The 55,766-nt window shown below is 67.4% G+C and carries 58 protein-coding genes and 1 pseudogene (1 of these 59 running past the window's edge); 40 read left to right on the forward strand and 19 right to left on the reverse strand.

The features are described 5' to 3' along the window. Positions 1-204: 204 nt before the first annotated feature. From IU459_RS28305 to IU459_RS28340, 9 genes are all read left to right on the forward strand, one after another. Positions 205-486 (forward strand): hypothetical protein, encoded by a 282-nt coding sequence (locus tag IU459_RS28305; RefSeq protein ID WP_195132636.1) that lies wholly within the window; start codon positions 205-207, stop codon positions 484-486. A gap of 407 nt (positions 487-893) precedes the next feature. After that, positions 894-1,049 (forward strand): Ms4533A family Cys-rich leader peptide, encoded by a 156-nt coding sequence (locus IU459_RS40175; RefSeq protein ID WP_364327988.1) that lies wholly within the window; start codon positions 894-896, stop codon positions 1,047-1,049. Positions 1,050-1,251: 202 nt separating this feature from the next. Next, positions 1,252-2,298, forward strand: coding sequence for a sulfate ABC transporter substrate-binding protein (locus IU459_RS28310; protein ID WP_195132637.1), 1,047 nt, complete (start codon positions 1,252-1,254; stop codon positions 2,296-2,298). A 129-nt stretch (positions 2,299-2,427) separates the two neighbouring features. After that, entirely contained in the window at positions 2,428-3,228 is an 801-nt protein-coding gene (gene cysT / locus IU459_RS28315) for a sulfate ABC transporter permease subunit CysT (RefSeq protein WP_195132704.1), read from the forward strand. Between the two features lie 49 nt (positions 3,229-3,277). After that, complete coding sequence (gene cysW / locus IU459_RS28320) at positions 3,278-4,084, forward strand: sulfate ABC transporter permease subunit CysW (protein WP_195132638.1); 807 nt, start codon at positions 3,278-3,280, stop codon at positions 4,082-4,084. After that, a complete protein-coding gene (locus IU459_RS28325) occupies positions 4,081-5,076 on the forward strand; it encodes a sulfate/molybdate ABC transporter ATP-binding protein (RefSeq protein ID WP_195132639.1) in 996 nt (331 codons plus the stop codon). The genes cysW and IU459_RS28325 overlap by 4 nt, the downstream gene beginning before the upstream one ends. 568 nt (positions 5,077-5,644) lie before the next feature. Then, positions 5,645-6,745, forward strand: coding sequence for an Hsp70 family protein (locus tag IU459_RS28330; RefSeq protein ID WP_324199062.1), 1,101 nt, complete (start codon positions 5,645-5,647; stop codon positions 6,743-6,745). A 348-nt stretch (positions 6,746-7,093) separates the two neighbouring features. Further along, positions 7,094-8,110 (forward strand): AurF N-oxygenase family protein, encoded by a 1,017-nt coding sequence (locus IU459_RS28335; protein ID WP_440446535.1) that lies wholly within the window; start codon positions 7,094-7,096, stop codon positions 8,108-8,110. A gap of 5 nt (positions 8,111-8,115) precedes the next feature. Further along, the gene (locus tag IU459_RS28340; protein WP_195132641.1) at positions 8,116-9,693 is read left to right on the forward strand and encodes an FAD-dependent oxidoreductase; all 1,578 of its coding nucleotides are present in this window, start codon (positions 8,116-8,118) and stop codon (positions 9,691-9,693) included. 158 nt (positions 9,694-9,851) lie between these two features. On the opposite strand, the gene IU459_RS28345 is transcribed toward IU459_RS28340, so the two are convergent. Further along, positions 9,852-10,613 carry an SDR family NAD(P)-dependent oxidoreductase gene (locus IU459_RS28345; RefSeq protein WP_195132642.1) on the reverse strand — a complete coding sequence of 254 codons (762 nt, stop codon included), beginning with the start codon at positions 10,611-10,613 and terminating at the stop codon, positions 9,852-9,854. Between the two features lie 1,156 nt (positions 10,614-11,769). Here IU459_RS28345 and IU459_RS40180 point away from each other — a divergent pair. After that, positions 11,770-11,991: pseudogene (locus IU459_RS40180) on the forward strand (Hsp70 family protein); the annotation flags it as partial. 881 nt (positions 11,992-12,872) lie between these two features. Here the strand turns inward: IU459_RS40180 and IU459_RS38780 are convergent. Further along, entirely contained in the window at positions 12,873-13,247 is a 375-nt protein-coding gene (locus IU459_RS38780) for a hypothetical protein (RefSeq protein WP_228838649.1), read from the reverse strand. Between the two features lie 364 nt (positions 13,248-13,611). Here IU459_RS38780 and IU459_RS28355 point away from each other — a divergent pair, with 364 nt between their 5' ends. Further along, positions 13,612-14,406 carry an HAD family hydrolase gene (locus IU459_RS28355; RefSeq protein ID WP_195132644.1) on the forward strand — a complete coding sequence of 265 codons (795 nt, stop codon included), beginning with the start codon at positions 13,612-13,614 and terminating at the stop codon, positions 14,404-14,406. Between the two features lie 248 nt (positions 14,407-14,654). Here IU459_RS28355 and IU459_RS28360 read toward each other — a convergent pair whose 3' ends face one another. Further along, positions 14,655-15,065 (reverse strand): VOC family protein, encoded by a 411-nt coding sequence (locus IU459_RS28360; protein WP_195132645.1) that lies wholly within the window; start codon positions 15,063-15,065, stop codon positions 14,655-14,657. Between the two features lie 92 nt (positions 15,066-15,157). Between IU459_RS28360 and IU459_RS28365 the strand changes: the two genes are divergently transcribed. Further along, entirely contained in the window at positions 15,158-16,132 is a 975-nt protein-coding gene (locus IU459_RS28365; RefSeq protein ID WP_195132646.1) for a helix-turn-helix transcriptional regulator, read from the forward strand. 365 nt (positions 16,133-16,497) lie between these two features. On the opposite strand, the gene IU459_RS28370 is transcribed toward IU459_RS28365, so the two are convergent. Next, positions 16,498-17,181 (reverse strand): SGNH/GDSL hydrolase family protein, encoded by a 684-nt coding sequence (locus tag IU459_RS28370; protein WP_324199063.1) that lies wholly within the window; start codon positions 17,179-17,181, stop codon positions 16,498-16,500. Positions 17,182-17,189: 8 nt separating this feature from the next. Continuing rightward, the gene (locus IU459_RS28375) at positions 17,190-18,596 is read right to left on the reverse strand and encodes an MFS transporter (protein WP_195132647.1); all 1,407 of its coding nucleotides are present in this window, start codon (positions 18,594-18,596) and stop codon (positions 17,190-17,192) included. 104 nt (positions 18,597-18,700) lie between these two features. Between IU459_RS28375 and IU459_RS28380 the strand changes: the two genes are divergently transcribed. Beyond that, positions 18,701-19,318 (forward strand): TetR/AcrR family transcriptional regulator, encoded by a 618-nt coding sequence (locus IU459_RS28380; protein ID WP_195132648.1) that lies wholly within the window; start codon positions 18,701-18,703, stop codon positions 19,316-19,318. A gap of 645 nt (positions 19,319-19,963) precedes the next feature. Here IU459_RS28380 and IU459_RS28385 read toward each other — a convergent pair. The 6 genes from IU459_RS28385 to IU459_RS40185 all read right to left on the reverse strand — a co-directional run bounded on the left by IU459_RS28385 (position 19,964) and on the right by IU459_RS40185 (position 25,812). After that, a complete protein-coding gene (locus IU459_RS28385; protein ID WP_195132649.1) occupies positions 19,964-20,818 on the reverse strand; it encodes a sirohydrochlorin chelatase in 855 nt (284 codons plus the stop codon). A gap of 1 nt (position 20,819) precedes the next feature. Next, positions 20,820-22,115, reverse strand: coding sequence for a sulfate adenylyltransferase subunit 1 (locus IU459_RS28390; RefSeq protein ID WP_195132650.1), 1,296 nt, complete (start codon positions 22,113-22,115; stop codon positions 20,820-20,822). A gap of 1 nt (position 22,116) precedes the next feature. Further along, the gene (cysD, locus tag IU459_RS28395; RefSeq protein ID WP_051022229.1) at positions 22,117-23,049 is read right to left on the reverse strand and encodes a sulfate adenylyltransferase subunit CysD; all 933 of its coding nucleotides are present in this window, start codon (positions 23,047-23,049) and stop codon (positions 22,117-22,119) included. After that, on the reverse strand, positions 23,046-23,762 hold the full coding sequence (locus IU459_RS28400) for a phosphoadenylyl-sulfate reductase (RefSeq protein ID WP_195132651.1): 717 nt from the start codon (positions 23,760-23,762) through the stop codon (positions 23,046-23,048). Before IU459_RS28400 ends, cysD begins: the two co-directional genes overlap by 4 nt. A 20-nt stretch (positions 23,763-23,782) precedes the next feature. Next, the gene (locus tag IU459_RS28405; RefSeq protein WP_228838650.1) at positions 23,783-25,594 is read right to left on the reverse strand and encodes a nitrite/sulfite reductase; all 1,812 of its coding nucleotides are present in this window, start codon (positions 25,592-25,594) and stop codon (positions 23,783-23,785) included. A gap of 125 nt (positions 25,595-25,719) precedes the next feature. Next, positions 25,720-25,812 (reverse strand): Ms4527A family Cys-rich leader peptide, encoded by a 93-nt coding sequence (locus IU459_RS40185; protein ID WP_357721293.1) that lies wholly within the window; start codon positions 25,810-25,812, stop codon positions 25,720-25,722. A 213-nt stretch (positions 25,813-26,025) separates the two neighbouring features. On the opposite strand from IU459_RS40185, the gene IU459_RS28410 reads away from it, so the two are divergent. From IU459_RS28410 to IU459_RS28420, 3 genes are all read left to right on the forward strand, one after another. Continuing rightward, on the forward strand, positions 26,026-26,433 hold the full coding sequence (locus IU459_RS28410; protein ID WP_195132652.1) for an SgcJ/EcaC family oxidoreductase: 408 nt from the start codon (positions 26,026-26,028) through the stop codon (positions 26,431-26,433). Positions 26,434-26,671: 238 nt separating this feature from the next. After that, the gene (hemW, locus tag IU459_RS28415; RefSeq protein ID WP_228838659.1) at positions 26,672-27,832 is read left to right on the forward strand and encodes a radical SAM family heme chaperone HemW; all 1,161 of its coding nucleotides are present in this window, start codon (positions 26,672-26,674) and stop codon (positions 27,830-27,832) included. A gap of 543 nt (positions 27,833-28,375) precedes the next feature. Next, entirely contained in the window at positions 28,376-28,591 is a 216-nt protein-coding gene (locus IU459_RS28420; protein WP_195132654.1) for a hypothetical protein, read from the forward strand. Positions 28,592-28,595: 4 nt separating this feature from the next. Here IU459_RS28420 and IU459_RS28425 read toward each other — a convergent pair whose 3' ends face one another. Then, complete coding sequence (locus tag IU459_RS28425; protein WP_195132655.1) at positions 28,596-29,561, reverse strand: helix-turn-helix domain-containing protein; 966 nt, start codon at positions 29,559-29,561, stop codon at positions 28,596-28,598. Between the two features lie 175 nt (positions 29,562-29,736). Between IU459_RS28425 and IU459_RS28430 the strand changes: the two genes are divergently transcribed. The 13 genes from IU459_RS28430 to IU459_RS28490 all read left to right on the forward strand — a co-directional run bounded on the left by IU459_RS28430 (position 29,737) and on the right by IU459_RS28490 (position 42,150). Next, positions 29,737-30,558 carry an alpha/beta hydrolase gene (locus IU459_RS28430; RefSeq protein WP_195132656.1) on the forward strand — a complete coding sequence of 274 codons (822 nt, stop codon included), beginning with the start codon at positions 29,737-29,739 and terminating at the stop codon, positions 30,556-30,558. 32 nt (positions 30,559-30,590) lie between these two features. After that, on the forward strand, positions 30,591-31,412 hold the full coding sequence (locus IU459_RS28435; protein ID WP_195132657.1) for an alpha/beta fold hydrolase: 822 nt from the start codon (positions 30,591-30,593) through the stop codon (positions 31,410-31,412). Between the two features lie 15 nt (positions 31,413-31,427). Next, entirely contained in the window at positions 31,428-32,231 is an 804-nt protein-coding gene (locus IU459_RS28440) for an alpha/beta fold hydrolase (protein ID WP_195132658.1), read from the forward strand. 224 nt (positions 32,232-32,455) lie between these two features. Then, on the forward strand, positions 32,456-33,487 hold the full coding sequence (gene hrcA, locus IU459_RS28445; RefSeq protein WP_195132659.1) for a heat-inducible transcriptional repressor HrcA: 1,032 nt from the start codon (positions 32,456-32,458) through the stop codon (positions 33,485-33,487). A gap of 151 nt (positions 33,488-33,638) precedes the next feature. Beyond that, positions 33,639-34,793, forward strand: coding sequence for a molecular chaperone DnaJ (gene dnaJ / locus IU459_RS28450; protein ID WP_195132660.1), 1,155 nt, complete (start codon positions 33,639-33,641; stop codon positions 34,791-34,793). Next, positions 34,794-35,534, forward strand: a complete 741-nt coding sequence (locus IU459_RS28455) for a 16S rRNA (uracil(1498)-N(3))-methyltransferase (protein ID WP_195132661.1) — start codon at positions 34,794-34,796, stop codon at positions 35,532-35,534. 257 nt (positions 35,535-35,791) lie between these two features. After that, the gene (locus IU459_RS28460; protein WP_195132662.1) at positions 35,792-36,982 is read left to right on the forward strand and encodes an RNA-guided endonuclease InsQ/TnpB family protein; all 1,191 of its coding nucleotides are present in this window, start codon (positions 35,792-35,794) and stop codon (positions 36,980-36,982) included. 169 nt (positions 36,983-37,151) lie between these two features. Continuing rightward, positions 37,152-38,213 (forward strand): PhoH family protein, encoded by a 1,062-nt coding sequence (locus IU459_RS28465; RefSeq protein WP_195132708.1) that lies wholly within the window; start codon positions 37,152-37,154, stop codon positions 38,211-38,213. 62 nt (positions 38,214-38,275) lie between these two features. Next, a complete protein-coding gene (ybeY, locus tag IU459_RS28470; protein WP_040775983.1) occupies positions 38,276-38,830 on the forward strand; it encodes an rRNA maturation RNase YbeY in 555 nt (184 codons plus the stop codon). Next, positions 38,827-40,191 (forward strand): hemolysin family protein, encoded by a 1,365-nt coding sequence (locus tag IU459_RS28475; protein WP_195132663.1) that lies wholly within the window; start codon positions 38,827-38,829, stop codon positions 40,189-40,191. Before ybeY ends, IU459_RS28475 begins: the two co-directional genes overlap by 4 nt. Beyond that, complete coding sequence (locus tag IU459_RS28480) at positions 40,188-40,574, forward strand: cytidine deaminase (RefSeq protein WP_195132664.1); 387 nt, start codon at positions 40,188-40,190, stop codon at positions 40,572-40,574. The genes IU459_RS28475 and IU459_RS28480 overlap by 4 nt, the downstream gene beginning before the upstream one ends. Beyond that, a complete protein-coding gene (gene era, locus IU459_RS28485) occupies positions 40,567-41,490 on the forward strand; it encodes a GTPase Era (RefSeq protein ID WP_195132665.1) in 924 nt (307 codons plus the stop codon). The genes IU459_RS28480 and era overlap by 8 nt, the downstream gene beginning before the upstream one ends. Before the next feature lie 171 nt (positions 41,491-41,661). Then, positions 41,662-42,150, forward strand: a complete 489-nt coding sequence (locus IU459_RS28490) for a nitroreductase/quinone reductase family protein (RefSeq protein ID WP_228838664.1) — start codon at positions 41,662-41,664, stop codon at positions 42,148-42,150. Between the two features lie 93 nt (positions 42,151-42,243). Here the strand turns inward: IU459_RS28490 and IU459_RS28495 are convergent, their stop codons facing one another. Continuing rightward, positions 42,244-42,876, reverse strand: coding sequence for a 2'-5' RNA ligase family protein (locus IU459_RS28495; RefSeq protein WP_195132667.1), 633 nt, complete (start codon positions 42,874-42,876; stop codon positions 42,244-42,246). A 107-nt stretch (positions 42,877-42,983) separates the two neighbouring features. Between IU459_RS28495 and IU459_RS28500 the strand changes: the two genes are divergently transcribed. Continuing rightward, positions 42,984-43,541 carry a GNAT family N-acetyltransferase gene (locus IU459_RS28500; protein WP_195132668.1) on the forward strand — a complete coding sequence of 186 codons (558 nt, stop codon included), beginning with the start codon at positions 42,984-42,986 and terminating at the stop codon, positions 43,539-43,541. Here IU459_RS28500 and IU459_RS28505 read toward each other — a convergent pair. Next, positions 43,514-44,857, reverse strand: a complete 1,344-nt coding sequence (locus tag IU459_RS28505; RefSeq protein ID WP_195132669.1) for a helix-turn-helix domain-containing protein — start codon at positions 44,855-44,857, stop codon at positions 43,514-43,516. The two genes, IU459_RS28500 and IU459_RS28505, sit on opposite strands and share 28 nt — an antisense overlap. Positions 44,858-45,087: 230 nt before the next feature. On the opposite strand from IU459_RS28505, the gene IU459_RS28510 reads away from it, so the two are divergent. The 5 genes from IU459_RS28510 to IU459_RS28530 are packed head-to-tail and all read left to right on the forward strand — an operon-like array spanning position 45,088 to position 48,828. Next, the gene (locus tag IU459_RS28510) at positions 45,088-45,567 is read left to right on the forward strand and encodes a DNA-directed RNA polymerase subunit beta (RefSeq protein ID WP_195132670.1); all 480 of its coding nucleotides are present in this window, start codon (positions 45,088-45,090) and stop codon (positions 45,565-45,567) included. A 4-nt stretch (positions 45,568-45,571) separates the two neighbouring features. Continuing rightward, a complete protein-coding gene (locus IU459_RS28515) occupies positions 45,572-45,856 on the forward strand; it encodes a hypothetical protein (RefSeq protein ID WP_195132671.1) in 285 nt (94 codons plus the stop codon). After that, positions 45,853-46,593 carry a dTMP kinase gene (gene tmk, locus IU459_RS28520; protein WP_195132672.1) on the forward strand — a complete coding sequence of 247 codons (741 nt, stop codon included), beginning with the start codon at positions 45,853-45,855 and terminating at the stop codon, positions 46,591-46,593. Before IU459_RS28515 ends, tmk begins: the two co-directional genes overlap by 4 nt. Continuing rightward, positions 46,590-47,387, forward strand: a complete 798-nt coding sequence (locus tag IU459_RS28525; protein ID WP_228838653.1) for a hypothetical protein — start codon at positions 46,590-46,592, stop codon at positions 47,385-47,387. Before tmk ends, IU459_RS28525 begins: the two co-directional genes overlap by 4 nt. Continuing rightward, a complete protein-coding gene (locus tag IU459_RS28530) occupies positions 47,356-48,828 on the forward strand; it encodes a B12-binding domain-containing radical SAM protein (protein WP_195132673.1) in 1,473 nt (490 codons plus the stop codon). The genes IU459_RS28525 and IU459_RS28530 overlap by 32 nt, the downstream gene beginning before the upstream one ends. Here IU459_RS28530 and IU459_RS28535 read toward each other — a convergent pair. Further along, positions 48,825-49,289 (reverse strand): NUDIX hydrolase, encoded by a 465-nt coding sequence (locus IU459_RS28535; RefSeq protein ID WP_195132674.1) that lies wholly within the window; start codon positions 49,287-49,289, stop codon positions 48,825-48,827. The genes IU459_RS28530 and IU459_RS28535 overlap by 4 nt on opposite strands. 353 nt (positions 49,290-49,642) lie before the next feature. After that, a complete protein-coding gene (locus IU459_RS28540) occupies positions 49,643-50,617 on the reverse strand; it encodes a helix-turn-helix transcriptional regulator (protein WP_195132675.1) in 975 nt (324 codons plus the stop codon). Between the two features lie 132 nt (positions 50,618-50,749). On the opposite strand from IU459_RS28540, the gene IU459_RS28545 reads away from it, so the two are divergent. Then, entirely contained in the window at positions 50,750-51,145 is a 396-nt protein-coding gene (locus tag IU459_RS28545; RefSeq protein ID WP_195132710.1) for a RidA family protein, read from the forward strand. A 76-nt stretch (positions 51,146-51,221) separates the two neighbouring features. Next, positions 51,222-51,698, forward strand: coding sequence for a DUF488 domain-containing protein (locus IU459_RS28550; protein ID WP_228838655.1), 477 nt, complete (start codon positions 51,222-51,224; stop codon positions 51,696-51,698). Between the two features lie 36 nt (positions 51,699-51,734). On the opposite strand, the gene IU459_RS39425 is transcribed toward IU459_RS28550, so the two are convergent. Next, complete coding sequence (locus IU459_RS39425; RefSeq protein WP_267469902.1) at positions 51,735-51,857, reverse strand: hypothetical protein; 123 nt, start codon at positions 51,855-51,857, stop codon at positions 51,735-51,737. Between the two features lie 80 nt (positions 51,858-51,937). Beyond that, entirely contained in the window at positions 51,938-52,264 is a 327-nt protein-coding gene (locus IU459_RS28555) for a winged helix-turn-helix transcriptional regulator (RefSeq protein ID WP_195132677.1), read from the reverse strand. A gap of 104 nt (positions 52,265-52,368) precedes the next feature. Between IU459_RS28555 and IU459_RS28560 the strand changes: the two genes are divergently transcribed. Together IU459_RS28560 and IU459_RS28565 are read left to right on the forward strand one after the other, a co-directional pair. Further along, a complete protein-coding gene (locus IU459_RS28560) occupies positions 52,369-53,205 on the forward strand; it encodes an MBL fold metallo-hydrolase (protein WP_195132678.1) in 837 nt (278 codons plus the stop codon). A 64-nt stretch (positions 53,206-53,269) separates the two neighbouring features. Next, entirely contained in the window at positions 53,270-53,917 is a 648-nt protein-coding gene (locus tag IU459_RS28565) for an NADPH-dependent F420 reductase (RefSeq protein WP_195132679.1), read from the forward strand. Positions 53,918-53,998: 81 nt separating this feature from the next. On the opposite strand, the gene IU459_RS28570 is transcribed toward IU459_RS28565, so the two are convergent. Beyond that, positions 53,999-55,429 carry an amidase gene (locus IU459_RS28570; protein WP_195132680.1) on the reverse strand — a complete coding sequence of 477 codons (1,431 nt, stop codon included), beginning with the start codon at positions 55,427-55,429 and terminating at the stop codon, positions 53,999-54,001. Positions 55,430-55,582: 153 nt separating this feature from the next. Between IU459_RS28570 and IU459_RS28575 the strand changes: the two genes are divergently transcribed. Further along, positions 55,583-55,766, forward strand: the 5' end (the start) of a protein-coding gene (locus IU459_RS28575) for an alpha/beta fold hydrolase (protein ID WP_195132681.1). 683 nt of this gene lie beyond the right edge of the window; 184 of the gene's 867 nt are visible here — the first part of the coding sequence; the start codon lies at positions 55,583-55,585; its stop codon lies off the right edge, out of view.

Genomic DNA, 55,766 nt, shown 5'->3' on the forward strand with positions numbered 1-55,766 from the left:
CCCCACACCAGCGATCGTAAACGGTCACAGTGCGTAGCCGCCCAGACAACCGAACCCGTCCACCCACCGGCACGGTTAATGTGCCCGGCCCGCCACGCACACCAACCCCTTGGAATCATTCATCTAGGCGTACCTCCGCCTTCGCTCCGGCCATGCGCGGGCTGATGACGGACTGCGTCCGGCTGCGCCCATTATGCTGGAGCCGTGCATCGCATCGCAGGATGGTGGGACGGCTTCGAGCTGTGGGTCGCGGGGCTGCCGTTCATTCCGCAGTTCCTCGTGGTCCTCGTGGGCATGGTCCCGATCAGCTTCGCCATCGCCTACGGGCTCGACCGCGTCCTTCGTGCCGTGCTGCGCGTGCTCGACCGCCGTTACGCGGCCGATATCGTGCCGGTGCGGCCCGCGCCGATCGCCGCCGCGGCGATGCCCGAACCCGAGCAGGTGGCCGCGGACGACCGCAGGCCCGTCCAGAGCGGAGCGCGCTGATGCCTCGCTCGCGGGTCCAGCTGGCCCTGATCGCGCTGCTCCTGCTCGTCGTCGTCGCCTGGTTGATCACTCGCTGAGCGCTGCGCCGCTGGAGTTCTCGCCGATCTGTGCGACGGTTCGCCAACCCCGGTGCGGTCGGCCAGTCCTCGGCCAGGTGGATACGTGGGTATGTGACGCCGGCTACTGTCATCCAGACCGCTGATCTGATGTCGCCAACGCGGTGATCATGGCGTCGCGATATTCCGGTGTGGCGTTTTCTGGGGCAACTCGGCAGCGTGCCCAGTACCGAAGCCGGATCCTGGCGGTGACCGCACGATAACCAGGACCATGCGGTCGGCGGGATGCCGACCGCGGGCCGTAGCCGCAGTGCGAAGGGTACGGACGCGCTGCGGCCCGGTGAACATGGGATGAAACCCCGCTCTTCCTGGGATCTTCGATTCGAACTCCGCCGTGCGCTCTGCTACAGTCGGCCCGTGTCGTCGAGCGCAGTCCCGCAGGTCCGCCATGAGTTGGCGTTGATTGCTGTCGGTGACCTCGCGGTCGCGGACGTCTACTGTCGTTGATCGGCGACCGGGCACGTTCGCGTCTTGTTCCTCAGTAGACTGGCGCGCTTTCCGCAGATGTGCTCGTCCTCTCGGCCCGTGGCGGCCGATAGTCGCGCCACTGCCGTCTTACTTCGCCGGCAGGTCTACTGATCAACACCATTGTCGCCGCCAGCCGACGTACTACCGGGCAATTGGCGGTCCGCACGAAAGGTCCACCCTGATGGCTCGCAAATCTTGGCTCTCGCCGCGCCGACGCTACAGCGCCGTTGCCCTCGCCGCACTCGCGGCGGTCGCGCTGACCGCGTGCGGCGGCGGAGCCAGCGACACAGTCGGGGGAGGCAATGGCGACGGCAGCGCAGGCACCCTGAACCTCTACGCCTACGCCGTGCCGAAGCCGGGTTTCGACAAGGTGATCCCCGAGTTCAACAAGACCGAACAGGGCAAGGGCGTCCAGATCCAGCAGTCCTACGGCGCCTCCGGCGACCAGTCCCGCAAGGTGAAGGACGGTGCCGAGGCCGACATCGTCAACTTCTCCGTGGAGCCCGACATCACCCGGCTGGTCGACGCCGGCCTGGTGGACGCCGGCTGGAACGCCGACGCCACCAAGGGAATTCCGTTCGGCTCGGTGGTCGCGATCGTGGTGCGCAAAGGCAATCCGAAGGGCATCAAGGACTGGGACGACCTGCTGAAGCCGGGCGTCGAGGTGGTCACCCCGAACCCGTTCAGCTCCGGTTCGGCCAAGTGGAACCTGCTGGCGCCGTACGCGGCCAAGAGCGAGGGCGGCAAGAACCCACAGGCGGGCCTGGACTACCTGAGCCAGCTGATCTCCAAAGACCACGTGAAGGTGCAGCCGAAGTCCGGCCGCGAAGCGACCGAGACCTTCCTGCAGGGCACCGGTGACGTGCTGCTGAGCTACGAGAACGAGGCGATCTTCGCCGAGCGCAACGGCGATCCGATCGAGCACATCGTCCCGCCGGTCACCTTCAAGATCGAGAACCCGGTCGCGGTGCTGAAGAACAGCAAGAACCAGGAGAAGGCCGTCGCCTTCCGCGACTTCCTGTTCACCGCCGAGGGCCAGAAGGCATGGGCCGCAGCCGGTTTCCGCCCGGTCGACCCGAAGGTCGCCGCCGACTACGCCAAGGACTTCCCGGCCCCGCAAAAGCTGTGGACGATCACCGACCTCGGCGGCTGGAAGACCGTGGACAAGGACCTGTTCGCCGCGAACACCGGTTCCGTCGCGGTGATCTACGACAAGGCGACCAAGTAGCGGGGTGACCTCCGTTACACGGGATACTGGACGATTGTGATTGACAGCAGTAACGCCGGGACCGCGCAGGCAGCCGGTCCCGGTGTCTCCGACGCCGCGCGCCGGACCGGGCGCTGGAACTGGTCGTGGCTGCGCGTGACCGGCTCGGTGGGCCCGCTCGGCATCGCCACCGCGGTGCTGTGGCTGAGCATCATCGTGCTGCTGCCGCTGGCGGCGCTCACCGTGACCAGTTTCGAGGAAGGCTGGTCCGGCTTCGTGGACGCGGTCACCGCGCCCGCCGCGCTGGACTCGCTGCGCATCACGGTGCTGGTCTCGGTGGTGGTGGCGCTGATCAACGTGGTGATGGGCACGCTCATCGCCTGGGTGCTGGTGCGTGACCAGTTCCCGGGCAAAGGCGTGGTCAACGCGCTGATCGATCTACCGTTCGCCCTGCCGACGATCGTGGCCAGCATCGTGCTGCTGTCGCTGTACGGACCGCAGAGCCCGATCGACATCCACCTCAATGCCACCCAGCCGGGTCTGGTGGTGGCGCTGGCGTTCGTCACGCTGCCGTTCGTGGTGCGCTCGGTGCAGCCGGTGCTGATCGAGGCCGACCGCGAGGTCGAGCAGGCCGCGCTCTCGCTCGGCGCGAACAACTGGACCACGTTCCGCCGGATCGTGCTGCCCGCGTTGGCGCCCGCGATCATCAGCGGCGGCGGCCTCGCCTTCGCCCGAGCCATCGGTGAATACGGGTCGGTGGTGCTGATCGGCGGCGCGATCCCGCGCGAGACCGAGATGGCCTCCCAGTACATCCAGAAGCAGATCGAGATCGACCGGCCGGTGAACGCGGCGGCGGTGTCCGTGGCACTGCTCGCCATCTCGTTCGCGACGCTGCTGGTGCTGCGGCTGTTCGCCGAACGCACCGCTCGCAAGGAACAGGCGACCCGATGAGACACCATCGCGCACCCTCCGGGGACTCCCGCAGGATGGAGCCGACCCGATGAAACTGTCCCCATCGACCCGCATTTCGTTGCGGACGGTGGCCCTCGGCTATCTGTTCGTGCTGCTGGTGCTGCCATTGGTCATCATCCTGTGGCGCACCTTCGAACGAGGCGTCGGCGCGTTCATCGACTCGATCACCACACCCGCGGCGATCTCGGCGTTCCAGCTGTCTCTGGTGATCGTGGCGATCGTCGTTCCGGTGAACGTGGTCTTCGGCATCGTGACGGCGATCGCGCTGGTCCGCGGAAACTTCCCGGGCCGCAACCTGGTCCAGGGCATCGTGGACCTGCCGTTCGCGGTCTCGCCCGTTGTGGTCGGCGTCTCGCTGATCCTGCTCTGGGGCGCGGGCGGCTGGTTCGGCGGGCTGGAAGAGCTGGGGCTGAAGGTGATCTTCAACCTGCCCGGCATGGTGATCGCCACCATTTTCGTCACCCTCCCGTTCGTGGTGCGTGAGGTCGAGCCGGTGCTGCACGAGATCGGCGACGACCAGGAACAGGCCGCGGCCACGCTCGGCGCGTCCCGGTGGCAGACGTTCTGGCGGATCACGCTGCCCGCGATCCGCTGGGGCCTCACCTACGGTGTGGTGCTGACCGTGGCCCGCGCGCTCGGCGAATTCGGCGCGGTGATCATGGTGTCCTCCGCGCTGCCCGGCCAGTCGCTGACGCTGACGCTGCTCGTGCACGGCAGGTACATCAACGACCACAACACCTTCGGCGCCTACTCCGCCGCGACCTTGCTGATGGGCATCGCGCTCGTCACCCTTCTGCTGATGACCCTCCTCGAACGTAAGCGGGGCGAAAAGTGATCACCGTGACCAACGCGAACAAGAACTACGGTTCCTTCGCGGCCCTCGACGACGTCACCATCGACATTCCCTCCGGCGAGCTGACCGCGCTGCTCGGCCCGTCGGGCTCGGGCAAGTCGACGCTGCTGCGCTCGATCGCCGGGCTGGAGTCGCTGGACTCCGGCGTGGTCAGCATCGCGGGCCGCGACGTCACCCGGGTGCCGCCGCAGAAGCGCGACATCGGTTTCGTGTTCCAGCACTACGCGGCGTTCAAACATATGACCGTGCGCGACAACGTGGCTTTCGGCCTGAAGATCCGCAAGCGCCCGAAGAACGAGATCAGCAAGCGTGTCGACGAGCTGCTCGGCATCGTCGGACTGGACGGCTTCCAGCACCGGTACCCCGCGCAGCTGTCGGGCGGCCAGCGTCAGCGCATGGCGCTGGCGCGCGCGCTCGCCGTCGATCCGCAGGTGCTGCTGCTGGACGAGCCGTTCGGCGCGCTGGACGCCAAGGTTCGCGCCGATTTGCGCACCTGGCTGCGTCGCCTGCACGAGGAGGTCCACGTGACCACCGTGCTGGTCACCCACGACCAAGAAGAGGCGCTCGACGTCGCCGACCGGATCGCGGTGATGAACAAGGGCCGCATCGAGCAGGTCGGCACCCCGGAGGACGTGTACGACCGGCCCGCCAACGAGTTCGTCATGTCCTTCCTCGGCGCGGTAGCCCGGCTCAACGGACATTTGGTGCGACCACACGACATTCGCGTGGGCCGCGACCCCAGCATGGCGCTCGCCGAGCACGAGGGCACCGCGGAATCGGCGGGCGTCACCAGGGCGACGGTGGAACGCGTGGTCCATCTCGGCTTCGAGGTGCGGGTGGAACTGCGCAACGCCGCGACCGGCGACCTGTTCGCGGCGCAAGTCACCCGCGGTGACGCCGAGGCGCTGCGGCTTTCGGACGGCGAGACGGTCTACGCCCGCGCAACTCGCATTCCGGACCTTCCTGCGCAGTAGGGCATTTCGGATAGCCGCCAGCTGTGTGCTGGAAAGTTGCTGCGCCTCTCGCGTGTTCGGCGGCGGCCATCTCGTGCCCGTCTGCGGCACCGTGCTGGGGCGAGTAGGCAGCGCCGTGGTCGTATCGCGGCGCGGTTGATGGTGGCATCGAGCCAGGTGTGTGACCGGATGTAGCTGGGTGCTGTCCGAATGGTCCCTTCCTGGGGCCGCTAACAACCCGCATTCCGACTTCCCGGCCGGTCAAGGACATTCTGCGCATGTCTGAGTGTTTCATTCCGGACAGGGCGGTATATAACGCGATTCCTGGCAAACCATAACCGGGCATGTGCCGATCTTCGCATGCCGCAACGAAATCCGACCGGACGGAATGTCAGTCCAGGTATGCGCAGGTGAGCGCGCCGACGACCGCGCCACCAGCGCGGCCAACGACAGGCGGCCTGCGGACAATCGGGTGTCCGGCCTTGGCAGGAAGATCGCGGAGTGGTTGCCTGGACGCGTTCGAAGCAAATCGGCACGGCGATCGGGGTGGTTTGCGATGGCGGTTGGTCTCGGATTGAGCATCGGTACGGTGAACACGGTTTCCGTTCTCGCGGAGGAAGGTTCGGCCAAGGCTCCGCCGGGTCGCCGCAAAACGCAGCGCCCGCAGACCATCACGCGCCGGACCACATTGGCCTTCGACAGCACCGGCGTGGCCAGGGTCGGCATGCTGCCGAGGCATGGTCGCGCGGTGACCGAGTTCGCCGACCTCACGCAGCCTTCCAGCACGTGGGCGAGGGTCGGCAACCGCGCCCTCGCGCCGGCGGATCTCGTCGCCACGGTCGCGAAGTGCCTGATCGGCGAGGTGCTGGAGGACCATCCGGCCGGCGGCGGCATCGGCATCGCGATGACCTATCCCGCCCGCTATGCCGACGAGCAGGTCGACTCGCTACGCGCGGCGCTGGAGGGTGTCGAACTCGGACGGGTCGCCTTGGTCGCCGAGCCGGTCGCGGCGGCGGCCTGGCTGGAAGCCGATCGCGGTCCGCTGATGCCCGGACTCGCGCTGGTCTACGATCTCGGCGGCGCGGGACTCGACGTCACCTTGGTCCGGGTCGGTGCAGGTTGTCCGCGCAATCCGATCGTCGGTGTGTCGTTGCGCTCCACTGAATTCGGCGGACGCGCGTTCGGTGCGTTGGTCGCCGAGCATGCCGGACAGGCGCTGCCCTCGTCCTCGGTTTCGCAGTCGGTGACCGACGCGACCGCCGACGAACTGCGCGCCCGCCATATCCGGGAATCCGTCCAGCTCGTGTATCGCTGCCTGCGCGTAGCGGACGTCACCATGGCCGATGTCGACTGCGTCCTCGTGGTCGGCGGTGCGGCGCGTCCCGCCGAGGTCGCCGCGGTTCTCGCGGACGAATTGGCCAGGCCGGTGATCACGGCGCCGGATCCGGAGCGGACCATCGCCGACGGCGCCGCGCTGCTGGGTCGCAGGGCGGCGGCCGCGGCGGAGGCGGCGGCCGAGCAGCGCCGCATCCGGCGTCGTCGTGCGCGTCGTCGCGCCGCTACCCGTGCACTGATGCTGTCCCGCCGGACCAGGCGCCGGTTGAGCAGGGCGGTCGTCGTCGCAGGAGTGTGGACCACCGGCTTGGGGACCTCGCTGTTGGCAGCTGGCGACGGGGCGCTCATGAGCTAGGCGGCTCGCCTTCGCTCGGCCCGGTGCGGCATGAGGACGGATGTCGTCCGGCTGCGCTTCTTGTGCAGCAGCCTCGCTTCACTGGGCTCGGCGTGTGGCTGCGGGGGACTTCGTCAGGGCTGTGTCTCTATGTGGTTGTCTCCGCCTTTGCTCGGCCCGGCACGGGCGGAGGGGATTTCGTCCGGCGCGATCGGGCGAGGATCGGGGGCCGCGATATGCAGGGCCGTCCGGCGGTGCGCGTGATGAGGGCGCGCATCGCCGGACGGCCCGAGCAACTGCTGGGTTGACGTTACTCTCCGTTGGTGTAACTATGGGATACAGTTAAATGGCTACACCGATGGAGAGGCAGTGACGACGATGTCCGCAGCCGTGACGCCCGCAGTGGATCCCGATCTGGAGAAGGCGCAGGAGTACGCCGCGAAGCTGTTGCTGCTTTCCGAGGGATCGGTCGACAAGCACTTCGACCCGTTCGAGGACATCGACTGGGACAACCCCGATTTCGCCGCCGACGCCGGTGAAGAGCGCTGGATCCTGCCGGTGTCCGCCGACACGGTGGCCCGCCATCCCTGGTACCAGGCGCTGTCGACCGAACAGAAGATCGCGGTAGGCAAGTACCGCCAGGCGAATATCGCCAAGGTCGGCCTGCAATTCGAGTCGATCCTGATCAGTGGCATGGTCATCCACAATTTCGGCCTGCCGAACGGTTCGCCCGAGTTCCGGTACTGCTCCCACGAGATGATCGAGGAGCACAACCACACCCTGATGTTCCAGGAGATGGTGAACCGGATCGGGCTGGACGTGCCCGGTATGGGCCCGCTGGTCAGCAAGTTCAAGTACCTGGGCGCGCCGGTGGCGGCCTGGTTCCCGAACCTGTTCTTCATGGCCGTGCTGGCCGGTGAAGAGCCGATCGACCACATCCAGAAGCAGATCCTGCGTTCGGGCGAAGAGGTGCACCCGATCATGCGCGGTGTGATGGCCATTCACGTCGCGGAAGAGGCCAGGCACATCTCCTTCGCGCACGAGTTCCTGAAGAACCATGTGCCGCAGGCGAACCCGAGGCAGAAGTTCATTCTGTCGCTGGCCATGCCGATCGTCATGTGGATCCTCGGCCGCGCCATCGTGACCCCGCCGCGGGCGTTCTTCACCGAGTTCGGCATTCCGAACCAGGTTCGCAAGGAGCTGTTCTACGGGTCCAAGGAGGCCAAGCAGGTCTTCAGCGACTACTTCTGCGATGTGCGCACCCTGGCCAAGGACATCGGGCTGATGAACCCGGTCGCCAAGGCCGTCTGGAAGGCGCTCGGGATCGACGGCCCCGCCACCCGGTATCGGTCGGAGCCGCTGCGCGTCGTGAGCAAGGTCGCCTGAGCCGCATGCCCTACGTCGTCACCCAATCCTGCTGTAGCGACGCGTCGTGCGTGTACGCCTGCCCGGTCAACTGCATCCATCCCACGCCCGACGAACCGGACTTCCGGACGGCGGAGATGTTGTACGTGGACCCGAAGGCGTGCGTGGACTGCGGCGCCTGCGCCACCGCGTGCCCGGTCGACGCCATCGTGTCATCGAAGAAGCTGACCGAGGAGCAGAAGCCGTTCATCGAGATCAACGCCGATTTCTACCGGCAGGCCCGGCCGCGGCCGCTGCTGGCCCGGCCGGTGCCCGCGGCGCGGATCCACACCGAGCGCACGCCGCTGCGGGTGGCGATCGTGGGGTCGGGACCGTCGGCGATGTATGCCGCCGATGAGCTGCTGACCCAGCCCGATGTGTCGGTGACCGTGCTCGACCGGCTGCCGGTGCCCTACGGGCTGGCGCGGCACGGCGTCGCGCCGGACCACGACAAGACCAGGAAGGTCGGTGGGCTGTTCGACGTGATCGCGGCGCAGCCGGGGTTCGGGTCGTACCTGAATGTCGAGGTCGGCGCGCACGTCTCGCCCGCCGAACTGTTCGACCACTTCCATGCGGTGATCTACGCGGTGGGTGCGTCGTCGGATCGCAAGCTCGGCATCCCGGGTGAGGGTTTGGCCGGCAACGTGTCGGCCACCGACTTCGTGGCCTGGTACAACGGGCATCCCGATTACGTGGATCGGGTGTTCGACCTGTCCGGTCGGCGTGCGGTGATCGTCGGCAACGGCAATGTCGCCCTCGATGTCGCCCGTGTTCTGACCAGTGACCCGGACGCGCTGGCGCATACCGACATCGCGCCGTATGCGCTGCGGGCATTGCGGAAGAGCAAGGTCGAGGAAGTGGTCGTGCTCGGTCGGCGCGGCCCACTCGAATCCGCGTTCACCGTGCCGGAATTCGTCGGGCTGCTCGGGTGCGATGTGGACATCGCGATCGAGGGCGAGCTGCCTGGTCTCGGTGCGGAGCTGCCCTTCCATATCGAGCAGAAGCTGCGACTGCTGCACAGCGTGCGCACCAGGCCCGTCGGTGAGCGTAAGCGGATCGTGTTCCGGTATTTGGCCGCACCCACCGAGATCCTGGGCACCGATCGGGTGACCGGCATCGAGATCGGCCACACCGAGCTCGTCAGCGATCCGGATGGACGTATTCGCGCGGTCGCGACGGGAGAGACCGATCGGCTCCAGACCGGAATGGTGCTCACCTCGGTCGGCTACCGCGGCGTCGCTGTGCCGGGCGTGCCGTTCGACGAGAGCGCGGGAGTGATCCCGAACGCGGAAGGCCGTGTGCTGGAGCGCGCGGGCGGCCCGGTGGTGCCCGGCGCCTATGTCACCGGCTGGATCAAGCGCGGACCCACCGGTTTCATCGGCACGAACAAGTCCTGTGCCCAGGAGACCGTCCGGCAGCTGGCCGCGGACTTCAACGCGGGTCGCCTATCCGAACCCGCCGGAACCGCCGCGGAGTTCGACCGTTTGGTGCGTCTGCGTCAGCCTGCGGTGCGCGCCGAGGGAGCCGCTCGGCCCCGCGTCCGTCGTCTGCTGGCTCGCGCCTGAACTCCGCCTCGAGGTACCCGGCCTGCACCGGTACCTCGAGGCGGACCCCTGATGGGCACAGTCGGACAGGTTCGCACGATGGGCGCTGTCGGACGTAGTCGGTCCTCAGCCCCGCGCATGGCCGGAGCGAAGGCGGAGGTGCGCCTCTCCGGGGTGGATCAGCGTGCGGTGAATCCGCCATCGATGGTCAGTGCCGCCCCGGTGACGAAACTCGACTCGCCACTGAGCAAGTAGGCGCAGAACGCGGCGATTTCGTCCGGTGTGGCGATGCGGCCCATCGGGTGCAGGGAGGCGATGGCCGCCTCCCCCTCGGGCGTGGCGCCCATCGAATTGCGGAACGCCGGGGTGTCGACCGCCCCGGACACCAGCGCGTTGACCCGGACGCCCTGGTCGGCGGCCTCCAGCGCCACCGCTCGGGTCAAGCCGATCACACCATGCTTGGCCGCCACGTAGGGCGCCACCGAACCCATCCCGACGACACCGAGATTGGACGCGTTGTTCAGGATCGCGCCGCCGCCCGACGCCACCAGCGCGGGAACCTGGTGCCGCAGGCCGTAGAACACACTGGTGAGGTTGAGCTCCAGGTCTTCGCGCCAGCCCGCCTCGCCGATCTGCGAGATCGGCCCGAACGCGCACACCGCGCCCGCGTTGTTGAATGCGGCGTCCAAGCGGCCGTATTCGGATACCGCCGCCTCGGTCAGCCGGGCCACGTCCTGCTCCACCGTGACATCGGTCGGCACGAACAGCGCGCGCCCGCCGGCCGCGCGGATCTGGGCGGCCACCTGCTCACCCGCGTCCTTGCCGCGCGCACCGAGCACGACCGCGGCGCCTTCGGCCGCGACCCGCATCGCCACCGCCTTGCCCACGCCCGAGCTGGCGCCGGTGATCAGAACGACCTGCTCGGCGAATCGTGTTGGCATGGTTTCTCTTCCCTTTCCACTCTCTCGCGATCCCACCTCGTGGTGGGGGCCTCGCTGTCGAGTGAAGCCGGGCGCCGAGTGCGATGCTGGCGGCAATCGGACGTTGCGTTGATACGTCAACAGTCTTTCCTGCGTGGCGACCGTCGAAAGTAGCTAGCAAGAGCAATCTTATGGTAACCGACCGATAAGTGTCTGTCGAGCGGTGTGTTTCAGTGTTGGAAACCATCCGCCGGTCGGATTGTCGCGGTGATATCGGGATCGCTGTGAAGTAGCGGAACATTGCTGGGCGCAACCGCATTGGGCGATGTCGAGAGGGCTGAACGGGTCAGTGTTGCGCCGTTCACCTGGCAATTCGGACGATTGTGGCGACCGTCGAAACATTTCATATCAATTGAGCATCCCTGAGATGGTGGAACAGCTAATCTGTGGTGGCTGTTTGGAAGACGACCGCGGCCGCAGGGGAAATCCGTGTGATGGACGTGGTCACGGTGCGTTGACGGGATAGCGAATGACGACAGGTCTGGGATTCAGCATCGGTGCAGTGAACTCCGTGACGGCTTCGGTCACCGCGCAACGGCCGCGGCCAACCGTTCGGTCGCGGCGCACCGCGGTGACGTTCGACAGCGCGGGTGGACTGCGCCTCGGTGGCATTCCCCAATTCAGCATGGCGGTGACCGATTTCGCCGATCTGGGCCGCGATGCGGACGCTGTGATCGTCGGCGGGCGCATCTGGTCGCCGGCCAATCTCGTCGCCGCGGTGGTGAACGAACTCCGCGCGGTCGAGCCCGGTGCGCCCGAAGCGGGAGTAGTGACGACGTACCCGGCGATGTACTCCGGCAAGCAGGTCTCGTTACTGCGCCAAGCACTGGACTTATCCGGAGCGAGCGACGTTCTTCTGGTGCCGGAACCCGTCGCGGCCGCGGAATGGCTGGAACATGAGCACGGCCCGCTGGAGACGAGCTTCGTGCTGGTCTACGACCTCGGCGGCACGAGTCTCGACGTGACCATCGTGCGGGTCGGGCCGGACTGGGACAACCATCCCATGATCGGAAAGCCGGTGCGCTCCTACGACTTCGGCGGCAGGCCGCTGGGTTCGATGATCGCGCGCTACGCCCCGGATGCATCGCCAAAGTCCACGCGTCTGTCGATGACCTCCATGGTGGACATCGATGGACTGCGCATCGCGCACATACAGGACTCCCTCGAACTGGTCCGTGACTGTGTTCGGTCCGCGGGCATCACGATGTCGGACATCGGTCGCATCCTCCTGGTGGGTGGCGCGTCCCGCCCCGCCGAAGTGGCGCGCGCGCTCGCCGAACTCGGCCGGCCTGTGGTGATTTCGGCCGACCCGGGCCATACCATCGCTGCGGGCGCCGCACTCATGGCGGCGCGCACCATGGCGCTCGGCACCGCAAGTGATCACGGCAATGCTCCGCGAGTGGCAGTGTTCTCCAGTGCGGCAGTGGTTTCCGCGGTCGCGATGTCGGCCGCGACCGTGTTCGGTGGACCGACCGTTCCCGAGTTGTCGCCCATGCTGGAGCGTCTTCCGGATCTCGAGGTACCAGCGGACAATCTGCTCCACGAGATGGGTGGCGAGCATCTCGCGGATGCTTTGTCGCGAATGTCCGCGCCGGCCCGATGGAATGCGAATCACGTGCTGCCCCCGCTGCTATCCCCGCGGGCTTCCGCCTATACCCGATTCATTACACCGGTCCCGCGCAGCGCGGGTTATGGTCCTTCGGTATCAGAGTCACGGATCGGCTCGCACAGAGATCCGCGAAACTGCTGTACCCCGGGTGGATTGCGGCGCGGCGGATATGGCGATCCTGCCTACTTCGCGAATCCGCTGCCGTTCGGCCCGGTCACCCGGCCCGCACCCAAGGATCCCGCTGGGCCTCCCGTATCCGATATGCCCAGTCGGCCAGTGGTCGGCCACCCTCCCGACGCCGGTCTGCCTCCCGGGTCGGGGCAGCTTCCCGTCCCCGGTGCCGGGACGCCTGTGCTGACACAGCCCGGGACGCCCATCCCGGTGCCTGGCATGAATTTACCTGCGCCCCACAATGCTTCGCCCGCTCCGGTGGGCAACCCGGCCGTTGGCTCGACCAACCCTGGCACGATGCCAGGGACACGGACGGATACTCCTGCTACCGGACCCTCCGACACGGTGGGTTCAGAGTCGGCATCGGGCGGTGAAAGCGGCTCCTCCGAAACGAGCACACCGGGTGGTGCGACCGGGAGCACTTCGTCGGGAAGTTCCGATCAAACCTCCGGTGACGGAACGTCTTCAGGCGCTGATTCCGCCAGCGGCACCGCGTCGACCAGCGGTTCGACCGGCAATTCCGGGCCGGACAGCGCCCCCGGTGACTCGTCTTCGGACGGCTCTCCTGGTGGTTCTCCGTCGGGTGCGTCGGCTGGTGGTTCCTCTTCGCGTGGGTCGACCGGTGGTTCCTCGTCGGTCGGGTCGACCGGTGGTTCGTCGGGTAGGTCGGCCGGTGGGGCCTCGCCGAGTGGGTCGACCGGTGGTTCGTCGGGTAGGTCGGCCGGTGGGGCCTCGGCCGGTGACTCCGCATCGGGCGCGCGTCCGGGCGGTGCGTCGTCACGGGGTGGGTCGGTAGGCGGCAACTCCTCGGGCACTACGTCTTCCGGTGGATCATCGAGTCGGCCGGGCTCGGTCGGAGGATCGAGGCCGGGCGGGTCGTCGGGCGGACGAGCCGGGGGCGCGAGTGGCGCCGGTGGCGGAGCCCACGGTCGCTAGTAGCGGCCACCGAGGCCGACCACGTCGAGGTACGCGTCGAAGTGGGCTGCTGTCCTGTTCGGCGGACAACTAGCGAACGTCGACTTCCGATGTCGGCATCAGCCGACGGGGTGCGGCGCCGGTGAACATTTATGTCAGCGCAGTGGGAGACGTGGCAACGAAAGCGAATCATTCGGTGGGCCTGCGGTTCTCGGCGCACGGGTTTTGCCGACGGGTATCGCATCGCGGAGGCACAATAGGGTGATGGCATCCGGGGGCCCCCAGTTGATCGCGTTGGATGTGGACGGGACCCTGCTGGACACCGGCACACCGATCAGTGCACGAGTGCTCGCAGCGGTACGCGCGGCCGTAGCGGCGGGTGCGCATGTCGTGGTGACGACGGGGCGAACCCTGCTGGCCACGCGTCCCGTGTTGGTCGAACTCGGCCTGCGCGACGGGCACGCATTGTGCTCGAACGGCGCCGTGCACATCGACGTGGCCAAGGTGGAGCCGGTCGCGGTGCAGGCATTCGACCCCGCGCCCGCCATCAGCGCGCTGCGCGCACTGTTCCCGGCGATGATCTTCGCGGTGGAGAAGGTCGGTATGGGAACCTGGGCCACCGGCGGCGGTCCCGGCGAATACTCGCTCGGGGAGTTCCTGCTCGTCGACCATCACGTGTTGAGCAGCGAGCCGACCCCTCGGCTGAACTGTTGGCTGCCGGACGGTTCGCTGGAGGAAATGTTGCTCGCGCTGCGCTCCCTTCGCGTGCCCGGCGCGAGCTGGGTGCACGGCGAGTTCGGGCCGTGGCTCACGGTAGCCCGGGAGGGCGTGTCCAAGGGCTGGGCGCTGGAACGTCTGCGCACCGCGCTCGGCATCCCGCTCGAAGCGACACTGGCCATCGGCGACGGCTACAACGACCGCGAGATGCTTTGCTGGGCAGGACATGCGGTAGCGATGGGCAACGCGCCCGCGGAGATTCGCGGGCTCGCCGACGAGGTCACCGGGCATGTCCTCGACGACGGCGTCGCGACGATCCTGGAGCGCTGGTTCCGTCCCTGACACGGCCGAGTCATACGTCCGGGTTGCGGTGAAAGATCCATCGTCCGCGTCGCGTTTCTTGTCCTTGACCGATGATCGTTCGGTGCCGACGCGGCGACATCCGGTATGGGCATCATCGGCATCGGCGGATATGTGGCGCTTATGACCAGCGACGTGCGGCTCGAGCCGTTGACCGGCCTGTATCGGCGGCTGGTCTCCCCGGGTCGATCGTCGCTGGCCATAACGCCATGCCATTTCTCTTGTTCGCGTTACGCCGGGCCGGTCTCGGCCAGGACTTCGAGGTAGTGCGGGTTCGACATCAGTCCGAGGACGTTGCCGAACGGGTCGACCACCGAGGCGGTGACGAAGCCTTCGCCGTTGCCGCGCGGGGTGATCGGGTCGTAGACCGTCGCGCCCAGTTCCAGCAGCCGGTCGAATGTCGCCTGCAAATCGTCGACATGCCAGTTGACAATGGCGCCGCCGGGTGCGTTGCGCGCGCCCTCGGGGGCGTACGCGCGGTTCACGATGCCGAATTCGTGCTGGTAATCGCCGATGCGGAACTCGTAGTAGCCGTTCGGGACGTGGTAGTACGGCTCGATGCCGAAGAACTCGCTGTACCAGTCCTTGGCGGCTTCGAGGTCGTCGGCGTAGAAGGTGCTCGTCGCCATTCCGCGCAGCATGGGGTTTCTCCTTCGGTCGTTCTTGCTGGTGAATCCATCATCCGACCCAAAGTGCGCACCAAATGATCACTTTTAACGGCAGAATTGTGCGCATGCGAGCAGACAGGTTGGTGGCGATCCTGCTGATGATGCAGACCCGTGGGCGGGTGACGGCCGCGCAGGTCGCCGCGGAGCTGGAGACCTCGGTCGCCACGGCGCGGCGGGATCTCGAGGCGCTGTCGGCGGCCGGGGTGCCGGTGTATCCGCAGCCGGGACGCGGCGGCGGGTGGTCGCTGGTGGGCGGCGCGCGGACCGATCTGAGCGGGCTGACCGCGGGGGAGGCGCGGGCGTTGTTCCTGCTGGCCGGTCCGTCCGCGGGTGCGGTTCCGGAAGCGAAATCCGCGCTGCGCAAGCTGGTGCGGGCGCTTCCGCACACCTTCCGCGGCGACGCCGAGGCGGCGGCCGACGCCGTCGTGATCGACCCGGCCCGCTGGGGTGCCACCGATCGCGAGTTGCCGCCGGTGGTGTCGTTGTTGCAAAGAGCGGTCGTGCAGCGCAACAAGGTCCGGCTGCGCTATGCGAACCGGACCGGCGAGCGCTCCGAACGTCTCGTCGACCCGTGGGGCCTGGTGGACAAGGATGCCGTCTGGTACCTGATCGCCGGCACCGAGCGCGGCCAGCGGACATTCCGTGTCGATCGCATCGCCGAAGCGATCCCGACCGACGAAACCTCCCATCGCCCAGACGATTTCGATCTGTCCTCCGCCTGGGCCGAGGTGGTCGAGGAGATGGAGCAGCGGCGCGCGAGCACCGCCGCGACCGTTCTCGTGCCCGAGCGCCTGCTGCCGATCCTGCGTGACCAGCAGGGCAGGAACTGCCTCGTGGACGGCCCGGCCGACGACGGTCGTGTCCGGGTCCGCATCACCGCCCCGACCGCCTGGATGATCGCCCAGCAACTGGCCGGTTGGGGGACTTCGATCGAAGTCCTCGGCCCACCGGAGGTGTGCGCCGAGTTGGCCCGCCTCGGCGCCGAACTACTGGACCGCTACCGCCCCGGCGCAGACGATCCGCCCGGCGGTGCATCCTGACGAGCACCCGCAGGCGGACCCAGTGGCCAACTCGACTTCACGGATTGCGGTGGCGCACCAGCCCTGATCGGTGGGTGTAATCGGAGCACGCAGGTGTCGCCGAGGGCCGCTGCTTCCTGGCTCGCGGAGGGGTAGGTGAGTGGCGTGGCTGCGCTGTCGATTGTGGAGGCCGCCCGGGGCTGTCGCGGCATGAATCGTCGCGCCCTGGGTCGTTGCTTGTGGCGCAGGTCGCCTCATGGATCGGCGGCCGCAGTGATCAGCGCGTATCGCCCGTAACGTGCTGCGAGTCTCCCGCCGAAGTGCAGCTGGGTCGCCGCCTGATCGGGACATGGCGGGGTATGCCTCCGCCACGTCCCGGTGCGGACTCAGCGAGGGGCGGGAATGCGGTCGGCCAAGGTGCGCACCATGTCCGAGGCGAGCACGGCGTGGCCGCTCATGCTGAAGTGGATGAGGTCGGCGCTCATCAGATCGGGGCGCAGGCGCAGCGGGTGGTCCCAGAATTCGAGCAGGAGCGCGTCGTAGCGGGCGGCCAGCTCGCGGACCAGGTCGTTGAGCGCGGCCATGCGGTCGCGCATCGGGCGCATCGGCGCCATGCGCTCGACTTCCCAGACGTCGGCCAGGGTGAAGGTGACGACCTGAGCCCCCGTCCGGGCCAATGTCCCGAACAGGGTGTCCAGGTTCTCGCGCAGGCCCGTGAGGTCGCCGCCCGGCAGGAACAGGTCGTTGCCGCCGCAGCTGAGATGCACGAGGTCCGGCTGGAATTCGAGCACGGAGGGCAACTGTTGGGCGATGACCTGGGCGGAGGTAGCGCCGATCCGGCCGGTGTTCAGGTAGGCGAGGCCGGGACGCACCGCCGTGAGCACGGTGGCGACACGGTCGGCCCAACCCACGGGTTCGTAGCCCGGGCTCGGGTCGCCGACGCCTTGGGCGATGGAGTCGCCGAGCACCGCGTATCGCCGCCACGGCGCGTCGGCCAGGCGGCGGCGTTGTTCTTCGGGGGCCAGCAGCATCGGGTCGTTGGCTTCGGTGCGAATGTCATTGGCAGTCACGGATGTTCCTAATTGTCGAGGGAGAGGGACGGGGCGCGAGTTGGCAGCGCCGCCAGGCAGGCGGACACGGCGGCGATGCCCGCGCAGACGGCGAACAGGGTGTGGAAGGCGCCGAGCGGGTCGTCGGGACGCGCCGCGAACACCGCGGCGAGCACGGCGACGCCGAGCGCGCCGCCCACCTGCCGCGCCGTGAGATTCATACCGGTGCCCGCGGCGAATTGCTGTGGTGGAAGTGAACTCGCGGCCGCGGTGCCCAGCACGGTGACCAGGAACCCGATACCCCCACCGCCCAGCACTCCGGCCGGAATCCACGCCGACCACAGCGCCGGAGCCGAACCGAAGGCATCCGTGCTCATCCACGCCGTACACGCGACGAACATCAACGCGCCGAGCACGCCGAGCCACCGCCTGGCCGTGGGAGACCCGACCCGGCCCGCGACAGTCGCGGTCACCATCGAGGCCACCGCACCGATGGTCATCGCGCCCGCGGAGCCGAGCACCGAATAGCCCCAGATCGCGTCCAGGAACAGCGGTCCCGCCAGCAGCCAGGCGAACATCGCGGCGCCGAAGACGAACGAGGTCGCGTTGGCCAGCGCGTACGGTGTGCTGCGCCAGAGCTCCACGGCGATCGCGGGATCGTGGTGACGCGCCGAGCGCACGAGCGCCGCCGCCACCAGCAGCCCGCCGCCGATCAGCGCCGTGAGGGTCCCGGCCGAGGTCCAGCCCCAGCGCTGCCCTTCGGTGACGCCGGCGACCAATCCGCCGAGACCGAGCGCGACCGCGAGCGTGCCGAGCGGATCCGGTAACGCAGTACCCTGCGGCCGGACGCCGGAGGCCGGTATGCGAGCCGTCGCGGCGATGAGCGCGACGGCCACCGGCACGTTGATCACGAAAACCGCTCGCCAGCTGAACCCTTCGACCAGCGCGCCGCCGAGCGCGGGTCCGACCACCGCGGCGAACCCGGCCGCGGCCGACCACGCTCCGATCGCCGCGCCGATCTTCTCGCGCGGGGTGGCGGCGAGTACCAGGCCGAGGGCCGACGGCACCATCAGCGCCGCCGTGGCGCCTTGCAGCACCCGGCCCGCGATGAGCCAGCCCGCGGTGGGCGCGAGACCGCAGAGCAGGGAGGTCAGGGCGAAACCGGCCAGGGCGCCGAGAAAGAGCCTGCGGCGCCCGAGCACGTCGGCGAACCGGCCCGCCGGGGTGAGCAGTGCGGCGAAGGCGACCGCGTATCCGCTGACCACCCAGGTCAGCGTGGTGGCCGCGATACCGGGGTAGTCGCGGGCGATGGAGGGGAAGGCGATGTTGACGACCGATAGGTCGAGAAAGGCGATGAATGCCGTGCCGCAGGCGATCAGCAGCGTGCGGGTGGCAGCGGTCGGTGGGCTTTCCGCCCGCGCGGATACATCGGTCATGGGAAGTCCTTCGGGATTGCGGTAAACAAAACGCACGATCGTTCGTACAATTAAAATACGACCGTACGTTCGTATGTGCAACTGTCGAGTGGAAGAATGGGGCCATGACCGAGTCCGTCACCGACCCGCCGCACGGCACCGATCAGCGTCTGGCCAAGGGCGCGCGATCCCGCGCATCGATCGCGCGCCGCGCCGCCGACGTGGCATCCGTCGAAGGGCTCACCGGGCTCAGCATCGGGCGGCTGGCGGGCGACCTCGGCGTCAGCAAGAGCGGCATCGCAACCCTCTTCGGCAGCAAGGAGAGCTTGCAACTCGCCGCGGTAGCGTGCGCGCGACAGGTGTTCATCGATGAAGTGATCACGCCGAGCATGAGTGAGCCCGGCGGACTACCGCGTCTGCGCGCCCTGGTCGAGCGCTGGTTCGGTCAGGTTGCCGACCCGGCGTTCCCCGGTGGATGCTTCCGCGTCGCAACCCTCGCCGAGTTCGACAGCAGGCCTGGCCCGGTCCGGGACGCCATCGCCGAGGACCGCCGAGACTGGCTCGCCTTGCTGGTCAAGGAGATTCGCCGCGCCCAGGATCAGGGCCATCTCGGTGAGCGCGCCGCCGACGCCATCGCATTCGAACTGGACGCGGTGATCGCCGCGGCGCACACCGCGCGGCAAATGGGCGACGAACGCGGCGTCGCCACCGCCCGCGCCGTGGTCGAAGACCTGCTCGGCTGAGCAGCTGCCCGGTCGGCGGTCCACCGACTGGAAGCCGTTGTGGCACAACGAACCTGGCGTGAAGACTCTGCCCTATGTGCGAAGGCGGAGCGCCGACCGTAAATCCGCAGTCGGCGGACAAGCACGACCGTGAGTGTTGGTCAATCCGCAGAAATCCGGCGAGCGCGGGGGCCGCTGAGTTGATCAGGAGCCGGACCCAGGAATGGTTCATAATTGCCGACATCCCGAGATCCGGTTTTCGATGACAAGATCGTTCTGCGTGTCGCCACGACGACAGCTAGCCAAGCTATTGTGCAGCAAATGAATCGTCAACTGGTGCGGCGCGCAGTAAATCCGGCGTCAGACCAGGCGAGGTGCCATCCTTTGCATTGTCTGCAACGAATGCCTTGTAACCCGTTGCTGGAGAGCGAATTCAGTACGGACTGGTTGGTAACTTCACTGAGCGGCAGGAGGAACGTGATGATTCCGCGCTTCATCGATCAGGTTGTCCGCCTGGTCTCCGATTTCTTTGGAATGCTCCTGATTCCATAGCTCGAAACGGTTCAGGGTCCGGGGTACGCGCTACTCCGGACCCGGGCCGTATTTCAACTGCGCTTTTCGCATATTTCTGTCGAAACGGAATCGGCGCGCTCCGGTCCCGCCGATTCAGGCTGAGAGCGCGGGCGTATCGGCGAGGGCAGCGTGGTAGCGATCCAGCATGACGGCCGTGAGGGCCGGATGCGGGCCGAGCACGTCGGCATGGATGGCTTCGGGTGCCTCGTGCAGCAGGCGGTCGGTCAGCAGGCCGGGCGCGAGGAACCAGGGCGCGACCAGGACGTGGTCGGCGCCGCGGGCGTGCAGACGTGAGATCGCCTCGCCCACCGCGGGTTCGGTGGTCGCGAAGCAGATCTCGGTGAGCCAGCCGGTGCGGGCGGCGAGCCGGGGGGCCACCTCGGCGGTGCGGGCGTTGGCCGCCGCAGAAGACGATCCGACCGCGGCGACCGCGATGCCGATCCGCCGATCCGGCGAGGCGTGCTCGACGTCGCACGCGGCGAGGACACGATCGCGCAGCACTCCGATCAATAAGGGGTCGGAGCCGAGGACATCGGCCTGGGTCAACCGCAGCTGGGGTTGACGCGTGCGGGCCGTGTCGAGCAGTCCGGGCAGGTCGACCCTGGCGTGAAAGGCACTGCCGAGCAGCAGCGGCGTGACTACCGCGTGCGTATGTCCCTGAGCGACAAGGGAATCCACGACCTGATCGACGGAAGGCGCGTTCAGGTCGAGAAAGGCCGTGCGCACGGCGATGTCCGGCCGCGCGGCCGCCAGGGCCGCGACCACCGCCGAAACGGTCGCCGCGGACCGCGGATCACGACTTCCGTGCGCCACCGCGATCAACGCGGGCGGCTTCTCCGTGGTGACCCGCCCGAGCGCGGGTGGTGCGGAGCCGAACCGGGATGTCGCGCGGCCTCCCGCGGCTGCCGCGACCGACCGCGCGCCGAATGGGGCTCGCGCTACCGTCATGTCAGTCTCCGGTGCCGACCTCGACCGCGGTCAGCACATCCCCGACCAGACCGGCGGCCAGCGTGTTGCCACCGGCCGGATCGATCAGCAGGAAGCTGCCGGTGTGCCGGTTCACCCGGTAGTCGTCGGCCGCGATCGGATCGGCGACGCGCACCGAAATGCGTCCGATGTCGTTGAGCTCCAACGATTCCGGATTCGGATCGGCCGTGAGGCGCTGCTCGTCGAAACGCTCCAGCAGCGCGCCGACGATGGCCTGGGTGGTCCGGGTGCCGTGCTTGAGCAGCAGCCGGGCGCCGGGGCGCAGCGGCTTGTCGCCCAACCAGCACACGGTGGCGTCGAACGCGTCGATGGGCTCCGGTGCGTCGGCGGTCGAGGCGATGATGTCGCCGCGCGAGATGTCGACCTCGTCGGCCAGGATCAGCGTGACGCTGCGGCCGGTCTGCGCCACCGCGAGCTCGCCGTCGGGGGTGTCGATCCGCTCCACGGTGGTCCGGATACCGGAGGGCAGCGCCACGACCTCGTCGCCGGGCGCGACCGAACCCGCCGCGATCTGTCCCGCGTAGCCGCGGTAGTCCGGGTATTCGGCGGTGCGCGGCCGGATCACGTACTGCACCGGGAAACGCAGGCCGAGCGCGTGATTGCCGGTGCTGTCGGCGTCGACCGGCACCGACTCCAGGTGCTCGATCAACGAGGGACCGTCGTAGTACGGGGTGTTGTCCGACCGCGTGGCGATGTTGTCGCCGTGCAGCGCCGAGACCGGGATCTCCAGCACGTCCTCGCTCGACCAGCCCAGCGTGCGGGTGAGCTCGGTGAACTCCGCGGAGATGGCCGCGAAGACGGCGGCGGCGTCGTCGACCAGGTCGATCTTGTTCACCGCGAGCACCAGCTTCGGCACGCCGAGCAGCGCGAGCACCGCAGCATGCCTGCGCGTCTGCTCGATGACGCCCTTGCGCGCGTCGACGAGCAGGATCACCAGCTGCGCGGTGGACGCGCCGGAGACGGTGTTGCGGGTGTACTGCACGTGCCCGGGGGTGTCCGCGAGCACGAAAGAGCGGCGCGGCGTGGCGAAGTAGCGGTAGGCGACATCGATCGTGATGCCCTGTTCGCGTTCCGCGCGCAACCCGTCCACGAGCAGCGAGAGATCCGGTGTGGCGAGACCCTTGTCCACCGACGCGCGAGTGACGGCGTCGATCTGGTCGGCCAGGACGGACTTCGTGTCGTAGAGCAGGCGTCCGACCAGAGTGGACTTGCCGTCGTCGACAGAACCGGCGGTGGCCAGCCTCAATAGGTCGGACATGTCAGAAATAACCCTCTCGTTTGCGGTCTTCCATCGCGGCTTCGGACACCCGGTCGTCGCCACGGGTGGCGCCGCGTTCGGTCAGTCGGGACGCGGCCACCTCGGCGAGAATCGCCTCGTTGTCGGCCGCGTCGGAAAGGATGGCGCCGGTGGAGGATCCGTCGCCCACGGTGCGGTAGCGCACCGAGCGGGTCTCCAGCACCTCGCCTTCACGCGGGCCGCCCCACACGCCGGGCGTCATCCACATGCCGTCGCGCAGGTACACCGGACGCTCGTGCGCGTAGTAGATGCTCGCCAGGTCGATGTCCTCGCGGGCGATGTAGCGCCAGATGTCCAGCTCGGTCCAGTTGCTCAGCGGGAACACGCGCACGTGCTCGCCCGGAGCGTGGCGCCCGTTGTACAGGTTCCACAGCTCGGGACGCTGACGCTTCGGGTCCCACTGCCCGAACGCGTTGCGCAGCGAGAAGATCCGCTCTTTGGCGCGCGAGCGCTCCTCGTCGCGGCGGCCGCCGCCGAAGACGGCGTCGAACCGGTTCTCGCTGATCGCGTCCAGCAGCGGGATGGTCTGCAGCGGGTTGCGGATTCCGTCGGGGCGCTCGGTGAGGCGGCCGTCGGCCAGGTAGTCCTCCACCTTGGCCACGTGCAGGCGCAGGCCGTAGCGCTCGACCACCTTGTCCCGGAACTCCAGCACCTCGGGCAGGTTGTGCCCGGTGTCGACGTGCAGCAGCGCGAACGGCAGCGGCGCGGGCCAGAACGCCTTGAGCGCCAAGTGCAGCAGCACGGTGGAGTCCTTGCCGCCGGAGAACAGGATCACCGGCCGCTCGAATTCGCCCGCCACCTCACGGAAGATGTGGATCGACTCGGACTCCAACGCGGCGAGGGTGTCGAAATCGCTGATGCCGAGCGAACGTTCGCTTCGAATCGTTTCGGTCATGATTGATGCAACCCGCATTCGGTCTTGGCGAGGCCGGCCCAACGGCCGCTTCGCGGATCGGCTCCCGGCTCCGGCTTCCGTGTGCACGGAGCGCAGCCGATGGACGGATACCCCTCCTCCACCAGGGGATTGACGAGGATGCCGTGGGTGGCGATGTAGTCCTGCATCTCGTCGTCGGACCACGGCGCGATCGGGTTGATCTTCACCAGTCCGAACGCCTCGTCGAACGAGATGAGCGGCGCGTTCGCCCGCGTCGGCGCCTCCACCCGGCGAATGCCGGTGACCCAGGCGTTGTATCCGGCGAGCGACTTCTGCAGCGGGACGACCTTGCGCAACCGGCAGCACTCGTTCGGCTCGCGGGCGAACAGATCCTTGCCCAGCAGCCGATCCTGTTCGGCCACAGTGTGTTCCGGCCGGGCGTTGATCACGTTCACCCCGTACACCGCCTCCACCGCGTCGCGCGTGCCGATGGTCTCGGCGAAGTGGTAGCCGGTGTCCAGGAACAGCACATCCACGCCCGAGCGCACCTGAGAGGCCAAGTGCACCAACACCGCGTCCTGCATGTTGGAGGCTACGATGTAGTTCGAGCCGAAGGTGTCCTCGGTCCACTGCAGCAGTTCGGTGGCCGAGGCGCCGTCGAGTTCGGCCGCACCGCGCGCGGCGATGGCGCGGAGCTCGTCCTCGGACAGCTTTTCCACGAGTTCGGTTGTCACAATTGATCTCCCGTCGACACTTATCTCAGGTCGGCCTCGTCGGCGCGTACCGCCCACTGCGCGAATCGTTCGCCGTCCTCGCGCTGCTTGACGAAGTTGCGCACCACCCGCTCGACGTAGTCGCCGAGCTCGCCGGTGGTCACCTTGTGCTGACGCAGTTTGCGTCCGAAGGCGCTGTCGAAACCGAGGCTGCCACCCAGGTGAACCTGGAAACCCTCCACCTGATTCCCGTTGCCGTCGTCGACCAGCTGGCCTTTGAAGCCGATGTCGGCGATCTGCGAGCGGGCGCAGGAATTCGGGCAGCCGTTGATATTGATGGTGATCGGAACGTCCAGCTGCGCGTTGAGATCCGCCAGCCGCTCCTCCAGCTCCGGCACCAGCGCCTGGGAACGCTTGCGCGTCTCGGCGAAGGACAGTTTGCAGAACTCGATGCCGGTGCAAGCCATCAGGTTGCGCCGCCACAGCGAGGGGCGGGCTTGCAGGCCGAGCGGTTCCAGCTCGTCGATCAGCGCGTCGACTTTGTCGTCGGGAACATCGAGCACGATCAGTTTCTGGTACGGGGTGAACCGGATGCGGTCGGAGCCGATCCGCTCCACCGCGTCGGCGACCTTGGTCAGGATGGTGCCCGACACCCGCCCCGCGATGGGGGAGAAGCCGACCGCGTTGAGCCCGTTGCGCAGCCGCTGCACGCCGACGTGGTCGATCGGCTCGGTGGGCTGCTCCGGCGCGGGGCCGTCGATCAGCTTGCGCTTCAGGTACTCGTCTTCGAGCACCTGACGGAACTTCTCGATGCCCCAATCCTTGATCAGGAACTTCAGCCTGGCCTTGGTGCGCAGGCGGCGGTAGCCGTAGTCGCGGAACAGCGCGACCACGCCTTCCCACACGTCGGGCACCTCGTCCAGCGGCACCCACGCGCCCACCCGCTGCGCCAGCATCGGATTGGTGGACAGGCCGCCGCCGACCCACAGGTCCAGGCCGGGTCCGTGCTCGGGATGCACCACGCCGACGAACGCGACGTCGTTGATCTCGTGCACCACGTCCTGCTGGCCGGAGATCGCCGTCTTGAACTTGCGCGGCAGGTTGGAGTACTCCTTCTTGCCGATGTAGCGGCGCACGATCTCATCGATCGCGGGCGTCGGGTCGATGATTTCGTTCAGCGACTCGCCCGCCAGCGGCGAACCGAGCACAACGCGCGGGCAGTCGCCGCACGCCTCGGTGGTCTTCAGGCCGACCGCCTCGATCCGCTTCCAGATCTCGGGAACGTTCTCCACCTCGATCCAGTGGTACTGCACGTTCTCGCGGTCGGAGAGGTCGGCGGTGTCGCGGGCGAACTCGGTGGAGATCTGACCCAGCGTGCGCAACTGCGCGACGTTCAGCGCGCCCGCGTCGCAGCGGATGCGCATCATGAAGTACTTGGCTTCCAGGACGTCGATGTTCTCGTCGCCGGTCCAGCTGCCGTCGTAGCCCTGCTCACGCTGGGTGTACAGGCCCCACCAGCGGAACCGGCCACGCAGGTCGCCCTTGTCGATGCCGTCGAAGCCGGTCTTGGCGTAGATGTTCTCGATCCGGGCGCGAACGTTGAGCGGGTTGTCGTCCTTCTTGGACTGCTCGTTCGGGTTCAGCGGCTCGCGGTAACCCAGCGCCCACTGGCCCTCGGCCTTGCGGCGCACGGGCTTGCCGGTGCGGACGCGCGGGCCTGCGGGCACCTCGCGGCGAGGCCGGTCCGGGCGGACCCGGCGTTCGGAGGCGGGGCGTTCGGGGCGCGCGGGGTGCCCCGGCCGGGATTCGGGCGTGGGCTGATCGGTCGGACCGGCGTCGGTGCTCGACGTCATGGGGTCGCTCCTGCGGGGTGGGTGGAACATCCTGCTGAGGGCGTGAGGGGCTGACTCACGCGTACGGTGTCAGCAGGCCGAGGAAGTCGGGGATCGCCGGGGACCCGGGATCGGGCGCCGCTGAGCTACCGGAGGGAACCGGGCAGACAGCAGGCGCTGCACACGCGCTTGTAATCGACGTGGCGACGTGCCACCAGTCGTACTCCCGAAGCGCGCATGCGGCCTATTGTGCCATGTCAGCGCGGGCCTTCCGACCCCAACGGCAGCATTTTCCGCGTTATGGCGGGAAATCCCCTGGACGTTCTACCTCGTTTGTGACGGCAGTCATACTCCGCGGCCCGTGCGTGGCGCGTGATACGTCCGGTTCATCCGCTGTGACGCCACGCACGCCGCTTGACCTCGAGTCAGGTCGAGGTAGCAGGCTGTTCGCCATGAGTACCGCAGCTATCGACATCGCCGCCGAGACCGAAGCGATCCGCGCGGTGGTCGCCGCCGTCGAACACGCCCAGCGCAACGAGCTCGTCGACGAGTTCGTCGCGCTGTTCCGGGAAGACGCCATCTGGACCACCGGGCACGGCATGCGGCTCTTCGGGCGGGCCGCCATCGCCGAGTTCACCGCCAAGGTGCTGCCAGGGGCCACCGCGCACGGCAAGGCGACTTACGAGGTCGAGCACGTGCTGTTCATCCGCCCCGACGTGGCCGCGGTCAAGGTGCGCCAGCGCTACTTCGACAACGATGGCGTCCTGGAGAGCGAGGGCTCTCCGATGTACGTGATGTCCAAGGAAGAGGGCCGCTGGTTGCTCACCGCCAACCAGAACACTCCGGTCGTGGCGGACTGAGCTGGTCCCCAGCGATGCGCCCAGTGCGGCCGGGGGCGGCGCTTTCCGCGCCGGTGCGGGGCGTCGGCCTGCATCCGCCGCCGGGCGTACTGTGGCCGAACTGGGAAGAGTAAGGCCGCATCGGCCGTGCCCAGCCCGCCGCTGGTGTCCCGAGTGCCGGGGCCGGCGCGGGGGCGTTCACACTGGATAGGTGAGTTCTTCCGCCACCGCGCCCCGCGGCGCAACCGCCTGCGCGCCCTTGCTGCGCGATTTCGGCGGGGGGCCGTTCGGGGTGTACGTGCACGTCCCGTTCTGCGCGACGCGGTGCGGATACTGCGACTTCAACACCTACACGGCGGGTGAGCTCGGCACGTCGGCGTCGCCGCAGTCGTGGTTGGCGGCGTTGCGCGGCGAGCTGGCCACCGCGGCGCGGGAGTTCGCGGGATTGCCGAGCGCCACACCGGAGGTGTCCACCGTCTTCGTCGGCGGAGGGACGCCATCGCTGCTGGGCGGTGACGGGCTGGCCGCGGTACTGGATGCCGTGCGCGGCGAGTTCACCCTCGCCGCCGACGCCGAAGTCACCACGGAGTCCAATCCCGAGTCCACGTCACCGGAATTCTTCGAGCGGATCCGCGAGGCCGGGTTCACCCGGGTGTCGCTGGGCATGCAGTCCGCTGCGGCGCACGTGTTGAAGGTGCTCGACCGCACGCACACCCCAGGGCGTGCGGTGGCCGCCGCGCTGGAGGCGCGCGCCGCCGGATTCGAGCACGTCAATCTCGACCTGATCTACGGGACGCCGGGCGAGCGCGACGCCGATCTCGACGCCAGCCTGGACGCGGTGCTCGGCGCGGGTGTCGACCACGTCTCGGCCTACTCGCTCATCGTCGAGGACGGCACCGCGCTGGCCCGGCGAGTGCGTCGCGGCGAACTGCCCGCACCCGACGACGACGTGCTCGCCGCGCGCTACGAACGCATCGACACCAGGTTGCGCGCCGCCGGACTCGAGTGGTACGAGGTGTCGAACTGGGCGGCGAACGCCGACGCGATTTGCCGGCACAACCTCGGCTACTGGGATGGTGGCGACTGGCTCGGCGCGGGGCCCGGCGCGCACAGTCACGTCGGGGGAGTGCGCTGGTGGAACGTGAAGCACCCGGCGCGGTACGCCGATCGGGTCGGCGAGGGCGGCTTGCCCGCGGCAGGCTGGGAAGCGCTCACCGATGACGAGCGGTACACCGAGCGGATCATGCTCGCGGTCCGGCTGCGCACCGGCCTGCCCCTGGCCGACCTGGCTCCCGCCGCCACCCCCGCAGTGGATCGCGTGATCGCCGACGGTTTCGCCCTGCGCGCCGACGACCGTCTCGTGCTCACCGACCGAGGCCGACTCCTGGCCGACGGCGTCGTCCGCGACCTGCTGACCTGAACGGCAATCACCACCCCGACCCCGGCCGCACCCGGATGTCCGGCGCCGTAAGGCGTTCGCTCTCCTCCAGGCCGTCCCGCGCCGCGCCCGGTCCGGAGCGACCCGCCACGCCGGTGCCATCAGAACCCAGCGGAGACATTGCAGCAAATTCCATCGCGCCAGGACCGGGCGAATGCCATTCGCGCCGCTGATCACCGTCCCTGGGCAGCCGGCCACCTCACAGCGAGTTGATCAGCACAGTGAATCCACGCGAAATGCACACCGGAGCAGCGGTTTCACACGCCGGGCTGCTGGAAGCAGGCCGACCAGCGGATGCGCTGTTCGCCGACAACGTGTTCCCTTTGGTCCGAAGAGAAGTGGACAGCGGATCAGTTCGGATCTCCGCATTGGGAACTCGCACAAGCGGTATGGCGTGTGTGGGTGCTCCGCACCAGCCCCGCCCGACTCCGGGTCGGGGATTCGGGGATTCGGCGAACTCCGCGTCCGGTTTCAGCCCGCGGCGGCGGTCGGCCACGTAGGCTGCGACCAACCCCAAGGAGACTCATGGCGTCGGCACGACACATCACTCTTGTCCATGAACCAGGCGAGTTCGCGGAAGCGCGGGCAGCCGAGAAAGCGGAGAATGCGCGCCAGTGCGCCGTCGCCGCCCGCACCGTAGCCAGTTACGCGGAGGACGCCGCCGATTGCCAGTCGTTACTGGCGATGCTCGGCCTGGACGCCCGCGCGGGCAAGCAGGCCGGAACCGCGGATCGCCGCTGACCGGCTACGGCTCCTCCGCGGCCAGGGTGACCCTGCGCCATTCCCGCGGCGAGAGTCCGTAGGCGGCGCGAAAGCGCCGGGCGAAGTGGGACGGATCCCGAAAACCCCAGCGTCGAGCGATCATCGAGATCGTCCGCTGCCGGTGCTCCGGCTTGGTCAGATCCGCGCGCACCTGTTCCAACCGCTGACTGATGATCCACTGCTCGAGGCTGTACTCCGCGTTCGCGCAGATCTTGTACAACTGCCGGACCGACATGTTGTGCGCCTTGGCGATATGTTCCGCGCCCAGATCGGGGTCGGCCAGGTTGCGTCGCACGTAGGCCCGGATCCGGGACAGCAGGATGTCCGCCGGGATGACGGCGGCGTTGCCGTCGTCACTGCCGGCCGACAGCAGCAGTCCCCGGATCAATTCGATGCTGGCGCAGCCGGACAGCGCGGCCGCCGGGTCGGCGCTGAGCGCGTCGGCATCGGTGGTCAGCTGGACGATGTGGTTGGCCACCAGCCGATAGTGCGGGCTGTCCTGTACCCGGGTCGCGGCCTGGCTGATCAGATCGGCGGGCAAGCCGAGTTGCTCGAGCGGCACGTGCAGGCAGGTGGACGCGCCGTCACCGTGCCAGCTGAAGTCGTAAGGCGCGTTCAGGTCCATCACGTGTAGTTCGCCCGGCCGCACCACCCTCTGGACGCCGCCCTGCTCGTATCGTCCATCCCCTGCCTGCTGCACCGCCACCGCCAGTACTGGCGCGGGCGAGGTGCGCACCTGCTTCGGCGTGCGGATGAGCTGGATCCCCGAGGTGCGGGCACGGAAGATGCTCGCCTCGCCGAACTGCCAGACATCGAATGTGGCGTGGACGCACTCCTCCGGCCCGTCCAGCACGACGTGCGACGGTACCGACGCCTCCTGCACAGCCGCGGCCACCGCGTCCACCCGCTCGTGCGGCGCGATGGTGTCCGAATTGAACACGACCGTCATGGCAGCCTCCGTCGCAATTGGGACAGATTCGGCAATCCTCGCACGAGCCCGGTCGATCGGGCCGTGCATTGTGAGCCGAGGATCGTGCACGGACAGTCATTTTTCCGGCCGCCGCCCGTCCTACGCTGTCGAACGGTGATCGACATGGGTCGATTCCCGTTTCGCCGTAGGAGGCATGGTGGCGCGACCACGATTACGTCCGGTCGTATTCATTCATGGTCTGTGGATGCACAGCAGCAGCTGGGCGCCGTGGGTCGAGTTGTTCGACAGCGCGGGATACCAGCCATCGGCGCCGGGATGGCCCGGCGACGGCGAGACGCCCGAGGCCACCAGGAAGGATCCCGCGCCGCTGAACAATCGCGGCATCGCCGAGGTCACCGATCACTACGCGGAGTTCATCTCCACGCTGCCGATGCCGCCGGTGGTCATCGGGCACTCCTTCGGTGGATTGATCGCGCAGAAACTGCTCGGGACCGGCTTCGCGAGCGCGTGCGTGGCGATCGCGCCCGCGCAGTTCAAAGGGGTGCTGACGCTGCCGCCGGTGCAGCTGCGCAATGTGCTGCCGGTCCTTGGCCGTCCGTGGTTGCGCGGCAAGACGTGGGCGCACACGGCCGAGAGCTACCACCGCGCGTTCGCCAACGGCGTGTCCCGCGCGGAGTCCGACCAGCTGTACGCCGACTATGCGATTCCCGCCCCCGCCCGCCCGCTGTTCCAGGCGGGAACGGCCAATCTCGCGCCGCGGAGCGAGGCGGCGGTGGATACCCGCAGCGAACGCGGCCCACTGCTGATGATCGCCGGTGGACTCGACCGCACTGTTCCGGAGGCCACCGTGCGGTCGGCCTACCGGATCCAGCGCAGGAATTCAGCGGTGACCGAGCTGGTGGTCTTCGCCGATCGGGGGCATTCCATGCCCGCCGATCACGGTTGGCGTGCGGTCGCCGACACCGCGGTGGAATTCCTGGCCGAGCACCTTCCGCCGGTGCCCGGCGAGTCGTAGTCCGACATCCATTCCAGATCGGAGGAACATCCATGCCAACGATCACAACCAGCGATGGCGTCGAGATCTACTACAAGGACTGGGGTTCGGGACGTCCCGTGGTCTTCAGCCACGGCTGGCCGCTCAACGGCGACGCCTGGGACAACCAGATGAACCTGGTGGCGAGCAAGGGCTATCGCGCCATCGCGCACGATCGGCGCGGTCACGGCCGGTCCGGCCAGGTGTGGGACGGGCACGACATGGACCACTACGCCGACGATCTCGCCGCCGTGCTCAACGAGCTGAACCTGACCGACGCCGTGCTGGTCGGGCACTCCACCGGCGGCGGCGAGGTCACCAGGTACCTGTCGCGGCACGGTACCTCCCGGGTGGGGAAGGCCGTGCTGGTCGGCGCGGTGCCGCCGCTGATGCTGCGGACCGACGCCAACGTCGAAGGTCTGCCCATCGATGTCTTCGACGACATTCGCGCGGGCGTCGCCGCCGACCGCTCGCAGTTCTACCAGGACCTCTCGGCGCCCTTCTACGGCGCCAATCGCGCGGGATCGGCCGTCTCCCAAGGGCTTCGGGACCATTTCTGGCTGATGGGCATGCAGGTCGGGCTCAAGGGCGCGCTGGACTGCGTGAAGGCCTTCTCCGAGACCGATTTCACCGCGGAGCTGCCGAGCATCGACATCCCCATCCTGGTGGCGCACGGTGACGACGATCAGATCGTCCCGTTCGCGGCCTCGGCGGCCAAGACCGTGAAGCTGCTGCCCCGGGCCGAGCTGAAGGTGTACTCCGGTGCGCCGCATGGCCTGTGCGGAGCGTACGAACAGGCGTTCAATGCCGACCTGGTCGAGTTCCTGAAGAACTGAGGAGGGCGAAACCCGATGAAGCGTAGACGTATCCTGCGCGGCGGCATAGCCGCGCTCGCCATCGCGCTCGCCGCCGCCGTGTCGGGCGGCCCCGCGCAGGCGCAGATGTCGCCGACCATCGTGCTCGTGCACGGCGCCTTCGCCGACACCACCAGCTGGAATAGTGTCGCCGCGCTGCTGCGCGGGCGCGGCTATCGCGTGGTGACGCCGGACAATCCGCTGCGGGGACCGGCCTACGACGCGGCCGCCGTGCAACGCGCACTGGATCCGATCTCCGGTCCCATGGTGCTGGTCGGCCACTCCTACGGCGGCTTCGTGATCACCAACGTGCACGACCCGGAGGTCGAATCGCTGGTCTACGTCAACGCGTTCGCGCCGGTGCAAGGCGAGGTCGCCCAACAGGCCCTCGACCCGATCCGTTTTCCCGGCAGCCAATTGCTGCCGCCCGCGCTACAGGTGAAGGTCGTCGACGACCCGCAGGGCATCGTGGGCAAGAACGTCGACGGCTACCTCGCACCCGCCAGCTTCAACGACGTCTTCTGCCAGGACGTCGACTCGGCGACAGCCGCCGACATGCTCGCCCATCAGCACTCCATCGCGGTCGCGGCCAATCTCGAACCCTCTGGCTCACCCTCGTGGTCGACCACTCCCAGCTGGTTTCTGGTGTCGGCAGGCGACCGCGTGATCCCGCCGTCGGCTCAGCGCTTCATGGCTCAGCGGATGGGCGCGCGCACCAGCGAGATCAATGCCTCCCATGCCGCCATGGTCTCCCGGCCCGACGACGTCGCCGCGGTGATCCAAGCCGCCGTACCCCGCTGATCGCCTCCGCCGAGCGGGACCTGACCAGCTGTCACGGCCGCGTCTCGCTCGTCGGTGTCCGGATCAGGTGCCGCCGCGGTTCGATCGGCGTTCCCGTCACCGGCCGGCGATCCGGCGGAGGGCAATTAGACTGGACAAACAGACGAACCGGGAATTCGCCTGTAATGGCTGGTGGGCGCCGGTAGTGCGGCGCGACCGGAGACGAAAGCGAGGAGGTTGGGCCGATGTCGAGCACCGAGGATCGGCGCTTCGAGGTCCTGCGCGCGATCGTCGCGGACTATGTCGCGACCAAGGAGCCGATCGGGTCGAAGACCCTGGTCGAGCGGCATAACCTGGGTGTTTCCAGCGCGACGGTGCGCAACGACATGGCGGTGCTGGAGGCCGAGGGATACATCACGCAACCGCACACGAGTTCCGGTCGCATCCCCACCGACAAGGGCTATCGGCAGTTCGTGGACCGCATCTCCGAGGTCAAGCCGCTGTCTCCGGCCGAACGCAGGGCGATCATGGAGTTCTTGGAGTCGGGCGTCGATCTCGACGACGTGCTGCGGCGCGGTGTCCGCTTGCTGGCCCAGCTGACCAGGCAGGTCGCCGTCGTGCAGTATCCGACGGTGTCGGCGTCCACGGTCCGGCACATCGAGGTGGTCGCGCTCAATCCGGCACGGCTGCTGCTGGTGGTGATCACCGACACCGGCCGCGTCGACCAGCGGCTGGTCGACCTCGGCGCGGTGATCGATGACGAGGATCTGGCCGCGCTGCGCGGCATGCTCGGCGGCGCGATGGACGGCAAGCGCCTGGCCGCGGCCTCGGCGGCGGTCGCCGAGCTCCCCGAGCACTCGCCGTTGCGCTTGCGCGACGTGCTGGTCCGGGTGTCCACCGTGCTGGTGGAGACGCTGGTGGAGCATCCGGAGGAACGCTTGGTGCTCGGCGGCACCGCCAACCTCACCCGCAACGCCGCCGACTTCGGCTTCCCAGGCTCGCTGCGCGCGGTGCTGGAGGCGCTGGAGGAACAGGTGATCGTGCTCAAGCTGCTCGCCGCGGCCCAGCAGCCGGGACGGGTCACCGTGCGGATCGGCGAGGAGACGCAGGTCGAGCAGATGCGCGGCACCTCGGTGGTGTCGACCGGCTATGGTGCGGCGGGCGCGGTGCTCGGCGGAATGGGCGTGCTCGGACCGACTCGGATGGATTACCCAGGAACGATCGCCTCGGTAGCGGCTGTCGCCCGGTATATCGGCGAGGTACTGGCCGAGCGCTGACGTGACACCGGCCACCCACGCCACTGCTACGCTCGACCTTTCGGCCGGATAAAGTTGAGTGCACAAGACTAATGCTGTTGTCGGCGCGCGGGGAACGCGTGCGCGGGCACCAGCGGCACTGTCGACAACGACCAAGGACTAGAGAACTCAAGTGGCACGGGACTACTACGGACTGCTCGGCGTCGCGAAGAACGCGACCGACCAGGAACTCAAGCGGGCATACCGCAAGCTGGCGCGTGAGCTCCACCCCGACGTCAACCCGGACGAGACGGCGCAGGCCAAGTTCAAGGAAGTGTCGGCCGCCTATGAGGTGCTGTCGGATCCGGAGAAGCGGCGCATCGTCGACATGGGCGGTGATCCGCTGGAATCCGCCGGTGCCGGTGGCGCGGGCTTCAGCGGCGCGGGCTTCGGCGGGCTCGGCGACGTGTTCGAGGCGTTCTTCGGCGGTATGAGCGGATCGACCAGCACGCGCAAGCCGCGCGGTCGTGTCCAGCCGGGCGCCGACTCGCTGATCCGCACCCGGCTGAGCCTGGCCGAGTGCGCGGTGGGCGTGACCAAGCACCTGACCGTGGACACCGCGATCTTGTGCGACCTGTGCCAGGGCTCGGGCACGAACGGCAAATCCAGGCCGGTGCGCTGCGAAACGTGCGGCGGCGCAGGCGAAGTCCAGTCCGTGCAGCGTTCCTTCCTCGGCCAGGTGCTGACCTCGCGTCCATGCCCGACCTGCCGCGGCGCCGGTGAGACCATCCCGGACCCGTGCCAGAAGTGCGGCGGTGACGGCCGGGTGCGGGCGCGCCGGGAGATCGCCGCGCCGATTCCGGCCGGCGTCGCGAACGGCATGCGGGTGCGGTTGGCCGCGCAGGGCGAGGTCGGTCCCGGTGGCGGCCACGCGGGTGACTTGTACGTCGAGATCGTGGAGCAGCCGCACGACGTGTTCGTCCGCGACGGTGACGACTTGCACTGCACCATCCGGGTGCCGATGGTCGACGCGGCACTGGGCACCACCGTCGTGATCGACACCATCCTGGACGGCCCGACCGAGCTGACCATTCCGGCGGGCACCCAGCCCGGGGAGATCTCGGTGCTGCGTGGTCACGGCATGCCGCGCCTGCGCTCGGGCGCGCGCGGTGACCTGCTCGCGCACCTGGACATCGTGATCCCGGCCAAGCTGGACGGTAAGCAGACCGAGCTGCTGCGCAAGTTCAAGGGGATGCGCGATCGCGAACGCGCCGAGGTGATGTCGGCGCAGTCCGAGCACAACAGCGGGTTGTTCGCGCGGCTGCGCGCGTCGTTCAGCGGGCGTTAGGTGGCCGCGACCGTCTTCTACCTCGACGAGGTGCCCGAGCCGGGCGCGATCGCGGTGCTCGACGGCCCGGAGGGCAGGCATGCCGCCACGGTGCGCCGCATCCGGGTCGGCGAGCCGATCACGCTCTCCGACGGCCGCGGTGTGCTGGCCGAGTCGGAAGTCATTGCGGCACAACGTGACCGGCTCGAATTGGCGGTGCGCGACCGGGTGCTGGCCGCGCGCCCGGCCCCGCTGGTGACCGTGGTGCAGGCGTTGCCCAAATCCGACCGTTCGGAACTCGCGGTAGAGCTGATGACCGAGGCGGGCGCGGACGCCGTCATCCCGTGGCAGGCGGCCCGCTGTGTCGCCAACTGGGAAGGCAAGGCGGCCAAGGCGGTCGACAAGTGGCGTGCAGCGGCCCGCTCGGCCGCCCGTCAGTCCCGCCGCGCCTACATCCCCGAGGTCGCCGACCTGCATCGCACCAAGGACTTGCTGGAGCTGGTCCGGAAGGCGAAGACGGACGGCGCGATCGTCGCGGCGCTGCACGAATCCGGCACCGCCCGCTTCACCGAACTGCCCTTCGCCGCGGCCGCCGAGATCATCCTCGTGGTCGGCCCCGAAGGCGGGCTGGACGATGCGGAGCTGGCGGCCTTGGCCGACGCTGGCGCGAACGTAACCTTGCTCGGCCCGACGGTTTTGCGTACGTCCACGGCGGCCGCGGTCGCTCTCGGCGCGCTGGGCGCTCTCACATCACGCTGGTAAGGCCCTACGTCACCGAGCCCCGCTGCCAGTGTCTACGGCCGGGTCACCGAGCAAACGTAGCGGGAATGCCCGCCCTTTGGCGCGGGGAGGAAGCGCGTCAGCTACGCACCGATGCACGCCGGTCATGCGGGGCGGCCGAGCACCGGATGCCGGTATTTCGTGACGAAGGCCGAATGTGCATGCACGGTGTACGCGACCTGCCGACCTGCGCGGAAGTCGCTCGTTGTGCCCATGTAACCAATGCTAATGTCGAACGTGTGAGCGAGGTCGGGGTGGGGAGCGCACGGTGCACGTACCGTCTGCGGCTGTCCGCCGTCGCGCGGCGCGCGTTGCTGGCCGAGTGGGACCGGTGCCGATGGGTGTGGAATCAGTGCGTCGCCGAATCCCGGCAAGCTCACAGCAATGACGAGAAGATCGGCCCCGCTGTCCTCGACAAGAGATTGACCGGCTGGCGTAGCGAGCACAATTGGCTCTCAGCCGGGGCGTCGGTCCCGCAGCAACAGATCATCCGCGACTTCGGCCGCTCCCGCGCGAAAGCGCTGAAGGACATCAAAGACCGTGTCCCGCAACGGCGTCGGGCTGGTATGCCACGCTTCAAGAAGAAGGACCTCACCAACCCGACCCTGAACTACACGCTGCGTGGATTCCGGTTGAAGGATGGGCGGCTGTATCTTGCGGGCGGAGTAGTGGCGCGGGTGGTGTGTTCGCGGGAGCTGCCCGCCGCGCCCTCCAGCGTCCGGATTTACCGCGACAGCATCGGCCACTGGTATGCCTCGTTCGTCACCGCAGCCGTCCGACAGCCGCTCCCAGCGACCGGGCGTGCCATCGGGATCGACTGGGGCGTCAAAGAGATCGCGACGACCACCAGCGACGCCCACGATCTCCGGCACCCCGACCATGGGAAGAAGGCGGCGACGAAACTGGCCCGCTACCAGCGGATGATGGCCCGTCGCAAGCCGCAACGCGGGCAGCGGGGGTCGAACGGCTACCGGGCCGTGAAAAGACGGGCCGCGAAACTGCACAAGAAGGTCTCCAGGCAGCGGGTCGACACTGCACGCAAATGGGCCAAAGCGGTCGTGACCGATTTCGACCAGCTCGCGGTGGAGGACTTCAAACCGAGGTTCCTGGCCAAGTCCACGATGGCGCGGAAGGCGGCCGACGCCGCGATCGGCGCGACGAAGACGGCGCTGCTCGAGATGGGCCGTAAGCACGGCCGGGATGTACGGCTGGTACAGCCCGCGTACTCGACGATGGATTGCAGGATGTGTGGTGCGAGAGCCAAGCACCGCCTCCTGTTATCCGAACGCACCTACCGGTGCGAAGACTGCGGACACTCCGCCCCTAGGGACAAGAACTCCGCACATGTGATGTTGAACAGGGCTGGTTTCACCCCTGCTGGTGCTGATTGCGCAAGACCCGGGCGCTCGCCGAGCGATCAGGCAGCATGAGCCAGGAATCCCCACCCTCCACTTCAGGGTGAGGAGGAATCAATGGGCGGTGTCGGTGGCCCGCGTTAAACTATCCTCAATACCACAGCAGTCGAGACCGGAAAGCAGGCTATAGCCACTTTTGACAGCACAAGGCGACATCGGCGACCCGAGTACCCCTGCGGCAAGCATCGGCGCCGGCGACAACGGTTCGGGTCCCGCAGCGCGCACCGTGCGTTCGAGTATCGAACTCGCTCCGGAATCCGTGTTCCCCTTCCTCGGTTCGGCCGACCAGAATCTGCGTGAACTCGAATCCCTGCTCGACGCGGACATCCACGTCCGCGGCAATTCCGTCACCCTCACCGGCAAGGCGGCCGACGTCGCGCTCGCCGAGCGGGTCATCGAGCAGTTGGTCGCGCTGACCGGCCGCAATCGCGTGGTGACGCCCGAGGCGGTGCGGCACACCGTGTCGATGCTCACCGAGGGCACCAGCGAGTCCCCGGCGGAAGTGCTCAGCCTGGACATCCTGTCCCGGCGCGGCAGGACCATCCGGCCCAAGACGCTCAACCAGAAGCGCTACGTCGACGCGATCGACGCCAACACCGTCGTGTTCGGCATCGGTCCCGCCGGTACCGGCAAGACCTATCTGGCGATGGCCAAGGCGGTCCAGGCGCTGCAATCCAAGCTGGTCAACCGGATCATCCTCACCAGGCCCGCGGTGGAGGCGGGGGAGCGGCTCGGCTTCCTGCCCGGCACGCTGAACGAGAAGATCGACCCGTACCTGCGCCCGCTCTACGACGCGCTGCACGACATGATGGACCCGGAGGCCATTCCGAAGCTGATGGCGGCCGGTGTCATCGAGGTCGCGCCGCTGGCGTACATGCGCGGCCGGACGCTCAACGACTCGTTCATCATCCTCGACGAGGCGCAGAACACCACCGCCGAGCAGATGAAGATGTTCCTCACCCGGCTCGGATTCGGCTCGAAGATCGTGGTCACCGGTGACGTCACCCAGGTCGACCTGCCCACCGGCGCGCGGTCGGGTCTGCGCATGGCCAGCGAGATCTTGGTCGACATCGAGGACATCCACTTCGCCGAGCTCACCAGCAGCGACGTGGTCCGCCACCGGTTGGTTTCGGACATCGTCGACGCCTACGACCGGGCCGAGGCCGAGACGCGTCCGCCGGTCGCGCCACATTACGGCGGCAACCGGGCGCAGCGGCGCGCCGCGAGCCGGGCGGATCGCCGGTAACGCGTTCCGCCGGGCGGGGCTCCGCTCCGCCGACGCGATCGCCGGGATCGTAGGCTATTCGGGTGAGCATCGAGATCGCCAACGAGTCGGGTATCGACGTACCCGAAGAAGAGCTGGTCAGCGTCGCGCGGTTCGTGATCGCCCGGATGGACGTGCACCCGGCGGCGGAGCTGTCGATGGTGCTCGTCGATCTCGATACCATGGCCGACCTGCACATGCGCTGGATGGATCTGCCCGGCCCGACTGACGTCATGTCCTTCCCGATGGACGAACTCGAGCCGGGCGGACGGCCCGACAGCCCCGAGCCGGGCCCGTCCATGCTGGGCGACATCGTGTTGTGCCCCGAGTTCGCCGCCGGCCAGGCGCGCAAGGCGGGTCATTCGCTCGACCACGAACTGGCGCTGCTCACCGTGCACGGCGTGCTCCACCTGCTCGGCTACGACCATGCCGAGCCGGAGGAGGAGAAGGAGATGTTCGCGTTGCAGGCCCGGCTGCTCGAAGAGTGGTACGAGAGCCTGCGGGAAGCGCGGCGGCGGGCCGAACTCGCCGAACGTGACGCGCGGTTGCTGGGTAAGGCGGGCTTCACCACACCAGGTGATTCCCTGGATCACGCGTGAATTCCCTGACCCTCGTTCTACTGGCGGTCCTGCTCATCTCGGTGGGTGGGGTGTTCGCCGGTGTCGACTCCGCGCTGAACACCATCTCGCCCGCCCGCGTCGACGACATGGTCCGAGCCGACCGGCCGGGTGCCGTGCGGCTGAGCCGGATCGTCGCCGACCGGGCGCGCTACGTGAATCTCATGGTGCTGCTGCGGATTCTGTGCGAGATCGGCGCCACGGTGCTGCTGGTGGCGGGGCTGATCACGGTCTGGGCGGAGAATTGGGCGCTGCTGATCACCGCGGTGGTGATGGTGCTGGTGTCCTATGTGGTGATCGGGGTCGGTCCGCGCACGCTGGGACGGCAGCACGCGTACACGATCGCGCTGGCCGCCGCGCTGCCGCTGCAGTTCATCGGCGCGCTGCTCGGCCCGCTCAGCCGGTTGCTGATTCTGCTCGGCAACGCGATCACGCCCGGCAAAGGTTTCCGCAACGGCCCCTTCGCCTCCGAGATCGAGCTGCGCGAAGTGGTCGAGATGGCCGGTGAGCGCGGCGTGGTGGCCGACGACGAACGCAGGATGATCCAGTCGGTCTTCGAACTCGGCGACACCCCCGCCCGCGCGGTGATGGTGCCGCGCACCGAGATGGTCTGGATCGAGGCGGACAAGACCGCGGCGCAGGCGATGTCGCTCGCGGTGCGCTCCGGGCACTCGCGCATCCCGGTGATCGGCGAGAACGTCGACGACATCCTCGGCGTGGTCTACCTGAAAGACCTTGTGCCGTACGCGGATCGAAGCCGCAAGGTGCGGGTGCGCCAGGTGATGCGGTCCGCGGTGTTCATGCCTGACAGCAAGCCGCTGGACAGCCTGCTCGATGAGATGCAGCGCAGGCGCAACCACATGGCACTGCTGGTGGACGAGTACGGCGGCATCGCGGGATTGGTGACCATCGAGGATGTGCTCGAGGAGATCGTCGGTGAGATCGCCGACGAGTACGACACTGACGAGACCCCGCCCATCGAAGACCTCGGCGACGGGCGCTACCGGGTGTCGGCCCGGCTGTCGGTGGAGGACCTCGGCGAGCTGTACGGGCTGGAGATCGAGGAAGAGGACGTCGACACCGTCGGCGGCCTGATGGCCCACGAACTCGGGCGGGTGCCGCTGCCCGGTTCGAAGGTCGAGGTGCACGGGCTGGTGCTGCGCGGCGAAGGCGGCGCGGACGCGCGAGGACGGATGCGGGTGAACACCGTGGTGGTCCGCAAAGCGCGTGAGAAGGTCCCGGCCGGCACGACCAACGGCGACAATCCCAATGGCAAGCGCAAGGCCGATGGATCGGAGCGGGAGACCGCGGCCGATCGCGACGAGGACGGAGACACCGAATGACCGAACTGGACGCCGAGGACAACAAGCTGGTCGTGCTGGCCCGCGGGGCGCTCGCCCGCACCGGCGGGGCGAGTGGCGCGGCCATCCGCGACACGGACGGACGCACCTACGCCGCAGGGGAAGTGAACCTGACCGCGCTGCGGCTGACGGCGCTGCAAGCCGCGGTGGCCGCCGCGCTCTCCAGCGGCGCGGAGGGATTCGAGGCCGCCGCGGTGGTCGGCGGGCGGTTGTCCGACTTCGGTGTCACCGCGGTGCGTGAGGTGTCGGCGGAGGCGCGGATCATCTTCACCGACCGCGACGGCGCGGTGTTCGAGGTCGTCGACGATTCGGCCGACGCCGCCGACGCGGTGACCGCGGACTCGGGCGAGGTGCACGGTGGGTGATCGATCGAATGCCCGCCGAGACGAATTCCGTTCCGGCTTCGTCTGTTTCGTCGGCCGTCCGAACACCGGCAAGTCGACGCTGACCAACGCGCTGGTCGGTGCGAAGATCGCGATCACGTCCTCGCGTCCGCAGACCACCAGGCACACCATTCGCGGCATCGTGCACCGCGAGCACGCCCAGTTGATCCTGGTCGACACTCCCGGCCTGCACCGTCCGCGCACACTGCTCGGCCAGCGCCTGAACGACCTTGTGCGGGATACGTATTCGGAAGTCGACGTGATCGCGCTGTGCATCCCGGCCGACGAGAAGATCGGCCCCGGCGACCGCTGGATCGTGCAGCAGGTCAAGCAGATGGCGCCGAAGACCACGCTGCTCGGCGTGGTCACCAAGATCGACAAGGTGAGCCGCGATCAGATCGCCGAGCAACTTCTCGCGGTCTCCCAGCTGCTCGGCCCGGACGCCGACGTGGTGCCGGTGTCGGCGGTCAAGGGCGAGCAGGTCGAGGTCCTGGTCGACGTGATCGCCTCGAAGATGCCGGAGGGCCCGGCCTTCTACCCTGACGGCGAGCTCACCGACGAGCCCGAGGAAACCCTGATGGCCGAGCTCATCCGCGAGGCCGCACTCGAAGGCGTCCGCGACGAACTGCCGCACTCGCTGGCCGTCGTCATCGAGGAAGTCCTACCCTACGAGGACCGCGAGGACATGCTCGACGTCCACGCCCTGCTCTACGTCGAACGCCCCAGCCAGAAAGCCATCGTCATCGGCAAGGGCGGCTCCCGACTGAAGGAAGTCGGCACCAACGCCCGCAAGCAGATCGAACACATCCTCGGCACGCGCATCTACCTGAATCTGCATGTGAAGGTAGCGAAGGACTGGCAGCGCGATCCGAAACAGCTGGGCAAGCTCGGCTTCTGACCGATTCAGCCATCCCAGGTAGGTCCAGTCTTCCTTCGACGCCGATACCGGGCGCGGTTACGTGCGTGGGCCACAGGCGGTGCCGAAATCGGTTACCGCGCTCTTGACAGCCTTACGTTGTAATGCTTCCCTTGCAATACCGGACTTACAATGTAAGAGATTGGCGTGACCATGTGGATATGGATCGCGATAGGCGCGGGCACGCCGGTGGCGCTGGCCCTGGCTTGGTGCCTCTTCCTGGTGGTGGTGATCCGCACGGGCTACGCTCCCGGCCTCACGGTGGTCCGCCGCTTCAACCGCCGCGTCACGAACCCGCGCGCCATGAAGACCGCCGGTCGGCCCGGCGCCTCTGCCTCGGTGATCCGCCACACGGGCAGGTCCAGCGGCAACGCCTACGAGACACCGGTCGGCATCACCGAAGCCGGAGACGACTTCCTTATCTCCCTGCCCTACGGCACCACCCCCGACTGGCTCCGGAATGTGGTGGCGGCTGGTTCCGCCGAGGTGATCCACGAAGGCGTTTCCTATCGGGTCACCGACCCCGAGCTGGTCGCCGCCTCATCGGTCGCCCATGATCAGTCGGCATCGGAACGTTTCCTACTGCGGTTCTTCGGTGTGGAGAAGGTCCTGCGCCTGCGGAAGACACGGATCGAGGGGTGAGAGCGCCGACTGTCCGGCTCACGGGCCGGAAGGGAGGCAGCGCGATCCCAAGCAGGTGGGCAACTCGGGTTCCGATCGATTCAGCGTTCCGGATCAGGGTATGCCCAGCGGAACCTTGGTGATCTCGCGCCATTCGTATCGATGGTTGTCCCGGTTCAGCGCAATGAGCGACACCGCCGCCACTGGCTGCACAACCTCTATGCCGCTCAGACCATTTCGCGCGAGGAGGCCGCGGAGATTCGTCATCGATGCGACGCCTGTGGAGTAGGCGAGCGACAGATGGGGGTTGAAGCGGTCGCCGCGCTCGGGCACCTGGTCGACGCCCCAGACATCGGCGATGGCCAATTGCAGATCGTCGCGGATATCCCGGAAGGGCTCCGGGTTCGCGATTGGCAGACCGATCGCTTCCTTGTCCACGGACGGTGGTCCGATCAGGGCGTCGAAAGGCCCGCGCCGGGACAGGTAGGTCGCGGCGGCTCCGCTGATTTTCTGCACGTCTGCTGTTGTCGCGTCATCGGTGAATCCGATGCCTTGGATCGTGATGTGCAATCCTTCGCGGGCAACGGGATCCATAGTCGGGATCTGTGAAAGAGTCGGCGCGAAGGTCTCCACCAGCTGCGCGGCCGGAGAATCGTTATCGAAGGTGACGTGCCAGGTGTAGAACGACTTGCCGAGCTTCCAGCCCGGTCGCCACCACCAGTGATCCCACGTGGAGTCTTCGGCCATGGGTGATTCTCCGTTCGTGGTCGATCCATGCGAGCTTGCCACCGAGATCGATGCCCAGGTTAGAGTTCTCTGCTCATGTCTGTCGGCTCGAATCTATGGTCGAGTCCATGAACGACGCGACATCGATCCGGATTGGAACCGCAGACGACGCACGGCACCACTTCGATGCGATCTGCGAGCTGTATGTCGAAGCATTCTCGGCACCCCCGTTTGTTTGGCCGGAGACCGAGTCGCAGCGGCATCGGCAGATGCTCGCCAAAATGAGCGCTTCGCCGAGCTTCGGCATCGCTCTAGCCGAATCCGATGGGGGTCTAGTCGGATTCGTCTACGGAAGCACGCTGACGACCGATACCGGATGGTGGGAAGGATTTCAACAGCCGGTACCCCCGGATGTTCTGCGTGAATGGCCGGGACGGACCTTCGCGGTGATCGATCTCGCCGTCCGGGAGTCAGCGCGCCGACATGGCATCGGCCGCCGACTGCTGAACATGCTGCTCGACAGCCGACCCGAGCAGCGTGCGACGCTGGCAGTCCAGCCGCAGGCGGAAGACTCACATGCGTTCTACCGGGCAGTGGGTGGATGGCGGCTGGTTGGGCGGCAAACCACACCGGCGTTCGTATCACCGGAGTTCGACATCTACATCCGGGAACTGGGGAATCCATAGTCCGCCAGGAGTTGGTCGAGCTCGCGTACACACAGAGCGTCAGTCCACCGACCGAGGTCCGATCGAGCATCAGCGATGATGCCGATTAGCCGGTCCGAACGGCACTCGGTGGCGAGACGGGCTGCCTTGCCGATACATTTTGCTGCTTCATCGATTTCCCATCCTGCGATATGGGCATGCGCAAGGTCGATGTAGGCCACTGCCCGGTTGCGTGTGAAGCCCTCGCCGATGAGAGCGAGCGACGATTCGGCCGCAACCTGTGCCTCGGCTGCAGATCCGAGCCTGTACATGCAGTCGCTCCGAAACGCTAGTGAAAGACCCGGCCCATGGAAGTACGCGACAGAGTTCTTTTCGGCCGGAAAGTCATCCAGCGTGGCATCGGCGGCGTCGAGTGCCGTGACACATGCCTCATGCCGTCCTGTGGTGGCGTAGGCATACGCTGCGATGTCATCGGCATAGGCGCGTAACAGGCGATCATCAACGCTTCGTGCCCAGTTCTGCGCGGCCACTGCGTGATCGATCCCTGTCCGAGGAGACCCACGCCAGGTCGCGAGGTAGCTCAGATTGCACAGGATGAGGGCGACGAGTGCGTCGTTACCCGCGTCGTGCGCGGATTCGCGGGCCTGCTCGTAGCTGGAATTCGCAGAGTTGAAGTCACAGAGGTCGAACTGCATCCACCCGGCCAGCTGCGCGAGCCGGCTATGAAGCGTCAGCAACCGCGGCCGCAAATGGTTGGGCGCCGGCTGCAGCAGTGCGGATGTAATCGCCTGCTGAACGGAGACCATCGGAAGAACAGCGTGGGGGCCGTAGAGGTTGTTCTGCGAACGCGCAATATCCAGCGCAGCCTCGATATGACCGACGGTCAAGTCATCCACACGGTCGGGTTGGATGAGCACTTCGCCGACTCGACGTTGCTCGTCCGGATCCAAACCCGCCAAGATCGCGGCGACAGCAGGGAGCCCACCGGCAACGCCACCGAACAGAGAGAGCAACTCACGCCGATTCATCTCGACCCACGTCCGCAGTTCGACATCCAGTGGCGAGTGTAGGCGGGTCGACGCTGAGCAAGTGGCAATCGCAGGCGTGAGCGATGCACCTTCGTTGTAGAACCTATACGTCTGCTCCTGGCTTAGACCGTTGAGCAGCGTGTCCATGACGTCCGAAGAACGCGGGCTCAGCGCGGCCTTACTGCCGTGCTGCTCCCACTTCCCGACCGTTCGCACCGCCCGCCCGCAAGCCGCCGCGAACTCCTCCTGTGTCAACCGCATTGCCGTACGAAGCGCCAGAACATCTGCGCCAGTCCACTTGTCGATCATCGCTGGCCCCACCCACCACTCGGCGTGTCGAATACCGGAAGAGTAGGACCAAAATGCCTGCCGCGTACCTGTATTACGTCGCTCCGTCACCGGATTCTGGAACCCGCATCCGGTGCCGGGTCGGTGCCGTTGCCGCCCAACGGCACACCGATCAGTTGTGAGCGGCCGATCGGTGGCGCTTGCTCCTCGGCGCCGGATGCTCATCACATGACGAGCAGGGAGGCGCGGGGATGGGGTTGGACGACACTCAGGTGCTGCCGCCGGTGCAGGCCGATACGCCTTCGACACGGTGTCGGTTCTATCGGGAGACGTGCGGGCTACCCGCGCGAGTGCAGCCCGAAATCGGAAGCATCATCGTGCCTGCGGGCAAAGTTGGCGCGATTACCATGCCGCATCAGCTCGGCGCTGCGGTCAAAAGCCATATGCACAGTCAGGGTGTGCAGCTCGGTCCCATCGTGTCGCACCCTCGGTCGAAACGGTGGACGTTCCTGATCGTGCCGGACGTACCGGACGAGAACAGGCTGTTCGCCGAGATGTTCCGGCTCAACGTTTCGGTGTCGCGCTTCGGCGCGCAAATCGCGTTGCCGTCGCCCGGTGCCCGGCAGGCGGGATTCCGCGTCTGGGTGCGCCCTCCACGCGACGAGTTCCGCCCATCCGGCATGGCCGTGATCGAGTCCATCCGCGCCTGTCGGTCGAAGCGCAGGCGGTAGTGATATGGGTCCGCAACGGTCGCCGCGCCCTGAAGAAGACGACGTTCATCTTTCGGTCCAGTTCCATGATGTGGATCTTGATTTCGCCGCCTGCCTGACGGCCGCGTTGTATTTCGTGCAGGACTGGCGCGCTTACCACTACCCAGATGCAGTGACCGTGATCCCCGGCGACGCGGCTGGACTACCTCGATTGCCGAACGAACGCCTTTATCTGGAGCCGTGTCCGCGTGATTTTCGAGGGGCAACCATCGGCGAGCCGCCCGTGGAATGGACGGAGAAGAACCAATGAGTCATCAGGTGCAACCCGAAAATGCGGATGCGACAACCGGCGCAGGCATGCTAGTTACTCTCGACGGTCCGGGAGGGGTTGGCAAGTCCAGCATTAGCCGCGAGCTTGTCGGCTATCTGCGCCGCCGAGGGGTCCGTGTGCACGCCACGGCACAGCCCAGCCCGACCGCGCTCGGTGATCTTATCCGTGTGCAGGCCGACACCTATCGCGGAATTGCGTTGGCGTGCTTGGTTGCTGGTGATCGGCATCATCAACTTGCCAATGAGATCGTCCCGGCGATCGACTCTGGCACGGTCGTGGTCTGTGACCGCTATCTGCCGTCCTCGCTCGTGCTGCAGACACTCGATGGTGTCGACGCCCAAACGGTATGGCAGCTCAATCATGGTGTGCGTATGCCAGATTTGGCGGTGATGCTGCACGCAGACGTCCGCGCACTGACAGCAAGACTCAGCACGCGAGGCGCACACGATCGATTCGAACGCGCAAGCGACAGCAGCCAGATCCAATCCGACCGCTTCCACGAAGTTGCCGCCGAACTCGCTCACACCGGGTGGCCGGTTGCCGAGTTCGACTGCACGCATCGGCGGCCGTCCGACACCGCCCGCGCGATCGGCAAGCTCATCCTGCCTCACATCCAGGCACACCACCCAGGCACCGATCGGCACGGTCAATCCACCGAACAGCAGGGAAGCGACGATGATGACCGAACACAAACCAGTGAAGGGAGCAACGAATGATCGCCGGACGGATGATGCTCGACCACCCAGGCTGGATTCAGACGACCGAGGGCGTGACCCACCGCGCCGTCACCGACGGTCACCGCGTCACGCTCGTCACCGAAAGCGGAGCTGGCGACGGGTGGTTGCGGTTCGAAGAGTTCGATCCGGCCGCGCTGGCCGGTGCCGATGACATGTTGATCGGGTTGAAGGCTGCTGGCCCCGTTGCACGGCTGGCGAATCCGAACTTGTGGGATGCGCTGGCCACCGCAATTGTGCGGCAGGTGATCCGGGCCAGGCAGGCCCGCAAGCTGTATTTGCTGTTCAGCCGCGTTTACGGGCAGCCGGTCAGCCACGGTGACACCACAGCATGGCTGTTCCCGGGACCGCAGACGATCCTCGAGTTGTCCGACCAGGCGTTCTCCGAACTCGGGGTCGCGTTCAAACGGTCCGCGCTTCAGGCCGCTGCTCGGGCTTATCTCGAACACGGCGAAGCCTGGACCGCAATGGCGAGTTCCGCCCCTGACCGCCTCGCGCTGATCGACGCCTTACAGGCGGTACCACGGATCGGGCCGTGGACCGCTGGCGCTGCGGTCGCCGACTTCACCAACGATTTCTCCGTGTATCCGTATGCCGATCTCGCTGTCCGAACGTGGGCAAGGCGGCTCTCACCCGAGCGAATGTGGCATGACGATGAGCCCGGGTTCGCGGCACAATGGCAAGAGTTGGCGGGAAATCAATTGTCCGCGTGGACATTACTCACTCTCGCATGGGGGATAAACAATGCCGACATCACCAGAACGGTCCCGTCGTGACCTGATCGCTGGAGCCGCCACGAGCCACCCACTGGATGCGCTGTTCGTCAACGCACCGCTTCGCGACTACAGTCTGCGTCCCAGAGTCAACGACTTCACACTTCCTGTGCTGGGCATGGGCTACATCGCCACTTACGCCGCACAGCAGGGATTCAATGTCGGGGTCCTCGATGCCGAAGCCCACGGATTGGGTGTCGACCAGACGATCGACCTCATCAATACCACCCGGCCGCGGTGGGCAGGATTCAACCTGCTCGCACCCACCTATGAGATCAGTGCCCGCGTCGCCGCCGGTCTAGACCCCGAAATCAAGGTCATGCTTGGTGGGCACCAGGCGAAAGCAATGCCGAGCCAAATCCTCGCCGATCCACGCATGACACGCTGCGCCGCGCTGGTCCTCGGCGAAGCAGAGACCCGAGTATCGGAACTCCTCGACGATCACAGCAACCGATCCCGCTTACCGGGCGTGATGTGGCTGGACCGGATTATGCGGACACCGGTTACCGGCGGAATACCGGGCACGTCCCACTATCTCGCACCCGACATCAATACGCTGCCGTTTGTCGACCGAACATACTTGTGCCAGGACCCCCACTACGAGCAGGGCCGGTGGGAAGCGAACATGGTCGGCGCGCGGGGATGCCCATACAATTGCTCGTTCTGCGGAGCGGCGGTCAGTGCCAACCCGGACATCACCATCCGCACCCGCAGCCCGCACAACATCATCGATGAGATGGTGCGCTTACGTGAAGACAACGCAGTGACCGCGTTTCGGTTCGTCGACGACCTCTTCCTGGGAGCACGCCGCGTGATCGACACGATGATGGGCGCGTTCACCACTGAACGAGTCGGCGACTGGGCGTGCTGGGATGCCACCGGTCGCATCAACGTACTGCATCGCGCCGCCGATGCCACACTGGATACCTTGGCGTCCAATGGATTACGCGAAGTCGCACTCGGTATCGAGTCCGGCAGCGCTCGCATGCTCGAGTACATCGACAAACGCATCACCCCCGAGATGGCGGTCAGCGTCGTGACCCGCCTTGCCGAACGCGGCATCGGCGTGAAGGGCTACTTCATCCTCGGATTTCCCGGCGAGACACGCGAAGAGATCGACGCTACTGAGCAGTTGATCCACCGATTGTGGGAGGCCACCGATCAACTACCCGGCCAATTCCGTGCGTCGGTGTTCGAGTTCCGTCCTTACCCCGGCACGCCTGAATGGCATCGACTGATGAAGACCGGACGCTACCAGCCGGAACAGCTTCTGAACTACTCGCCGGTGGATTTGACCGACGGGGGTGTCGACGAGTCGATGCTTGCCCGCGACGAGTTCAACTTCTCGGTCAACCTCCAGCTCGCCGAAGCGCCAACCAGCTATATCCGTGCCAAGCTGGTCGACCTGGCGCGCGCCCAGCATGAGCGCACCACCACCGGTTAGATGCTGACGCCGGCGACCACAGCCGGTGTATTCCAGCCGTGCTCGCTGAACTGCGTTCCGCCGTCGAGGAATGCGTGGATTCCGACGGCGGGGTACTCGATCAAGTCATCGGGCAGCTGGTCGATAGGGAACCACTGCACAGCCGCGCACTTGTCTGGTTCCCGATTCACCGGCTCTCCGGCCCACCGACGTGCCTGAAGGAACATCCCCAGCCGGGGCTCCGGGCCGGAACCGGCGGCGTGTACCGCGTGGACGAAATGGAGGTCGGTCGGGTCGATGAGCACGCCGACTTCCTCATGGGCTTCACGGATGGCGGCAGCAGTGATCGGCTCGCCCGCATCCAGTTTGCCCGACGGTAGATGCCACCTGCCTTCGAACATATCTCCTCGGCGCTGAGTCAGCAGCAGTTCGTCGTCGCGCACGAGCAGGATATGAACGTCTACCAGGTGACGATCGGCCATCGGCATCTCCTCGCGTTCCAGGTCGGCGGAGACAATACGGCACCGGCGATCTTGTCACCAGTGGACCCGCGTGGGCTTCGGCCAGATGCTCCGGCTCAACGGTTTCGGTGTCGCGCTTCGGCGCGCAAATCGCGCCGGCACCCGACAGGCGTGATTCCGCGTCTGGGTGACATCACCATGCGATGCCTTCCGGCCATCCGGCATGGCCGCTTGTTCCGGGGCGGGACGTTCGTGACGCTCGGCAACCCACGCAGCGCTGTGCGTTGCGCACGCGTCGTTCGGGGCGCTCGAACCTACCAGTATGGAACGGTTCCGAATCGCGTCGGCGGCGGCCTCGCATAAGGCGACAACTCTCAGGATGACACTCCGTAGCAGGTGGCAATCGCGGCGGCGCGGTTGCGCAGGGAGGTGCGCAACGACTGCGGCGCAACGGCTTCCGCGTCCGTGGTGAGCTGCCACAGCGCCCATTCGGCGTGTCGGGAATCTTGGAAGGTCACCTCCAGCCGCAGCCAGCCGTTTGCGTCGGGTTCCTCGGTGTGGACCGCCAGTGCGGTGCTCACCAGGTCCTCCCGCCGCGCCGGGTGCACCCGTACCAGCACGGCGATTTGGTCGCCGCTGGTCCGAAACCGCGTGCTGCGTTCCTGCCACGCCCGGTCCAGATCGACCCGGTCTGGTCGCTGTGCCGGTTCGGGGAGTTCCTTTGCTGCCAGCACCCGCGACAGCCGGTACGTGCGGTCCGCGCCGGACCTCGTGGCCAGCAGGTAGAGCTGGTCGCGAACGATTACCAGGCCGATCGGGTCCACCGTGCGCCACTTCGGGGTCTGGTCGAGGGCCGCGTAGTGGATGCGCAGCTTGTGTCCGGCGAAGACCGCTCGCCGGACCTCGGCCAATATGGTGCCGGGCACCTCCTCAGCGACCAGCCGACGCGACAGCAGATCGGTCTCCGGATCGATGAGCAATCGCTCGGCCACGTCAGCTGCGGTGCCCCGATAGCTTTCCGGTAGCGCGTCGACCACCTTGAGCATCGCCGAAGCAAGCGCCGAGCCGAGGCCGAATGCCTCTGCGCCGCGCCGTGATCCGGCGATGAGCAAGGCAAGCGCCTCGTCGTGGTTCAGCCCGGTGAGCTCGGTCCGAAACCCAGGTAGCAACGCGAAACCTCCGTGCCGGCCGCGTTCGGCGAAGACCGGGACACCGGCCGCGGACAGCGCCTCGATGTCGCGCAACACGGTGCGGGTGGACACCTCCAGCTCGTCGGCCAGCTCGGCCGCGGTCAGCCGACCGCGCTGGCGCAGCAGCAGCACCAGCGACACCAACCGGTCGGCGCGCATCCGAAAACTGTACCGAATACACGACAGAGGATGTCGTGATTAGCTGGGAGGCTTTCCGCCACGGCGTCACAGACAGCGGCTACCGGGCCGGTGGACGCACGTACTTCAATGAATCGAATGGGAGCTGATGTGGTGGAACGAACGGCAGTCAACCCGGTGACGTGGTCGGAGGAGCTGGGATTCAACCAGGGTGAGCTCGTCTCCGGGCACACCCGGACCCTGTACTGCTCCGGCCAGACCGCGATGAGCGGCGACGGCAAACCACAGCATGACGGTGACATGGCGGCGCAGTTGGCGCTGAGTCTCGACAACTTGGAGGCCGTGCTCAAAGAGGCCGGCATGTCGCTGGCGAACCTCGTCCGGCTCAACGTCTACACCACCGACGTCGATCTGCTCTTCCAGCACTACGGCGTGCTGGCGTCGCGGCTGGGCGCTTCCGGGGTGGCGCCGGCTACCACGATGCTCGGGGTCACACGGCTGGCGATTCCCGGCCAGATGGTCGAGCTCGAGGGAACCGCCGTCGAGTGATGTGACCTCGCCGCCTCCGGTAGGGCTGCCGGAGGCGGCGAGCAGCAGGAAGGTAGGTGATTTCCCGGTGCTCAGAATGGTGACAATCGGCGTCTACGGCTTCGACGGCGAGTCCTTCCTGCAACGGCTACGGCGCGCGGATGTTCGCCTGCTGCTCGATGTTCGCGAGCGCCGCGGGGTCCGCGGACCCGAGTACGCCTGGGCGAACTCGCGGCGACTGCAGGCGGCCCTCGCCCAAGCCGGGATCGCCTACGAGCACCACCGCGAACTTGCCCCGACCACCGAGCTCCGCCGGCTCCAGTATGCCGAGGACGACCGCCAAGGGGTCGGCAAACGCTCGCGCCGTGAACTCGCTGCCGAGTACACCCGCCGCTACACCACCGAGATCCTCGACCGCGCCGACCTCGCCCCGATCGTGTCGGCGCTGCCGAGCAGCGGGACCGCAGCCCTGCTCTGCGTAGAGCGCGACCCTGAGGCTTGCCATCGCTCATTGATCGCCCGGCGGCTGACCGAGCAGCACCACGTCACGGTCGAGCACCTGCGCCCGTTGTGACGCGGGAATTCCTCAATATCTCGCGAACCTTCCAGGTCAATGCACTAGATGGCTGACCGTAGCCGGTGTATTCCAGCCGTGCTCGCTGAACTGCGTTCCGCCGTTGAGGTATGCGCGTATTCCGACGGCGGGGTACTCGACCAGGTGACGATCGGCCATCGGCATCTCCTCGCCTCAATGGTCGGCCGAGACGATACGGCACCGTCGGGCCAGCGGATCGATGGCAGGCTCGGTATCGCTCAGGGCTGGGCGGCGGCCCAGGCGCAGATGGCGGCGAGTGGCTCCTCGAGTGTCTTGCCGAGAGTGGTGAGGGTGTATTCGACGTGTTGCGGCGGGCTTTCGCGGAGGACGTGCCGTTGGACGAGTCCGTCGGCTTCCATTCCCCGTAACGTCTCGGTCAGCACTTTCTGGGTGATGCCCGGCAATCGTCTGCGCAGGTCGGCGTGGCGTTGCGGGCCGTCGAGCAGGGCGTAGATCAGCAGGATGCGCCACTTCGCCGACAAGCGTTCCAGAGCCTGTCGGGTTGTGCACGATTCGTCGAGCACCTCCGGAATCACCAGCGCCATGGACTGCCTCCTCGTCCGGGAAGGGCACCGCAAAGTGCCTTCTTTCGCGGCTCGCCCGTGCGGCATACCGTCGTCGACACCAACGGTACTGAAAGGCATCACACGTGGTGAACAGCGATTTCCGGATCCACACCTACAGCGCGGGCGAGGCGGGGATCTTTGTGAACAGCTATCTGATCGAGACCGAGAAGGGGGTCGTGTTGATCGACGCCAGTCTGCTGGTTTCCGACGCGAAGGCACTGGCGGCTCGCCTGGCCGCGTTGGGCAAGCCGCTGCTCGCGGCGTTCGTGACGCACCCGCACCCTGATCATTTCAACGGTCTGCCCTACGTGGTGCCCGGGGATGTGCCGGTGTACGCCACTGTCGCGGTGGCTGAGGTCATCGATCGGAGCGCGGAGGCCAAGCGGCAGCAGTGGCAGCCCACCTACGGCGATGAGTGGCCCGACCGATACCGGGTGCCGGACCACCTGCTCGAGGACGGCGAGGTCGTCGACGTCGCCGGACTGCGGGTGAGCGTGCACGACATCGGCCCGGCCGAAAGCCACGCCGATTCCTACCTGCTCGTCGAATCCGGCCGCATACGGGCGGCGTTCATCGGCGACATCGCCTTCCACGGCACCCACTCATACCTCAGCGACGGCCACTCGACGGCATGGCTGGCAGCGCTCGATCGGCTCTCGGACCAACTGGCCGGTGTGCCGCTGTATCCGGGCCACGGCCAACCCGGTGACGTGTCGCTGTTCGCCGACCAGCGCAAGTACCTACTGATGTACCGCGAGGCCACCGCCAGATTGGGCGGCGGAGCCGAAGCTCTGACCGAATCCCAGAAGGAGGAACTGACCGCCACGATGATCAGATTCTCTCCCGGCGAGCCACTGAACTGGCTGGTCGCTCTCGGCGCGGACGCGGTGGCGAACGAGATGGCGGCCGCGTTCAGCTGAGTGCGAACCGTTCCCGATGGATTGGGGCGTCAACGAGATGATCTGTGCGAGAAAGGAAGTGGATATGACGATTGCGGTAATGGGAACCGGGCAGGTCGGACGGCGACTGGCGAGCCGACTGCAGGGGTTGGGACATGAGGTGATCCTGGGTTCGCGGACATCCGACAATGCCGATGCGGCGGCCTGGGCTCGGGAAAGCGGCGGCCGCCAGGGGACCTTCGCCGAGGCGGCGGCCGGGAGCGAGGTCATCGTGAACGCCACCGGCGGCACGGTATCCCTTGCCGCCCTGACCGCGGCTGGGCCGGAGAACCTGGCGGGCAAGGTGATCGTCGACGTGTCCAACCCGCTGCAGTTCGTGGACGGCTCGCCACGGCTGGCTGTCCCGGCGGAGGGGAGCGTCGCCGAACAGCTTCAGGCGGCATTCCCCACGGCACGGGTGGTCAAGACCCTCAACACCATGAACAACGAGCTCATGGTCGATCCGACCCGAGTTCCCGGCAGCCACAATGTCTTTCTCAGCGGAGACGACGACTCGGCCAAGGCCGATGTCGCCGCCCTGCTGCGGTCGTTCGGCTGGACCGACGAGCAGATCATTGATCTCGGCGGTGTGCGTACCGCCCGCAGCGTCGAACCCGTGGTGCTGCTGTGGGTGAGTCTCTCCCGGGCGCTCGGCACCGCCGATTTCAACTTGTCGGTGGTCCGGCCCGAATGAGCTACTGGGACATGCGCTCCGGCGGGTATTCGCCGCCGCCTGGTGTGGAATCAGCGCCTTCTGAGCTGAATTCGGGCTGGCTCACCACCAGGGGGCCGGACGGTGGCGCTGCCAGTTCAGTTCGGATTCGAGTTGGGCGGCCAGCGAGATCAGGAGGGGTTCGGAGTCTGCCGTGCCCATCAGTTGGGCGCCTACGGGCAGGCCGGAGTCGGTGAACCCCGCGGGGACGTTGACGCTCGGCCAGCCGAGGACGTTCCAGGGCCAGGTGTAGGGGCAGGCGGCGGTGATGAGGTCGTTGGTGGCGGTGATGCCGATGCCATCGATCTCCTCGGCGCGCGGTGGGGGAGTCGCGGTGGTGGGGGCGAGGACCACGTCGTAGTCGCGGAAGAAGTGGCCGATTCGCCTGTGTAGCAAGGGTTCCAATTGGCGTGCCGCGTAGAGGGCGGGACCCTCGAGCACGCGGCCGATCCGGGCGTTGGCCGTGGTGCGCGCGTCGACCTCGAGCCCGGGCATCCGGTTGTACACCCGCCGGATGCCCGCCAGCGAACGCGGCAGGAACGAGGCGCCGATCATGATGCCGTAGTGCAAGTCGGCCACGGTCACCGTGTGGCCGAGCTTGCGGAGGGTGTCGGCGGTGCTCCGGACCGCTTGCTCCACCTCGGGGTCGAGGGCTGTCTTGGTCGCTGTGAACGGAATTCGCAGTGATAGCGCGATCCGCAACCGGCCGGGGTCGCGGCCGACGGCGTCCGTAGCGGTGATCGGGGCGGGCGTGTGCAGGTCGCCGGTGTGTGGACCGGCGGCCGAGTCCAGCAGCAGCGCCGCGTCCGCGACGGTGCGCGCCAGCGGGCCGTTCACGGTGAGTCCGTAGAACAGTTCGCCTTCCGGCCAAGTGGAGATCCGCCCGCGCTGCGGCTTGATGCCGACCAGGTTGGTCCAGGCGGACGGAATGCGGATCGACACCGCCCCGTCGGAACCCAGTGCGGCGGGGACCAATCCGGCCGCGACGGCAGCCGCCGAGCCGCCGGAGGACCCACCGGGCGTCCGCGTGCGGTCCCACGGATTGCGGGTGTGGCCGAACGAGGCGGCGCTGGTGAACGGCCACTGGCCGAGTTCGCAGGTGTTGGTCTTGCCGACGATCACCGCGCCCGCCGCGCGCAGCCGCCGAACCGATTCGGCGTCTTGGGTTTTCGGTGCGAACTCGCCGCCGCAGCCGAAGGCGGTCGGCTCGCCCGCGATGTCGGTGTCGTCTTTCACCGCGATGGGCACGCCCAGTAGCGGCAGCCGTTCGCCGGCGGCGAGCCGCCGGTCGGCCTCGGCGGCCTCGGCCAGCGCCCCTTCGCGGCGCACGATCCGGAAAGCGTTGAGCGTGGGTTGCGCCGCCTCGATCCGGTCGAGTGCGCCGCTGACCGCCGCAGTCGAGGTGATCGCGCCGCTCGCGATCGCGGCGGCCAGTTCGGCCAGCCCCAGCTCCCGCGTATCGGGCGGCAGGCGGGTCGGATCGGACACCGTCATCTGAGCTCCGTCTCGTCGTGTTTCGGGTAACCGTATCCACCGCTCTGGTCAAGCGTCCATATCGGCGGCACGAAATCCACCCTGGGTAGGATAGACATACATACCGTATGTATGTAAAAGTGGCCGGGAACCTGAGACGACTGGGAGGACCCCATGGCAACCAGCACAGCACTCGGCCGCGTCCACGAGGTGGACTTGCCCGGCGGCCGGATCCGCTATCACGAGACCGGGGAGGGCGCTCCGGTCGTCTTCGTGCACGGCCTGCTCGTCAACGCCGACCTGTGGCGCAAGGTGGTCCCGGTGATCGCCGCCGCCGGATACCGCTGCCTGACGCCGG

The sequence above is a fragment of the Nocardia amamiensis genome (genome assembly GCF_015477605.1).
Taxonomy (GTDB): domain Bacteria; phylum Actinomycetota; class Actinomycetes; order Mycobacteriales; family Mycobacteriaceae; genus Nocardia; species Nocardia amamiensis_A.

Excerpts from the sequence above, each read along its gene's own strand:
- IU459_RS40175 (WP_364327988.1), top strand. The coding sequence starts at position 894 with ATGAAACCCCGCTCTTCCTGGGATCTTCGATTCGAACTCCGCCGTGCG.
- IU459_RS28310 (WP_195132637.1), top strand. The coding sequence starts at position 1,252 with ATGGCTCGCAAATCTTGGCTCTCGCCGCGCCGACGCTACAGCGCCGTT.
- cysW (WP_195132638.1), top strand. The coding sequence starts at position 3,278 with ATGAAACTGTCCCCATCGACCCGCATTTCGTTGCGGACGGTGGCCCTC.
- IU459_RS28340 (WP_195132641.1), top strand. The coding sequence starts at position 8,116 with ATGCCCTACGTCGTCACCCAATCCTGCTGTAGCGACGCGTCGTGCGTG.
- IU459_RS28345 (WP_195132642.1), bottom strand. The coding sequence starts at position 10,613 with ATGCCAACACGATTCGCCGAGCAGGTCGTTCTGATCACCGGCGCCAGC.
- IU459_RS28355 (WP_195132644.1), top strand. The coding sequence starts at position 13,612 with ATGGCATCCGGGGGCCCCCAGTTGATCGCGTTGGATGTGGACGGGACC.
- IU459_RS28360 (WP_195132645.1), bottom strand. The coding sequence starts at position 15,065 with ATGCTGCGCGGAATGGCGACGAGCACCTTCTACGCCGACGACCTCGAA.
- IU459_RS28365 (WP_195132646.1), top strand. The coding sequence starts at position 15,158 with ATGCGAGCAGACAGGTTGGTGGCGATCCTGCTGATGATGCAGACCCGT.
- IU459_RS28375 (WP_195132647.1), bottom strand. The coding sequence starts at position 18,596 with ATGACCGATGTATCCGCGCGGGCGGAAAGCCCACCGACCGCTGCCACC.
- IU459_RS28380 (WP_195132648.1), top strand. The coding sequence starts at position 18,701 with ATGACCGAGTCCGTCACCGACCCGCCGCACGGCACCGATCAGCGTCTG.
- IU459_RS28385 (WP_195132649.1), bottom strand. The coding sequence starts at position 20,818 with ATGACGGTAGCGCGAGCCCCATTCGGCGCGCGGTCGGTCGCGGCAGCC.
- IU459_RS28390 (WP_195132650.1), bottom strand. The coding sequence starts at position 22,115 with ATGTCCGACCTATTGAGGCTGGCCACCGCCGGTTCTGTCGACGACGGC.
- cysD (WP_051022229.1), bottom strand. The coding sequence starts at position 23,049 with ATGACCGAAACGATTCGAAGCGAACGTTCGCTCGGCATCAGCGATTTC.
- IU459_RS28405 (WP_228838650.1), bottom strand. The coding sequence starts at position 25,594 with ATGACGTCGAGCACCGACGCCGGTCCGACCGATCAGCCCACGCCCGAA.
- IU459_RS40185 (WP_357721293.1), bottom strand. The coding sequence starts at position 25,812 with ATGCGCGCTTCGGGAGTACGACTGGTGGCACGTCGCCACGTCGATTAC.
- IU459_RS28410 (WP_195132652.1), top strand. The coding sequence starts at position 26,026 with ATGAGTACCGCAGCTATCGACATCGCCGCCGAGACCGAAGCGATCCGC.
- IU459_RS28420 (WP_195132654.1), top strand. The coding sequence starts at position 28,376 with ATGGCGTCGGCACGACACATCACTCTTGTCCATGAACCAGGCGAGTTC.
- IU459_RS28425 (WP_195132655.1), bottom strand. The coding sequence starts at position 29,561 with ATGACGGTCGTGTTCAATTCGGACACCATCGCGCCGCACGAGCGGGTG.
- IU459_RS28430 (WP_195132656.1), top strand. The coding sequence starts at position 29,737 with ATGGTGGCGCGACCACGATTACGTCCGGTCGTATTCATTCATGGTCTG.
- IU459_RS28435 (WP_195132657.1), top strand. The coding sequence starts at position 30,591 with ATGCCAACGATCACAACCAGCGATGGCGTCGAGATCTACTACAAGGAC.
- IU459_RS28440 (WP_195132658.1), top strand. The coding sequence starts at position 31,428 with ATGAAGCGTAGACGTATCCTGCGCGGCGGCATAGCCGCGCTCGCCATC.
- hrcA (WP_195132659.1), top strand. The coding sequence starts at position 32,456 with ATGTCGAGCACCGAGGATCGGCGCTTCGAGGTCCTGCGCGCGATCGTC.
- IU459_RS28480 (WP_195132664.1), top strand. The coding sequence starts at position 40,188 with ATGACCGAACTGGACGCCGAGGACAACAAGCTGGTCGTGCTGGCCCGC.
- IU459_RS28490 (WP_228838664.1), top strand. The coding sequence starts at position 41,662 with ATGTGGATATGGATCGCGATAGGCGCGGGCACGCCGGTGGCGCTGGCC.
- IU459_RS28495 (WP_195132667.1), bottom strand. The coding sequence starts at position 42,876 with ATGGCCGAAGACTCCACGTGGGATCACTGGTGGTGGCGACCGGGCTGG.
- IU459_RS28500 (WP_195132668.1), top strand. The coding sequence starts at position 42,984 with ATGAACGACGCGACATCGATCCGGATTGGAACCGCAGACGACGCACGG.
- IU459_RS28505 (WP_195132669.1), bottom strand. The coding sequence starts at position 44,857 with ATGATCGACAAGTGGACTGGCGCAGATGTTCTGGCGCTTCGTACGGCA.
- IU459_RS28510 (WP_195132670.1), top strand. The coding sequence starts at position 45,088 with ATGGGGTTGGACGACACTCAGGTGCTGCCGCCGGTGCAGGCCGATACG.
- IU459_RS28515 (WP_195132671.1), top strand. The coding sequence starts at position 45,572 with ATGGGTCCGCAACGGTCGCCGCGCCCTGAAGAAGACGACGTTCATCTT.
- tmk (WP_195132672.1), top strand. The coding sequence starts at position 45,853 with ATGAGTCATCAGGTGCAACCCGAAAATGCGGATGCGACAACCGGCGCA.
- IU459_RS28525 (WP_228838653.1), top strand. The coding sequence starts at position 46,590 with ATGATCGCCGGACGGATGATGCTCGACCACCCAGGCTGGATTCAGACG.
- IU459_RS28530 (WP_195132673.1), top strand. The coding sequence starts at position 47,356 with ATGCCGACATCACCAGAACGGTCCCGTCGTGACCTGATCGCTGGAGCC.
- IU459_RS28535 (WP_195132674.1), bottom strand. The coding sequence starts at position 49,289 with ATGGCCGATCGTCACCTGGTAGACGTTCATATCCTGCTCGTGCGCGAC.
- IU459_RS28540 (WP_195132675.1), bottom strand. The coding sequence starts at position 50,617 with ATGCGCGCCGACCGGTTGGTGTCGCTGGTGCTGCTGCTGCGCCAGCGC.
- IU459_RS28550 (WP_228838655.1), top strand. The coding sequence starts at position 51,222 with ATGGTGACAATCGGCGTCTACGGCTTCGACGGCGAGTCCTTCCTGCAA.
- IU459_RS39425 (WP_267469902.1), bottom strand. The coding sequence starts at position 51,857 with ATGGCCGATCGTCACCTGGTCGAGTACCCCGCCGTCGGAATACGCGCA.
- IU459_RS28555 (WP_195132677.1), bottom strand. The coding sequence starts at position 52,264 with ATGGCGCTGGTGATTCCGGAGGTGCTCGACGAATCGTGCACAACCCGA.
- IU459_RS28565 (WP_195132679.1), top strand. The coding sequence starts at position 53,270 with ATGACGATTGCGGTAATGGGAACCGGGCAGGTCGGACGGCGACTGGCG.
- IU459_RS28570 (WP_195132680.1), bottom strand. The coding sequence starts at position 55,429 with ATGACGGTGTCCGATCCGACCCGCCTGCCGCCCGATACGCGGGAGCTG.